This window comes from Vibrio sp. ZOR0018 (assembly GCF_963865925.1).
Taxonomy (GTDB): Bacteria; Pseudomonadota; Gammaproteobacteria; order Enterobacterales; family Vibrionaceae; genus Vibrio; species Vibrio anguillarum.
In genome coordinates, this window is the sequence record NZ_CAWMCN010000108.1 from 1 (window position 1) to 57,671 (window position 57,671).

Here is a 57,671-nt window from a genome sequence, read left to right on the forward strand (position 1 = left end):
AAAAAAAATTAAAGGCGCGATGGCAGACTGGTTATGCAGCGGATTGCAAATCCGTGGACCTCGGTTCGACTCCGGGTCGCGCCTCCAAAAACAAAAAAAGACGCTTTTTAGCGTCTTTTTTTGATCTATGTGATTAAGAATCAACAGCCTGCTTAGAAATAACGCCATCGGTATGATGGCGTTAACATGACATTGACAGCAATGCACAGAGGTGAGTGTTAAGCCGCCTTTTCGGTTTGATAATTTCCCAGTAGGGCACTGTAAATTTCTTGGTCGCTTAAGACGCCGACGAGCTGATTATTTTCCATCAGAAGAATCGGATTTTGAGTTCGATGTTTCAACTCAATCGCGCTACGCATATCAATATCAGGTGTTGTAATGATCATCATCGATGAATCAATGTTCGACATATCCCTGACTTGGGTATCCCAGTGGATAAGAGCGGTCGACGTTGCTCCATATAGTGTCAGAGTTTTATCATGTTGTGCGACCCAAACATCCTGTTTTTTGCAGACCTGCCAACGTTCGTCTTGTTGCTTTAACTGTTCGATGGGCTGCATTAACGAACGTCCTTTTAGTACGTTAAGAGGGTTAGTGTGTGCCACGAACTCTTTGACGTAGTCCGTTTTGGGTGTAAGGACAATTTCTTCTGGCTTACCGTGCTGAATCAGTTTTCCTGACTCCATAATCGCGATGTTATTGCCTATTTTTAGTGCTTCATCTAAGTCGTGGCTAACAAATAAGATGGTTTTGTTGAGTTTGCTTTGTAGATCTAATAACTCATCTTGCAGTTGCGCACGAATCAGCGGATCAAGTGCTGAGAATGGTTCGTCCATTAACAGGATGTCACTGTCCATTGCAAAAGCACGTGCTAAACCGACACGTTGCTGCATGCCGCCAGAAAGTTCGTGGGGAAATTTATCTTCCCATTCAGCAAGACCAACCATTGTTAGCTGTTCACGAGCACGTTGGTGGCGTTTTTTCTTACTCATTCCTTGCATTTCTAAGCCAAAGGCCACGTTATCTAAAACCGATAACCAAGGCATAAGGGCAAACTTTTGAAACACCATCGAGACACGATTCGTCCTTAAATGCTGAAGCGTTGCTTTATCACAGCTGGCAAGGTCAACAAAGCGTTCGCCATCTTTTAATTCTAATGATCCCCGGCTGATGGTATTCAAGCCATTCACCGCGCGCAGCAAGCTCGATTTCCCTGAACCAGACAGCCCCATCAAGACGCAAATCTCGCCTTCTTTAACAGTAAGGCTGACATTGTTTACCCCTACGACTTGACCGCAGGCATCGATAATCTCTTGGCGAGATTCACCCGCGTCGAGTCGTTGCAGTGCTTCATTTGGGTTCTGACCAAAGATAACATCGAGGTTTTTAATGGTAATTGCGTCCATGATTATGCGTCCTTATTATTTTGATGTGGGGTTTTGCATAAACGATCAAGAATGATGGCGACTAAAACGATGGCTAAACCAGCTTCAAAACCTTGAGAAATATTGACGGTGTTGAGTGCACGAATCACGGGTTTGCCAAGGCCGTCAGCACCAACTAAGGCGGCAATCACAACCATTGAGAGTGATAACATAATGCACTGAGTGATCCCTGCCATTATGCTGGGTAGCGCTGCTGGCAACTCCACTTTGAGCAGTAAGTTCATACGGCTAGAGCCGAATGCTTTACCCGCTTCAACTAACTCTTCCGGTACCTTAGTAATCCCAAGATAGGTGAGGCGAATGGGGGCGGCGATGGCAAAGATAATGGTCGAAATGAGCCCCGGAACAATACCCAAACCGAACAGAACTAGCGTTGGAATGAGGTAAACAAAGGTTGGTACTGTTTGCATTAAGTCAAGAATTGGGCGCATCAGCGTATAAAGCCATGGTCGATGCGCGGCGATAATGCCCAATGGTACGCCAATTAATACGGAAATCGTTGTCGCGGCAAACACCAAGACAAAGGTTTCCAGCATTTCTTGCCAGTAGCCAAGGTTTAGAATAAGCAGTAGGGCAGCAATAACAAATACCACCAATGAAATCTGACGATGTAGATACCATGCAATGGCTGCGGTGACTAAAATCGGCACGGCAGGGGGCATCCATTTAAACACATCAACTAAAGATAAAATGATGGTCTCAAGTAAGTAGGAAACAGTATCAAAAAATGTGGCTGCATGGATGGTCAGCCAGTCAACGCCACTTTCCATCCAACGACCTAAGGGGATTTTGTTCTCTGTAATAAAATTCACGGTATAGCCTTTTGGAAGGTGAAATGCTCACCTCCTCCTTTAAATTAATTTATGCTTTAAATGGCGCTAAATAGTTGCTGATAGCTTGTTGTGCAGGTGTTCCAGCTTTAGTTTTTACATTCTTTAGCCATGGAACAATACTTTCTGGATGTTTGATTAACCATTGGCGAGCGGCTTGTTCTGGTAACACGCCTTGGTTGAGAATGGATTCCATCAGTTGGTTTTCCATTTCAAGCGAGAAGGATAGGTTTTTTAATAAATTACCGACATTTGGGCATTGTGCTAGGTAGTTTTGACGCACATTGGTGTAGACATTTGCACCACCGTAGTTTGGGCCAAAGTAATCGTCACCGCCATCAAGGTATTCCATTTCAACATTGCTGTTCATTGGGTGCGGAGCCCAACCTAGAAACACAATCCACTGATTACGACGTACTGAGCGTGCCACTTGTGACACCATGCCCGCTTCACTTGACTCAACAACGCTAAAATCTTTCAGCTCAAAAGCGTTTTCATCAACCATCGATTGGATCAAGCGATTACCGTCATTGCCCGGTTCAATACCATAGATTTTGCCGCGAAATTTATCTGAAAATTGAGCGATATCAGCAAACGATTGGACACCGGCATCATAAACGTACTTAGGCACAGCGAGTGTGTATTTTGCTCCTTCCAAGTTAGCGCGTAGAGTTTCAACCGTTCCAGCTTCACGGTATTTGGCAATATCGCCTTCCATGGTTGGCATCCAATTACCGAGGAATACATCAATGTCACCGTTTGCCATAGATGAGTAGGTCACGGGTACTGAGAGTAAATCGATTTTTGTCTGATAGCCTAACCCTTTGAGCAGCTCTGTGGTTATTGCTGTCGTGGCGGTAATGTCTGTCCAACCCACATCAGCAAAGCGCACCGTATCGCATTGATTGGCGTAAGCGTTGGCGCTGAGCAGAGTCGTCATTGCAAGTGTGAGCACGGTTTTTTTAGTAATAGACATGTTATTTCCTTGTATTTTTGACTGACTTTATAAATTTTATGAGTAAGCGTCCGGCTTTCTCATTGGTGGTTTTATTCTTTGTTTGGTTTGCCAGTCTGGTGCAATCCATACTGGAGCTTCAGTACTGGCTAATAGCGGTTTGCCTAAAATAAGATCGGCGGCGCGCTCTGCGACCATAATGGTTGGCGCATTCAGGTTCCCGTTGGGAATGCTTGGGAATATCGAGGAATCCACCACGCGTAAAGCTTGAATTCCGCGCACTTGGCATTGGTCATTCACCACGGCCATTGGGTCGTCATCTGCGCCCATTTTGCAGCTGCAAGAGGGGTGATAAGCGCTTTCCACATTCTGTTTGACCCATGAATCAATATCGTCATCGCTTTGGATCTCTTCCCCCGGTTGAATTTCTTCGCCCCGATAAGTATCCAATGCTGGTTGCGCTAGAATTTCGCGGGTGAGACGAATGCAATCGCGCCAATCTTGGCGATCTTGTTCGGTTGATAGGTAATTAAATGCGATAGAGGGTGAAACCGTTGGATCGCGAGAGACAATTTGTACTTGTCCTCGGCTTTCTGGTTTATTGGGCCCCACATGAACTTGGAAGCCGTGACCATCAAAGGCCGCTTGGCCGTCGTACCGCATCGCAGCAGGTAAAAAGTGGTATTGAATATTTGGCCATTTGAGCCCTGCGCGAGAGCGAATAAACGCGCACGACTCGAAGTGGTTGGTTGCCCCTAATCCTTTACGAGTTAAGATCCATTCAGTGCCGATAAGCCCTTTGCTGATTAAACCGAGTTTACTGTTTAGTGTGATCGGCTGTTTGCAGTGGTATTGAAAATAGATCTCTAAGTGATCTTGCAGGTTTTGACCCACGCCAGGCAGGTCTTGCTCCAGTTTCACACCAACTTGTTCAAGCAGCGCTTTAGGGCCAATACCCGAAAGTTGCAAAAGTTGAGGAGATCCTATAGAACCAGCACTTGAGATCACTTCTCGCAAGCAAAACGCTTGTTGGATCTTGCCTGATTTTTCAAACTCAACGCCGATGGCCTTTTGCTCTTCAATCAAGATCTTATGTGCCACAATTCCTGTCTTTACGGTGAGGTTCGGTCGCTTCATCGCGCGGCGTAAATAGGCATTGGACGTTGAGGCGCGAACTCCAGAATCTACCGTCATATGCATTGGTCCGAAACCTTCCTGCTGATAAGCATTGTAATCGTCAGTTTCTGGATAACCGGCTTCTTTGCCCGCATCGATGAAGGCTTGATAAAGTGGGTTCAATTGCATGTCGTTACCGTTACAAGTACCGACGGGCCCGTTGCCTCCACGATAAGCGTTCTCGCCACCTATCCAAGATTCAGCGCGGCGAAAATAGGGTAAACAATTTTGATAATTCCAACCTTTAGCGCCCAGTGATTCCCATTCATCAAAATCGCAAGCGTGACCACGAACATATACCATGCCATTAATAGACGAGCTGCCACCGAGTACTTTTCCCCGTGGGCAATGTAACTGACGCCCGTCAAGATCGGGCTCTGATTCGGTTTCAAATTGCCATGCGTATTTTTCGCTGTTCATCGGGTAAGAAAGGGCGGTTGGCATTTGAATAAAAATGCTTTTATCGCTACCACCTGCTTCGAGCAGTAAAACCTGATGCTCGCCAGACTCGGTTAAGCGATCGGCAAGAACACAACCTGCTGAGCCCGCACCGACGATAATGTAATCAAAGTGATTTAACATAGAAGGCTCCTTTGACGATTAAGCATATGGGCTAGCAAAATCATCTAGCTCCACTAAAATGCTTTTGGTTTGGGTATAGTGCTTAAGGGTTTCTATACCATTTTCACGGCCAATTCCGGAATGCTTATAACCACCAACAGGCATTTCTGCCGGAGAGTCTCCCCAAGTATTTATCCAGCAGATCCCGGCTTGAAGTTGGTGAATTACTCGGTGTGCACGTGAAAGGTTCTGTGTGAACACTCCTGCCGCTAAGCCATATTGAGTACCATTCGCGCGCGCGATCACTTCGTCTTCATCGCTAAATTTAAGCACTGACATTACAGGGCCAAAGATTTCTTGCTGCACGTGAGGCATGTCATCAGTGCAATCAATGAAAACGGTTGGTGCAACAAAGTTGCCCTTATCTAGGCCGTTATCGGTAACTTGATAACCGCCAGTGAGCAAAGTTGCTTGGCTGGTTTTGGCTTGCTCAATCGCTGTGAGCACTTTGTTTAAATGAGGTTTGGAAATTAACGCGCCAATCTGGGTGTTGATATCCATAGGATCGCCAATCACTAATTGTTCAGTACGCAGCTTAAGCTGAGCGACAAATGCATCGTAGAGGCTGTCGTGTACGAAAACGCGCGTCCCATGGGTACACACTTCACCTTGGGTATAAAAGTTTGCCACCATGGCGGCGGAGACAGCTTGATCAAGCTTGGCATCATCAAAAATAATGAGCGGTGACTTTCCGCCCAATTCCATAGTGACAGACTTCAAGCTGCGAGCGCTGTCCGCCATTACGGCTTTCCCGGTACCCGATTCACCGGTAAAAGAGACTTTGGCAATGTCAGGGTGGGCTGTCAGCATTTGACCTACGCGGTAATCACCTTGAACCACGTTAAAGACGCCGTCTGGCACTCCCGCTTCACTGAAGATCTCTGCCAGTTTTAATGCGCTTAATGGCGTTTCCTCTGAGGGCTTGAAAATCATCACATTGCCGGCAGCCAGTGCTGGCGCTGATTTCCACATCGCGATTTGAATCGGATAATTCCATGCGCCAATGCCCGCGCAGATGCCTAATGGCTCGCGGCGAGTATAAAAAAACTGATGTTCATTGATCGGCTGTTGCTCGCCTTGAAGCGATGGGGCTAAATTTGCAAAGTACTCAATGACGTCTGCGCCAGTCGCAATATCAACGCAATTGGCTTCTTGAATCGGCTTACCGGTATCGAGAACTTCAAGTACAGCAAGTTCATCGTTTCGTTCTCTAAGTATTTTTACTGCTTTTAGCAAAATACGGCTGCGTTCTGTCGCGGTCATTCTTGACCATATCGCGAATCCTTGCTTGGCTGAGGTGATAGCTTGTTCAATGTCATTGGCACTGGCGTGCTGCAATCTTGCTATCACCTCACCTGTTGCTGGGTTATAGGTATCGAAACGTTCTCCTGAAGTCGCAGATCGGAGCGTTCCGTTGATATAAAGCGATTGTATTTCCATTTTAAGGCCTGAAGTGAGTTGTTATTGCGCGTAAAACGCTAATTGTTTATTGAGGTAATCGTTAATGATGGAATGTGCTTGAGCAGGGTCTATCCCTTTGGGGTTTAATGCTCCGCGTAGCCAAATGCCATCAATCAGTGACGCGATGCCATGAGCCACGAGGTTGACTTGTTCTGATGGGAGCAGCGGCTTGAGTTCAATCTTAAGGTGAGAAAGTAAACGCTGTTCATTGACGTATTGCAGGCGATTTAACTGTGCGTCGTGCATGGAGTAAGCCCAAAACGCTAACCATGTTTTAACGACTTGGTTTTCCGCTTGGAACCCTTTGAAATTGCCGGTTACGATGGCATTAATGCGTTCGTAATGAGCCTCTTTTGGGAGTTGGTTTAAATGCTGAGTGATGGTGGTTGAAAGCTCACGTAAAACAACACGCATTGTCTCTTCCAATAATCCATGCTTGCCGCCAAAGTAGTGATTGATAATCCCTGTCGAGACACCTGCTTCTTTGCTGATTAAAGCGATACTTGCGCCATGTAATCCAACGCGTTCAATGACTGTCATTGTTGCGGCGACAAGTTGAGGTTTGCGTATGTCTGGCATCCCTACCTTTGGCATAATTCATCCTGATTATTTTATATTGAACGATTAGTTAAATATAAAATGCCATGATAATGCTTAGAGTTCAAATCTATTTTTGCGTAATAATTGCCATTGAATTTGCATGGTTAATAATAAATATTATTTTAATTCAATTGATTACAATTAATTTTCCATAATTGTTTAGTGTGAAAAATATTTGAAGTCACCGTGTTTTTTGTTCGGTGCTAGCTTCTATCGTTCATCGAAGAAATCTTTATTGCGGATGTATTTACTCATGAGGTGATAAGAGAAGGGGCGAACTAGCCAGCTCAATAAAGACCTGCCTAATCGAATGAACGTTGGTGTGTTTTCGTAAATACGCCCATTGTAAAGCCACAGCAATTTACCCACATGCCAATAGATTAAAGGAATGGGTGGCATAAAGGTGACGATGTCGAGGTCACAACAGATACGATAGGTTTTGTGACTAAGCGCGTAGCGTTGACGAAAACGCCAATTACCAATCGCGGGTTGGCCGAATGTCACAATGCGTTTGATGCATTTTGGGTATTTCTTTTCGATGTAGTCAGCAAAGATACACCCAATAGCCCCACCCGAAGAGTGACCAGTGATGGCAATGCGTTTGCCGCTCTCGATCAGAGGAACAACGACGGCTTCCAGCCGTTGTAAAACCGATAGGCCGAGTTTATCTTCGTTGCGCGTTGGCAGGCTTTCTTGATGCAGGAGATGGTAAAAGCCCGCATGAATACGGTAATCCAATCCTAAGTGCTGACAACTGCGTGTCCACATTGCAAAGTTCAAAAGCCAATCACTGACACTGTGCGAACCTTTAATGACGACCACGGCCTCTTCTTGGTTTTTACTCCACAGCACTCGAATCATGATTTTACCAAACTGGTTACGGATGATGTGCTGACCGTTCGGGTCAAAACCGTAACGTGTCTGCCTAAACACTCTGGGATAAGCAAGGTTGCACAGCACGGCATAGCGTTCGTATTGATAGCGTTTAAGTGGTTTCACATGACAGATCTCGAAGATATTGAGCTAACGTAGCGATTGAATGTGAATGCTTTATGAACGGTGCAGTTTAGGGTGGGGGAGTCTTTGTATTTAAATGCAGTCAGCCATAAAGATGCGAAGGACAGAATGTCAAAATTCCCTCCCCTTCAAGGGGAGGGGTAGGGTCTGTACACCCCCTCCTAACCTCCCCCTGAAAGGGGGAGGAACAGAACGGTTCAGCTTCCACTCTAGAGCATAATGGGGCAAAAATGAGCCAGCGAAGATCGGCCTGATACAAGTTTGGACAGAAGCGTGTCAGTGACTTTGCTAAATTAGTAATTTTTTAATTACTTGAAGTACTGAAAACTAGGTTAACGGTGATAAAATTTATTGAGCCTCGCCCACCGAAAATGTACTATACACACTGTGTTTCATAGAGGTGACAGTTCTTAATAGCTGTCCACTCTTAGAAGTAAGAGTGAAACTAATTTCGAAGGGTTCGCCCTTAGTGTATCTTGTATATGCTTACTCCAGTAGGAGTGTTAACTTATTGTAACTAAACTACTTCTATGAAGCACACCCTCAACATTAGGAGAAGATGGTGGCTTTAGCTGACAATATTTGGTGGACAAGAAAAGCACGAATTCAAACTGAAAAACGACTTTTGTCTAACGCCTTTCACTCACAGGTAATACTACTCTGGTATTCATTCTTCTCTGTCGCCGTATCCGTTTATTATCTAAAGAACCCACAAAATGGAATCGAAGCGATCTCTTGGGTTGTATATTCTGTCCTAGTACTTTGCATTTCAGGATTCATCAATGGACTTTCGTTTAAGGAAAGAGCAAACCTAATCAAAGAATGTTATGAAAGTTTGAATAGCATTATGCATCACGCCTCCAAGCCAAATGCTGAAAATGCTGATTTGGCCAATTTATCAACAACCTACGAATCTAAGCTAAATGCTTGTGAAAACCACACTGATAAAGATTTTGCCATCGCACTATGCCAAGAGTATTGGGCAAGTACTAGCACCGTAAGGCAAGTAAGCAAAGATTTCCATTCAGACACCTCGGAAAACAAACAAAAACCAAAACAAGCTCTTACTAGAATACCCACATCACATCACTGGTTTTTAGCGGCATCTTATTTTATTGCTAGGTTGTTAACTCTTGTATTTTTTTATGTATTGCCTGTACTGATATTGCTTGCATTAAACTCGTCTTTATTCTTATCCGCTCCAACGTGTAATGGTGGATAAAATGCGTGTAGAAGACCAATTCAATAAAGAGTTTAGGCACGAGAATCTAAAAGAAATCTTTTCCAATCATGTTGTATATTCTGGTGCGACTGGCATAGACAATATGAATCAGTATGCTTTTAGAAAACAGTTAGACCCGCAAGTCGAAATCATTTCTCGTAAAATGATTGAAGGTTCGTATACGTTTTCCAAGTACAAGCTAAAATTGCTGACTAAAGGGAGAAATAAAGCTCCTCGTGAAATCTCTATCCCTACAGTGAGAGATAGAATTGCATTACGTGCTATGTGTAACTTTCTACAAGAGCGATTTGCAGAATCAGTGAAGTTCACGCTTCCTCAAGATGTCATTAAAGATGTCAAAGCTCACGCTTTATCTGGTGACTTTGATAGCTATATTAAGTTAGATGTTTCGAATTTTTACCCATCGATCAGACATAAAAACCTACGCTCTCAATTGAGAAAGCGCATTAGGCAAGATCACATACTAGACATGATCTTTTCGGCTGTGACAGCCCCTTCAGTTCTAGTTTCGAGAAAGGATGATGAGCCGAGTGAAGTCGGCGTACCTCAAGGATTGGCTATTTCCAACATCCTTGCAGCGATCTACCTCCAAAACATTGACAAGTTCTTATCTGAATTGCCTAACGTAAAATGCTACCGCTACGTTGATGATGTATTAGTTCTTTGTTCTGCTGATCAAGCACACGATCTAGCACAAATCATTATCAAGAAGTTTCGCAATATTGGTTTAAAAATACACTGCCCTGTGAAAGTACCAGAGAAGTCAAAAATTGACTCACTTGCTAATGGTTTTGATTATCTTGGGTATCAATTCACCAATGAGCATATCTCTGCAAGAAACGGTTCGATTGAAAAGTTAAAGGCTTCTCTTGCTGGGATTTTCACAAGCTATAAGCACTCTAAAAATAAGAGCTTAAAAATTTTAGAATGGCGATTGAACCTACGAATCACTGGCTGTGTGTTTGAGAAGAAATGCAAGGGTTGGCAATTTTTCTTCGCTGAGATCAATGATGAAAAGCTACTCCACAGATTAGATCACTATGTCCTGCGCCTATGTAAGCGTTTTGGGGTAGAAATGAGACCTAAAAAGTTTGTTCGTACTTTCAAAGAAATTAGCCACAACAAATATAACACCAGTTATGTACCAAACTTCGACCAGTATGACATACCTGAGATGAAAGAGGTTTTAGTTCAATATTTTAGTTTTGATTTGACCAATATGGTTGATGAAGAAGTTCGTTACCACTTCCATAAAAAAATAGGTTCTCAAGTTAAAGAGCTAGAAGTTGATGTGAAAGATTTTGGCTACTAGGTTAAGTGTAAAACAAGGGAATATGTCCCTCGTTCTTTTAAAAACCAGACTAGCATTAGGAAAAATAGGGCAAATGGTGATTCTAAGACGTGAGATCTAAATAGTGGCCAACTTGAAATGGAGCAAAAACATTCCAACAAACTATATCGCTCATCATAAATAGCATACCCAATACTCACGAAACTAATTCCCTCCCCCTAAAAGAGGAGGAACACCCCGTCATAAGCTTCTACTCGAAAGCATAATGAGCGTGTTTAAGTTGTTTATATAACTTCTGCCAAGTGTTTTGACAGAGGAAAACTGACAAGTTTTGTTGTAAATGATCAAGTTTGATTAGAAGCGATCATACTATATTAATTATTTTCCTATACCTGTCGGCCCCTAGTATTCACGGTAAGGTGTTTATTTCTCTCTGATATTCCTCTTTATGGCTACCTCTTTAGGGTAGTTTGAGTTTGTAATTGATTTACATCAGTAATTCATTTTCTTTCATAATTAAAAATCTCGCTCAATGAAACGTTACCATAATTAGGAACCCATATGAGCAGGATGAAGCTGGTTGTCATCGGTAATGGCATGGTTGGCCATCGCTATATCGAAGATTTGGTCGAAAAAATGGAGGCATCGGCTGTTGATGTCACGGTTTTTTGTGAGGAACCGCGTGTTGCCTACGATCGCGTCCATCTTTCTTCCTACTTTTCACACCATACCGCTGAAGAGCTTTCGCTTGTTAAGCCGGGTTTCTATCAAAAGCATGCGATTAATGTCTTGATGGGCGAGCGGGCGGTTAACATTAATCGCGAAAAGCGCGTGGTCTATTCAAATACTGGCCGTGAAGTGAGCTATGACAAATTAGTCTTGGCGACGGGCTCTTATCCCTTTGTACCGCCGATCAAAGGCAATGAAAGTAAAGACTGCTTTGTCTACCGCACCATTGAAGATCTAAAGGCCATCGAAACGTGCGCGAAAAAGAGCAAAAGTGGCGTAGTGATAGGCGGTGGTTTACTTGGCCTTGAAGCGGCTGGCGCGCTGAAAGCGTTGGGCGTACAAACCCATGTGATTGAGTTTGCTCCGGTATTAATGGCTGAGCAACTTGACTTGCAAGGCGGTTTACAACTGCGTAATAAAATTGAGCGGATGGGGGTGCAAGTTCACACTAGCAAAAATACGCTAGAGATCGTTGCTCAAGGCGAGACCGCTCGTAATACCATGAAGTTTGCCGACGGTTCGGATTTGGAAGTTGACTTCATCGTATTTTCCGCAGGGATACGTCCTCAGGACAAATTAGCTCGTGATATGGGTCTAGACATCGCGCCGCGTGGTGGGGTTGCCATTAACGATCACTGCCAAACATCCGATCCTGATATTTACGCGATTGGCGAATGTGCTTCTTGGAATCAAACTTTCTTCGGTCTGGTCGCTCCTGGTTACAAAATGGCAACGGTTGCGGTTGATCATCTTGTGGGCAATGAGAGCCAATTTAGTGGTGCAGACATGAGCGCCAAGCTCAAACTGCTGGGTGTGAAGGTGGGATCGATTGGTGATGCCAATGGACGAACTCCGGGTTGTAAAAGCTACGTCTATCAAAATGAAGAAGATGAAGTTTATAAGCGCATTATCGTTTCTGAAGATGGTAAAAAACTGCTTGGTGCAGTTTTAGTTGGCGACACGTCAGATTACGGCGATTTACTGCAACTCAAACTCAATGATATTGAGCTACCCAAACACCCAGACACCTTGATTCTACCTGCGCATGCTGGCGCTGAAAAACCCGCATTAGGCGCGGATGCACTACCTGATACTGCGGTGATCTGCTCTTGTTTTGATGTGACTAAAGCGAAAATTGCCCAAGCCGTGGCCGATGGTCATCATACGCTCGGCGCGATTAAAGCGGTGACAGGGGCAGGAACCGGTTGTGGTGGTTGCGTGCCTTTAGTGACGTCGGTTCTGAATGCTGAACTGGCTAAATCGGGTGTGGAAGTCAAAAACGACATTTGTGAGCACTTTGCGTATTCACGCCAAGAGCTGTTCCATTTGATCCGCATTAACGGCATCAAACGTTTTGATGAGATGTTGGCAAAACATGGACGCGGTTATGGGTGCGAAGTCTGCAAGCCAACAATTGGTTCTATTCTGGCCTCGTGTTGGGGGGATCATGTGCTCTCGCCATCGTTGGTCAGTTTGCAAGACACCAATGATAACTTCTTGGGCAACATGCAAAAAGACGGTACTTATTCGGTGATCCCACGCATGGCGGGTGGCGAAGTCACACCACAAGCGCTTGCGGTGCTAGCGAATGTCGCTCAAGAATACAAACTTTACACCAAAGTGACGGGCGCGCAGCGCATTGGTCTGTTTGGTGCTCAAAAAGACGATTTACCTGAGATTTGGCGCAAACTGATTGATGCTGGATACGAGACAGGCCAAGCCTATGCCAAAGCTCTGCGCATGGCAAAAACGTGTGTCGGTAGTACGTGGTGTCGTTTTGGTGTGCAAGACAGCGTCGGTTTGGGTGTGCTGATTGAAAACCGCTACAAAGGTATCCGTACACCACACAAGATGAAGTTTGGTGTCTCAGGTTGCACCCGCGAATGTGCCGAAGCGCAAGGGAAAGATTTAGGCCTGATCGCGACCGATGCGGGTTGGAATATGTATGTCTGCGGTAATGGTGGTATGAAGCCTCGACATGCCGATCTGCTGGCCTCTGATTTAGATGAAGCAACACTACTGAAATACATCGACCGTTTCATGATGTTCTACATTCGCACAGCCGATAAATTACAACGCACCTCAGTGTGGCTAGACAACCTAGAAGGTGGTGTTGATTACCTGCGTGAAGTGATTGTGGACGATAAGTTGGGCATTAACGATCAACTCGAAGCAGATGTGGCGAAGCTTATTGCTGATTATCGCTGTGAATGGACAGAAACGCTTAATCATCCTGAGCAATTAACTCGTTTTACTCACTTCATTAATTCTGATTTACGCGATGAGAACGTCGTGTTCGTCAGCGCTCGTGAGCAGCACCGTCCTGCGACTTATAGTGAAAAACACCCAGAAGCGAAAGGCGATATATTCCACATCGCGCTTGCTGATTCGGCAATCTCTACCCCTGTTTTGGAGAAATAACCATGGCCAATAACACAGTATTTCAAGCCATCTGTGACATTAATGACATTGTTCCCGGAACGGGTGTGTGTGCACTGGTGAATGGTGAGCAAGTGGCTCTCTTCCGTCCGACTGAGGCGCAAGAAGTGATGGCGATAAGCAATATGGATCCCTTTGCTCGAGCCAATGTGTTGTCACGCGGTTTTATTTGCCAACATCAAGAGCAGTTCTGGGTAGCAAGCCCGCTTAAAAAGCAGCGTTTCAATCTCATAACAGGCCAATGTATGGAAGACGAACGCTTTAGCGTGAAAGCTTATGCCGTGCGAGTCACCGACGGTGTGGTCGAAGTCGCGGCTTAACAGCCGCTTTTGAGACGATGAGATTCAATAGCAAAAAGGTTTCTTGTTCATCGAGTTCTCTTGGTGAAGCATCGATGGCTGGGAGCCTTTATCTATTCAATTTCCCTTTTTAATTTTAACTTTGGTGACAATAAGGACCATTATGTCTTATGTAAAACCTGCCGATTTTGTGCAAACAATGATTGACGCTGGCGAAAGCAAAATCTTCATGTCAACGCGCGATACCCTGATTCGCGGCATTATGGCGGGGGCGATTCTTGCTATCGCCGTCGCTGTGGCCATTACTGCGGCTGTGCAAACCGGAGTGCCTATTGTTGGTGCTCTGGTCTTCCCTGTGGGGTTTTGTATTTTGAACCTAATGGGCTTTGATTTATTAACGGGTGTTTTTGCTTTAGCGCCTTTAGCTTTGTTTGAAAAACGCGCCGGAGTAACCAAAGCGGGCGTTCTACGGAATTGGGGCTTGGTTGGGCTGGGTAACTTAATCGGTGCCGTTGCCGTCGCCTTTTTAGTGGCGCTAACCTTCACCATGAATTTCAGTATCGAGCCGAGCGCGGTTGGGCAAGCGTTTATCAAAGCGTCTACTGCTCGCACTCTTGGCTTTGCCGAACACGGTGTCAATGGCTGGATCACCGTGTTTGTGAAAGGCATCTTGTGTAACTGGATGGTGTGCCTAGGTGTTGTCGGTGCCATGACATCAACTACTGTGAGCGGCAAAGTGGTCGCGATGTGGCTACCTATTTTTATTTTCTTCGGTTTGGTTTTTGAACACGCCGTAGTGAATATGTACCTGTTCCCACTTGGCATGATGTTGGGCGCTAAATTCACCATCGTCGATTGGTTAGTATGGAACCAAATTCCGGCCACATTGGGTAACTTAGTGGGCGGCTTGTTATTTACCGGGTTAAGCCTTTACATGACTCACGGTAAAACCTTGCCACAACGCAACCTTGGCTAACCATTGTTAAGTGAGGTTTAACCTCGCTTAATGACGATATCCTTTTGTCGATAAGGTAGAGAGTAATCATGGTAAGCAGTGTAACGAGTCGCGGTTTTGTCTCTTTAGTAGGCGCAGGGCCGGGCGATCCCGATCTACTGACGGTTAAGGGGCTACGCGTGATCAGCCAAGCGCAAGTGGTGGTGTATGATCGTTTAGTTTCGCAAGCGATTTTAGATCTGGCGCCAAGCAGTGCGGAGATGATCTACGTTGGCAAACAGTTGGATTTTCATTGTGTGCCGCAAGATCAGATCAACCAAATTCTGGTCGATAAAGCCAAAGAAGGTAAAAAAGTTGTCCGTTTGAAAGGCGGCGATTCCTTTATTTTTGGCCGAGGTGGTGAAGAGCTCGAAACGCTGGCTGAACACCATATCGCTTATGAAGTGGTTCCGGGGATCACGGCGGCGGCAGGCTGCACGGCTTACGCGGGGATTCCGCTGACGCACCGTGATCACGCACAAAGTGTGCAGTTCATTACGGGTCACTTACAAAAAGAAGGTAAAGCGATCAATTGGCGATGTTTAGCGCAAGATAATCAAACCTTGGTTTTTTATATGGGGTTAAAGCAGTGCCCGAATATCACACGAAACTTGTTGGATGCTGGCCTGAGCGCAGAAACGCCTTGCGCGATTATCGAACGCGGCACTACAGATAAACAGAGAGTATTGACGGGTTCGCTTGACGATTTACCCCTTTTAGCGCAACAAGCACAAAGCCCAGCCTTGATTGTGGTCGGCAGTGTGACTCGCTTGCACGACAAATTGAAGTGGTTTGGCGTATACTAAGCGCAATTTGCAAAGCAGCGGCGAACAAGCCGCTGTTTTTGTTTCTATTTGAGAAGAGAGCTCATGGAAAAAGTTGCCATTCTTGTCGACGTTCAAAACGTCTATTACACCTGTAAAGAGAAGTACCGCCAGCATTTTGATTACAACCAATTTTGGTATGTAGCCACTCAAGGGCGAGAGGTGATTAAAGCCAATGCCTATGCGATTGCTAGCCAAGATCCTAAGCAGCGCCAGTTCCACCATATTTTGCGCGGTATTGGTTTTGAGGTTCAGCTTAAGCCCTTCATTCAGCGTCGTGATGGCAGTGCAAAAGGGGATTGGGATGTCGGTATTACTCTCGATGCGATTGAGCTGGCAGAGCAAGCGGATGTGATTGTTCTGGTATCAGGAGATGGTGATTTCGAGCTATTGGTCGAACGGATTAAACAGCGTTTTAACAAAAAAGTAGAAGTGTACGGAGTGCCAAGGCTGACGGCTCAAAGCCTTATTGATGTCGCCAGCCAGTTTGTTCCAATCGAGCAAGACTTACTGTTGTAGCTCACCTTCAGCAGGCACAATCTCACTATGTTGGGTATCTACCGTGCTGGTTGAAGCGGCTTGCTCTGCGTCTAATTTTTCACGTTCAGCTTTTGAAATATAACGAGGCTTATTGCTGCCGTGCAGCTTGGCATGCTTCTTTTTAAGATGCTTTTGCAGTGTTTGGTTAATTTTCTTTTTGCGGTTCATAGTCGTCTGCTCTTTGACACAAAGTCTGGGTACGTGAGGAACAAGGTGGCGCAGGATACTTGTTTTTATCTGCGATCTCAATGGGAGTTATTGGCAATGGAAAAAATGCATAGTGATCTTTTAACGGGAGAGCTGCTCAGTGAGTTTCGCACCGTAGAGGCGATGGTGAACATTTATTGTCAGCGCCATCATCGCTGTCAATCTGGCCTCTGTACGTGTTGCAAAACCTTGTTGGAATATGCGCAAGTACGTTTAGATCGCTGTCCTTATGGCCAACATAAACCCACCTGCAACCGTTGCCCAATTCATTGCTATAAGCCTGAGCCGAAAGAACAAATGAGATTGGTGATGCGTTACGCAGGGCCAAGAATGTTGCTCTCTCACCCTATATTGGCGATCCGCCATCTACTGCATGAAAAACGTGCACTACCAGAAAAACCAAAGGCGCATGCATCAAATCGCCATCAACGATTGAACCGTGCGCCTTGCGATAAAATATGATCCGCTTTGCTGCGACTTATTTCCCCGCCACCCACTGGCGTTTGGTTTTGAGGCTTGAAGCCAACATATAAATACAAGTCGCAAGTAAAGCAATAAAGAGATAACCCATTAAGCCTTGCGATCTTTGCATAAACCAATCAGCGATCACGGGGCCAACCACAGAGCCGATACTGTAGCTAAACAGCATAACTTGTGTCGCCGAGACAATGTAATTGGCATCGAGCTTATCACAACCTAAGTTGATGGCGATTGGGTACAGGGCAAACGTCGCCATGCCTAAAAAAAACAAGCTGGCAGCTAATATCATCATCGTTGAATCGAACAAGGTTATGGTAATCGCCGCAGAGCCAATCAAGCAAAACAGTGCCATTAATAGTGTTCGGCCCAAAAACTTTGATAGCCAAGGCACCATAGGTTGCACCGCCATGCCACCCAAAACTACAAGCGCCATTAAGCTGCCAATATCGGTATGGCTGATACCGCGTTGTTCCAATTCAACAGGCATTAGACCGTAGATAGCTCCCAAAGTGAGCCCTGAAACTCCGCAACCGAGCAAGGCGGCATGGTTTAGTTTGAGTACCTGTTTCAGTGATAGGCTGACGGCATGCTGAGTTGACGGTTGGTCAGATTCGCCATAAATCAGCACCACACTGGCGATTAATAGCAAGGTAATGATGGCAATGAAAGGCACGCCGCCTGATACGCCTAAATAACCAATCCCTAATTGGCCCAATGCCGTGCCGCCGTAAAGCGCCGCCATATAAATACCAAGGCGTTTTGCTCGGCCTTTTTCATCACCATGTAATAGCCAAGACTCGACAACGACAAAGACACCAGCCACCGCAATACCAGCAACAAAACGTGCCACTAACCAAGCACTGGCATAGTGCAGAGCAGGTAAGGCAAAAATGGTTAACATGAGCAGCGCTAAGCACCATACAAAAGCGTTTCGGTGGCCAACGCGGTTGACAACAGGTTCAACGACTAATGCGCCGATCAATAAGCCAGCGTAAAAGACACTGGCAAGCCAGCTTGCCAATGAGCTCTCAAGCCCGTAGTGCGGCAACATCAATGGGATCAGGCTCATTAAATAGCCTGAGGCAATCGCATAAAGCGATAGCGCAATGACCGGAACGGAAATGCGAGGTGAAGACGCGTTCACAGTAATGTTGTCCATTGACTTTGCCTCAAAACCAGAATTGATGGGATATTTTGCGGCGAATATGGAGCTGATATTGAGAAAGGTAAAACGAAAAATTATGTTCTTAACGATTAATTTTATTAATCGAAAATAAAGCAAGAGAAATGAGCAGTAAAGTTGGCATAAATCGATAAAAAATGCCAACTTTATTATTGGTTATAATGATAGATTATTTCAATATGGCTTGGTTTAACCATTGATCAAATTGACTTTTTGGTAAAGCGCCATTGATCATATCGACTCGTTGACCATTTTTAAACACCATAATGGTTGGAATGCTGCGAATTTGAAATTTTGTGGCGAGGCTTTGTTCAGTTTCAGTATCAATTTTTATAAAGCGAATGTTTCCTTTTCGTTCCGTCGCAGCATCACTGAATACAGGAGCAAAACCCACACACGGATTACACCAAGGTGCCCAGAAATCGACGACAACGGGTTGGCGACTATTAAGCAGTGCTTCGAAATTGGCTTCCGTTCCTTCAATGGGCGCTCCATCAAATAGGGGAGCTTGGCATTTACCGCAATTCGGGCTTTCTGTTACTCGTTCTATCGGAACTCGGTTCATTGCGTGACACGAAGGACAACGAGTATTGAATGTTGACATGGTTTCCTCTCTTTATTTTTGTGTTTTGTTCCAGTCGCATTTGACGCACTAGACTTAACGTCGGAGTAAAAGCGCGTATACTGACTGACATCAAAAGGACCTTTTGAGTCTCATTTCTCTTTCATACGATGAGTTTTTAATTTTAGGTCTTTGGATTGCATTAGAAAATACAACAAAAACAGGTTAACAATGACAAAATTCTATGCCGAAATTACAGGTTGGGGTAAATGCCTACCACCTGCAACGCTCTCAAACCATGATCTTAGCACCTTTATTGAAACTTCCGATGAGTGGATTAAAACTCGCACCGGGATTGAACAGCGCCGCATTAGCCATGTGAATACCTCGGATTTAGCTACGGTGGCCGCCCAACACGCCATCGCTTGTGCTGGGATTGATGCAACTGAGATTGATCTCATCATCATCGCAACCTGTTCGCCAGATTCTCTTATCCCAAATATTGCCTCGAAAGTGCAGCAGAATCTTGGGATTAAAAATGCAGCCGCTTTTGACTTAAATGCAGCCTGTACCGGTTTTGTTTATGGATTAGAAACAGCGACGCGTTTAATGCAAGCAAGCCATTACCGCCATGCGTTAGTGGTGGGTGCTGAGCGTCTCTCTTTTTACATTGATTGGACCAAACGTGATACCGCCGTGTTGTTTGGTGACGGTGCTGGCGCTGTTGTCTTGAGTAAAACCGATAAAGTAGTGGGTTTGCAAGATGCACAAATCGGCTGTGATGCAGAAGGGCGTGATATTTTGGCGGTGCCTAGATTTGGCTCATCGATGGATCGTTTTGCCGCTGACAATGGGTATTGGGATTTTGATTTTGTTGGGAAAGAGATTTTTAAACGCGCGGTTCGAGGCATGGGCGCAGCGGCGCAAACTGTGTTGGCGCGTTCCGGTCTTTCAACCGAACAAGTCGATGTGGTGATCCCGCATCAAGCGAATATTCGCATCATTCAAACCTTGTGTGACTTATCAGGTATTAGCCAAGATAAAGCATTTGTTAACATTCAACACTATGGTAATACATCTGCCGCGACCGTACCTATTGCATTGTGTGAAGCGGTAGAACAAGGGAAAATCAAACCGAATGATAACCTGCTGGTGGCTGCTTTCGGGGCGGGCTTAACTTGGGGGGCTGGGCACATCAAATGGGGCGAGCGTGTTACCGCGATTAGCCGTAGCCAAGCGCAGTTACCAGAGTGTCAGTCCAGTGCGTTAGAATTATTGGCCAATGCAATTGAGCACTGCCAGCAGCGCCCGCTATCTAAATAACGTTTAGAAAACGAATGTTCACACAGTACAAGCAGTATGAGAACAGGCCACAATGTGGCCTGTTTTACTCTCAATGCTAGGTGTGTAAACTAGGCAATCGCCATGGCGAGCAGGCTAATTGGATGAATGGTTTCTAACGCGGTATTTTCTTCAATTTGCCATTTACAGGTTTCACAATCGGTAATCGCATAGTCAGCTTGCGATGTTTTGATTGCATCAAACAGGTGCGCGCCAATTTTCATTGAAACGTCATAGTTCTCTTCTTTAAAACCGTAGGTTCCCGCTAAGCCGCAGCATTCGCTGTCTAAGACCACTAACTCCAATCCTGGGATCATTTTTAATAATTCAATGGTAAAAATGACATTACCGCTGCGTTCAAGGTGGCAAGGGGTGTGGTAAACCACTTTCAATTTAACGGGTTTCATTTTAGGCGCATTACCGCTCATGAACTCTTTGAGTAGAAAGCGTGTTACGTACTCGATTTGTTTGACCACCTTACTATTATCAACCCCTAAAACATGAGGGTATTCTTGTTGTAAGGTAAACGAACACGTTGATGAGGTGGAGAGGAGCGTCGTTTGACGATCAACTACCGCGGCTTCGATATTTTTCACATTCAATAGCGCATTTTTACGCGCTTTATCGTGAAAACCATTGGCAATCAGCGGTACACCACAGCATTTCTCGTTATCCAGTAACCGTACGCCGATATTCATCGCATTCATCACAGAGACAAAATCTTTACCTAACTGCGGGTGGTTATAGTTAACGTAGCAGCCGTGGAAATAGGTCACTTGCCGGTTATACAGGGGTTGGCGTGTGCAGTTCTGCTTAAACCAACGACGAAACGTGCCGTGTGAGTATTTGGGAAGTGATTTATGATCGTGCACACCAATGGTCTTGTGCATCAGTTTTTTTACCATCGGCATAGCCGTAGCAGCGTTCACGATCGGTGCAAATGGTGTGGCGATCGTGCCAAAAAGATCGGTATGGCTCAGCACGTAATCACGCACCAGCTTTGGACTCAGCGTTTTTTTACCATGTTTGCCACGTGCCACAGCAATGATATCGCCAATTTTCACTCCGGAAGGACAGGCGGTTTCACACCGTTTGCAGTTGGTGCAGAGCTTGAGTAGGTCGTCATAATACTCTGCGCTTTTAATCCTCAAGCGTTCGCCATCCGGTCCGCACTGTTTTGGCCCCGGATAGAGTGGGTTTGCTTTAGCAACCGGGCAATAAACGGTACAAACAGTGCATTTGATGCATTGATCAAAAGAGGTATTTTTGGGTGCGGCTTCAACAAAAGAGGTGCTCATGCTAATACCTCCTGAATGGCTGGTCGAGATTGAGTTTGAGCCATAATTTGAGAGGTAGCGTGGTAAGCGCTGGCAATAGCAACGCCTCCACCGCTGCCTTCAAAGACAGGATCATAACCCGCGAGCATCGAACCACAGCAGTATAAATTGGTAATGATATTACCTTGATGAGTTGGATTCAGTGACGTGTTGGTCAGCACACCAAAGGTCATGAAAGGGTGAGAGTTTGCTGAGAAAAAGGCATGGTTTCGCCATAGAGCGCGATCATGACAGCTCTCCGTCTCTAATTGGAACACGGGTTCGCTAATACCGTGATGAGAAGCCTGTAAACCTTGGCTGAAATAGCTCCCTGTAGCCATCACGAAATGGTCAGCTTGAATCGGCATATCATTGAGATTTTGAGTATGAATGGCGGTCAAACGGTTGCCATCAAATTCACCACTGATGACTTTATCGCCTTTTAAATGAGTACCACCCATGGTTAAAAAAGCTCGGCTGAGTGTCTCTTCAATGCGGATGCCCATTAATGATGGCGGCATGGTCGGGACTTCATGCAACTGCAAGTTGGTTTCCAATTTAAGTTTGTTCAGTAAGGTTAACCCATCACCATTGCCCATGATGGCAGGTAGGATCACTAGATCTTGCACAGTGGCATGACGGATCAGTTGATCACAAAAACTGCGCCATGCATGTGGTTGTTTGAGCAAACGAGCAATATCGATGGATCGCAGTTCGTTGGGATTATGGCGAAGTGCTTCGAAACCCGGAATCGTGATATTGATGATCTCACTTGGGATAGCCGAAAATGCAGGTAGAGCGCGTAAGTTATCTTGCAGCATATGTGGTTGAAAATCTCGATAACCATCGATGGCGAGCAGCACAATACGCTTGAAATCAGCATTCGTTTTATGTTGATAAACATAAGGTTGTGATAACCAAGTGGCTTTCAATGTCCCCATCGGAGTTATGCGATAGTGGTTACTATTATCCGCTTGGTGTGTCAGCGGCATGCCGCGTTGCTGCAGCGTTTTTTGAAACCACATTAACCCTTGCGAAATAGTGTCAGCGCCAATTTTACTGTAAGGGTGATTCGGGGCTTGTTGACGTAATGCTTCCATGGCGAGCAAAGGGGATTCAACCGCTTCGCCGCTAGGCAGTTTACCCAGAACATCGATGGAACCGGATGAAAAATGCAGAGCACTTTGGCCTTGACTGATTAGTGCTGTTTTTAGGCCCGCTTGTAAGCAGCGAAGACCTGCACTGTAACCTGCAATTCCACCACCGATAATTGTGACGTCGTATTTCATCATAACGTCTCCTCACTTTCATTTTGCTTGTGTTGCGTTGGAATGTCATTGGCTCCGAACAAGCCTTCGTAAATCCAGTAACTGAATTCAGCTTCGCGCAGTGCATCTCCCCAGAAAATCGGTTTAATGCCTTTCCAGCGCTCTTCTAAAAACTCAACCAACAGTTGGCTCGATTGGTTTCCCGAAACGTGACCATATTCTTGAAATAAGCTGGCGGCGCGATAGCTGCAAAGCTCTCCTTGGCACGGCCCCATACCTAAACGAGTGCGGCGACGTAAATCGACCAAGTTATTTACATCGAGTTGTTTAATTGCGTATTCAATTTCGCCCGCGGTCACCATTTCACATTCACAAATAACCGCTTGGCTCTTTGCATCATCAGATAAGAAATTTTGTGCGCGCTCACCATGGCGATAAATAGCCGATTCATAGACGGGTTTGGCAATGCTGGCGGTTTTTTTGACCTGTTTTGGGGTTTCGTTGGAGCCGGGTAGGGCGCGAGTATGAGTTTCGCAAGGGGTATTATTGCCCAGTTTTTTGGCGACTAAATCGGTCGCCCATTCTGCCATTAGGCGGTAAGTCATTAATTTACCGCCTGTAATCGTGGTGAGGCCTTTCAATCCATCGCGTTGTTCGTGGTCAAGTAATACGATGCCGCGACTGATGTTTCGGCCGCTGCCATCATCATTAATAGAGACCAATGGACGCACACCCGCATAAGCGCGTAATACACGAGTATTCGCCATGATGGGGGCCAGTTTCGCGCCTTCGGCCAGTAGTATATCAACCTCTTTTTCAGTCACGTGCAGGTTGTCAATTTGGTCGTAGTCAATGTGTTCAGAGGTAGTACCGATCAGTGAAATGGTATCACCAGGGACAAGAATATCGGCATCAGAAGGCTTGCGACAGCGGTTGATCACAAGGTTGTTGATACGATAATCAAGGATCAACAATGAGCCTTTCGCGGGGAACATTTTGATGTTGAGATCGGCGTATTCACAGATGTTTTGTCCCCATATTCCAGCTGCGTTAATCACTTCTTTGGCGAAAATCTCATATTGTTGATGAGTGCTGAGCTGTAAACAGCGTACGCCTAATACTGTGTCACCTTGGCGGATTAGCGACGTCACAATGGTTTTGTTCATGATCCGCGCACTATGCTCTTTGGCGTCTAGCACATTGGAAGCGCATAAACGAAAAGGATCGAGTGTGCCATCGGGTACTTTGATCGCGCCAACAAGGTTTGGGTTAACATGAGGCTCTAAACGCAGTGCTTCTTTGGCAGAAAGCGGCTCGGTTGTAATCCCTGCTTGAGCGCACGCGTCGATAAACGTGCTTTGAAAAGCAAGATCGTCTTCAGGCAGAGTAATGAACAGGCCGTCGGTTTTCTCTACACAATGTCTAGCGATATTTTTTAAAATTTGATTCTCTTGGATGCACTCTTTGGCCGATTCAGGATCGGTAACTGCGTAACGTGCCCCTGAGTGTAATAAACCGTGATTTCGCCCGGTGGTACCAGAAGCAATATCATCCTTTTCTAGCAAAATACACGCAATGCCGCGCAGTGCGCAGTCGCGCATGATCCCAGTACCGGTTGCTCCGCCACCAATGATAACAACATCGGTTTCAAATCGTGTGGTTGTGGTCATGGTGAAACCTTATTCGATGAAAAACTTATATTTAGTGTGGCATTTTCAATAGAAAATGTTCGATATGTTGCTCACAAAAGCGCGAATGAGCGAAATTGTGTTTCATTTTGGCGGTAATTTCATCTTTGTATGTTATTTTATATCAAAATGATGAATGGTTTAACAATTTAGGTTGGGTTAATTTAACAACTGGAGTGGATTTTAGAGAACAAATGCGCTTACGAGCTGATCCGATGACTTCATCATCATGCCTCTCTTAGCAGTATGAAATCATATCTCTATCCGTTATTGCACTTGATTATGTCGTTGTTTATAGAGACACCCTTAGTTTCCTATCATTTGTTAAGCTCTGCGTTAATGAGCAGAAGATCAAAATAATGAGTTAATTAACAAAAAACGATATTGCAAGTAACAAAATTGTGTTCGAACGCTCATAAATGCTGTTTTTTAATTTTCGTGGGAAGAAAAATGTGCAAAATTTGCCACACACAAACATTGTGTACACAAAAAATAAACAAGGACACTTACTATGACTCGAACAAAACAACATACTCTTCTCGGAGAGTGTATCGCGGAGTTTATCGGCACCGGATTGCTGATTTTTTTCGGTGTAGGCTGTGTTGCTGCCTTAGTTCTTACTGGCGCACAATTTGGTCAGTGGGAAATCAGCATCATGTGGGGCTTAGGTGTGGCAATTGCCATCTATTGCACTGCGGGTGTTTCTGGAGCTCACATTAATCCGGCGGTGACCATTGCACTGGCCGCCTTCCACGGCTTCAACAAAGCAAAAGTACTTCCCTATATTGCGGCGCAAATGCTCGGTGCATTCTGCTCTGCTGCTCTGGTTTACGGCTTGTACAGCAACCTTTTTACTGATTATGAAATCGCACACAATTTTGTACGTAGCAGTCAAGAGGCGTTAGCCACAGCGGGTATTTTTTCTACCTACCCTAATGCTTCATTATCATTTGTTGGTGCATTGGCGGTCGAATTTGTCATCACAGCAGTATTAATGTTCGCTATTTTGGCACTAGGTGATGAAAATAACGGCGCACATCGCAATGCAATGAACCCATTGCTGATTGGTATTCTGATTGCGGTTATCGGCGGTTCACTTGGCCCATTGACTGGCTTTGCGATGAACCCTGCGCGTGATTTTGGCCCTAAATTGTTTGCCTACTTAGCTGGCTGGGACTACGCACTAACAGGTGCAAAAGATATCCCATACTTCATCGTACCTGTCATTGCTCCTATTGCTGGTGCCTGTTTTGGGGCATGGGCTTACCCTAAATTTATTGGCGCGTACTTACCCACTGTCGGCGTAGGCTGCACCATTCCAAACCAGTGTGATGACGTAGAAGAAAGTGAGCAAGCTCACGTCTAAAATAACGATAACACTTCATAAAACGATTAACGTGAAAGATAAGGAAAAGACCATGACTGAGCAGAAATATATTGTTGCCCTTGACCAAGGAACAACAAGCTCACGTGCTGTAGTGTTAGATCATGATGCTAACATTGTCAGTGTTTCTCAGCGTGAATTTACCCAGATCTACCCTCAAGCTGGCTGGGTTGAACATGATCCACTGGAAATTTATGCGACGCAAAGTTCGACACTAGTAGAAGCACTTGGCAAAGCTGGTATTCGCAGTGATGAAATTGCGGCGATTGGTATTACCAACCAACGTGAAACTACGGTGGTGTGGAACAAAGAAACGGGTAAACCAGTCTACAATGCGATTGTATGGCAATGTCGACGTACCGCATCCATTTGTGAAGAATTGAAAGCACGCCCAGGGCTAGAAGAGTACATTCGCGAGAATACAGGCCTAGTGCTTGACCCTTACTTCTCTGGCACCAAAATCAAATGGATTTTGGATAATGTCGAAGGGGCTCGTGAAGACGCTGAGGCTGGAAAACTACTGTTTGGTACAATTGACTCGTGGCTCGTTTGGAACATGACACAAGGCCGTGTTCACGTTACGGATTATACCAATGCTTCTCGCACTATGCTTTTCAATATCAACAACTTGCATTGGGATGAGAAAATCCTAAAAGAGTTTGATATTCCTTTGTCTATGATGCCTGAAGTGAAGAAATCTTCCGAAGTTTACGGCCAAACCAACATTGGTGGTAAAGGCGGGACACGTATTCCTATTGCTGGAATTGCGGGTGACCAGCAAGCTGCGCTTTATGGGCAGATGTGTGTTGAGGCGGGCCAAGCAAAAAATACTTACGGCACTGGCTGTTTCTTATTGATGAACACAGGTAAAGAGAAAGTCACCTCACATAATGGCTTGCTAACAACTCTAGCTTGTGGCCCTGCTGGTGAACCTCACTACGCGCTTGAAGGTGCAGTCTTTATGGGCGGTGCATCGATTCAATGGTTGCGTGATGAATTGAAACTGATTTCAGATGCTCATGACTCGGAATATTTCGCTACGAAAGTTGATACGGCCAACGGCGTTTATGTTGTGCCAGCGTTTACTGGTTTAGGCGCGCCGTATTGGGATGCTTATGCCCGTGGTACGATTGTTGGTTTAACGCGTGGCGTGAATTCGAACCATATTATTCGTGCGACCTTGGAAAGTGTCGCTTACCAAACACGTGATGTACTTGATGCAATGCAAGCTGATTCTGGCATTAAACTGTCTGCGTTACGCGTAGACGGTGGCGCGGTAGCCAATAATTTCTTAATGCAATTCCAATCAGATGTGCTTGATACCGAAGTACACCGTCCTAAAGTGACGGAAGTGACCGCGCTAGGGGCAGCCTATTTAGCTGGTCTTGCGGTTGGCTTTTGGGGAAGCTTGGATGAGCTTGCTGATAAAGCCGTGATCGATAAAACATTCGTTCCTCATCAAGATGAAGAGAAGCGCGATCGTCGCTATAAAGGTTGGAAACGTGCGGTGAAATGTGCTCAAGCTTGGGCAACTATGCACGATGACGAAGAGTAATACTTAGCCTTATGGCCTCTATGTATCCCCCTGCTAGAGGCTTTTTGCTTGGCTATTTATGCTTTTGCTCTCTGATTTATCGATAAAAAATGCTCTGTCATCGTGGCAGAGCATTTTTTTACACGTCAATTTTTATTATTTTGGGTTTATCATGCAGCGCTTTTGGCGTCAGCCGTTTTTTTTTCTCGTTGCATCTTGGCTAAAAAGTAGATGTTTACGCAGGCGATAAAACCGTTGGTGAGCACTACAGGCCATGAATCAATCATTAGTCCGTAAGCGGTAAACAGTGCACAACCAACAAAATTAAGAATACGCAGTTTAACGATATCTTTCATTGTCAGCGAGATTGCCACCATGATCGAAGCTGCATAGCCCAAAATTTCAACCACATTCATTTCCATAATTTGACCCTCTTAATATATGCCGAACGATGTCGGTACCAATCTTCTCGCCGTGAGATAAGTGAGGAAGCTCCGTGCCTCGAATGGTCATAATTGATTTACTGTGTATAAATATAACAATAGCTAATATGTGATAAAAGACTCAAAACTAGGTTCGGTGAAGGTTAGCGATTACGCAAACGTTTAATGTCTATCACATAAAATTTATCGCACTTTTTGTTGATAGAAATATTGATTTGTTTTGTGAATGTTTTGGCCATAAAAAAACCCGTCTTAAGACGGGTTTCGAAGATGGTCGGCATCAATTTTACTTTTTGCCTTGAGTCATTTGTTTATCTTTATCGGTCAGCTCGCGGATACGACGGCTAATATCACGGCGCTCTTTTGAAATTTCTGCGCTTTTGATGATGTGATCATCGACGCGATCTTCGTAATCGGCTTTCATGTTATTGATGATCGCCATGACTTCTTCGTGGGTCATATCCGGTTTCATGTAATCGAGTAAGTTTTCAAGCAGTTCAACTCTTTTACGGTTATCACGAACTTTTTTCTCGTTATCTAGCAGTTCACGTTTCAGTTTATTTTTACGGCGAGCTTGGTTAACAATTTCAAATACGATACTCATAGGTTCCTTTTCCCAACTTGAATGTCAATGCTATTGATTAAATCATATCGAGCTGATTCATAACAGCCTTTAGATCAATCCTGACTCACTCTTGATTAAGAAATAATCACTCTAGTCATGAGTGATTGTATTGGTACGGATAGGCGCTATATCATGTACCTTTCAAATCGCTATCTTATGGTATTTAGAGATGCAACTTTCAGAAATTTTAGTACCTAAAAGAAAGGATGTACCTGCAAACGCTGAACTGCATCACAGTGTTAAATTGCGTGAAGCTTATATTAGCGAACGTGAGAAGCTGGAGATGACCGAGTTAGAGTTAAACCGTGCAAAGATTGTGATGATTGATAGCAATGGGAAAATCATCCGAATTTCACTGTTGTTAGAACACTAATGCAACATCGATTGTGGCCTCGATTAGGAAACTCCGCTTAGAAAAAAGGAAATTATAATGAACATTGAGCTCTCTCCCCTAGAAGCACGAATTATTGGCTGCTTAATTGAAAAAGAAGTGACCACGCCTGATTACTACCCATTAACGCTCAACAGCTTGACCACCGCATGTAACCAAAAAAGTAACCGTGAGCCAGTGCTGTCATTAACCGAAGCTGAGGTTCAAGATGCCGCTGAGGGCTTGATCGCTCGTCGCCTGATGAGTGATGAAAGTGGTTTTAATAGCCGAGTGAGCAAATATCAGCACCGTTTCTGCAATACCGAATTTGGCGATTTAAAGCTGTCAAATCAAGAGCTTGGTTTGGTGTGCTGCATGCTGCTGCGTGGGCCACAAACGCCGGGAGAGTTGCGCACTCGTACTAACCGATTATGCAGTTTTACCGATGTAAAAGAAGTCGAAACTATTTTAGACGCTTTAGCCAACCGTGAATCAGGCCCGCTGGTGGTGAAGCTACCCCGTGAACCGGGTAAGCGAGAGTCGCGTTATCAACATCTCTTTTCTGGAGAGGTTGACGTTGAAAGTTTAGAGCAAACCTTTGCTCATGCTCCGGAAGGTGGGGCGACTGCTCGTATTGATCAGCTTGAACAGGAGGTTCACGCATTAAAAAATGAAGTCGCCGAGTTACGCGCTTTGGTGGAAAGCTTACTGTAAGTGAATAAGGTTTCCCACAAAGATAGCCCGGACTGGTGGGTTTATTTGGTTCGAACCCGCCATCAAGCACTGTATTGCGGTATTACAACGGATGTTGAACGACGCTTTGTACAACACCAAACAGGGAAGGGTGCAAAAGCGTTACGAGGTAAAGGGCCGTTATTATTGGTTTGGTCTCAACGTGTAGAAGGCGGTAAAAGCCTCGCTTTAAAAACTGAGCTAGCGATTAAAAAACTGACCAAATTGCAAAAAGAACAGTTGGTGGCAGGGCAAGAGAATGTTCATTTCTCTGTTAGTGGCATGGATGATTTTGGTGACGATTAGGTTTGGTCAGCGGCATTATTCGCCAATTTCATGTGCAATGTAAAAAATTGTATTAACCTTGTTTAGGGAATAATAACAACAAGGTTGGTTGCAATATGAACAGTTACAACAAATGGTCAGTGGTCTCGTTGCTCTTGTTGGCTTGTGCTTCTGCGCAAGCGGCGAACACGATAGCTGACGCACGTGGTAATGGAATGGGGAATACTGGCGTAACAACGGCCGATTATCTGCTAGCCCCATTCTATAATCCTGCTTTGGTGGCCGTGTATCGGAATAATGACACGTTTGGCGTGCTTTTCCCTGCGGTAGGTGGTGCGGCTAGAGACCCAGACAAAAGCCTAAAATCCATTGATGACCTGCAAGATAGCATCAAAGCGTTTGAAAATTCCGGTACACCCAATCAAAGTGATATTGATAAACTCAATCAGTATTTGGACCAGCTTGCCGATGACAAACCTCTTGCAGCATCGGCGGGCATTGGTATGGCGATAGCAATTCCTCTCGATCTAGTTTCACTTAATATTTTTGCGCGTGGTCACGCGGAGGTGATTGCGCGTTCTGATATTGCGGCAAATACAGGCAGTAGCGGCACCGACGTTGAGAATCGTTATAAAAATTCAACCGTTGATCTGATTGCATTTGGTTACTCAGAATTTGGCCTAGCACTGGCCAAAATATACAACATTCGTGGCCAACAATTTTCATTTGGCATTACGCCAAAAATTCAACAATTAAGAACCTATAAGCAAAATGTTTCGGTAAAAGAATTTGATCTTGCTGATTATGACAAAAGCGAAACGAACGATAATGCCTTCAATCTTGATTTAGGGGCTGTGTGGTTAATTAACGATTTTCGAGTGGGTGTTGCGGTAAAGGATCTTTTTGCTCAAGAATTAAAAACCATTGACGGTTTAAGCTCATATGATTTGGATACGCAAGTCACAATCTCGGGTGGATATGTCACTGAGTTTTTCACTGCTGCAATTGATTTAGATGCAACAAAGCAGAGTCGTTTCCAAGACCAAAAAGATGATACACAATACCTACGCTTTGGCTTAGAAGGTAATGCTTGGGGATGGGCACAGCTTCGTGCGGGTTATGAAATCGATTTAGAAGATACTTTGGACAACGCCGTGACGTTTGGTATTGGCATCAGCCCCGGAGATCTTGTCAGTTTCGATCTTGCAGGAAACTATGCTGGAGATAATCAATTTGGCATTTCTGGAAATTTAGCTTTCACCTTTTAAGTATAGGAAAGCATTTTGATGCTTTTGTTTAGTAAATGAGCGGTTATGAGTGCAAGTCAGCTTTTTTAGTGGTTTGCACTATCATTTATGAGGAACATACTAAATAATCAAGATGATATACGGGCTACTTGTTTGATCCTTCATTGGGTAGTCCGAGAATATGATGAGTGCGAAATCAGCCATTGTGTGTCATTAAATCCAGAAGTTAGTGTAATGAGAATGCCATGAGAAAAATCCTGCTCCTTTCATTTGTGTTCAGTGTCAGTTTGGCAGCCTCCACTCAGGCTGCAGCGCAAGTTTTAAATGGCTATTGGCGATATCAAGAGTTTTTAGATCTTAATCCTGCGCAACAGGCTCTTACCGACCAGATGATACAGGCAGTGCGTCAACCTCCCGCTGTACTCTCAATAGAGCAAGATAAACCTATTCATATTTCTGTTGTTTATCCCGGTCAACAAGTTTCCGATTATTGGGCGCGCAATATCAAAGCCTTTGAGATGCGTTTAGACGAACTTGGGATTAGATACCAAATTAACCAAGTCTTCACTCGTCCGAATGTCGATATTCGCCAACAAAGTTTATCGTTGATGGAAGCGATCAGAAACAAATCCGATTACTTGGTGTTTACGCTTGATACCATCCGCCACCGTAAATTTATCGAGCAGTTGTTAAGTTCAAATCAAACCAAAATTATTCTGCAAAATATCACTACGCCAGTAAAAAGTTGGGGAGATCGCCAGCCTTTTATGTACGTGGGGTTTGATCATGAAATTGGCACAATGAAACTGGTGGATTACTACAAAAAGTCGGCGCCAAAGAATAGTGCTTATTCCGTACTCTATTATTCTGAAGGCTATGTTAGCGATGCACGCGGCGATAGTTTTATCCAAGAAATGAGTCGAGACAGCAAATATCACTTGGCCTCTTCGTTTTATACAAAAGCGACACGAGATAGTGCATTTGATGCAACTTTGCGTATTCTTAAACAAACACCAGATATTAATTTTATTTACGCATGCTCTACTGATGTTGCACTCGGTGCCATGGATGCGTTGCAGCAGCAAAATAGAGAAGATATTACGTTAAACGGCTGGGGCGGTGGTGAGGCTGAATTGGACGCGCTGCAAAATAGCACACTTGATGTGACTATCATGCGTGTCAATGATGATGCCGGTGTTGCTATGGCGGAAGCCATTAAGTGGGATCTTGAAGGAAAGCCGGTACCTACGGTTTACTCTGGTGATTTTGAATTGGTAACCAAAGAGGTCTCTTCAGCGTATATTGAAAAGCTCAAAAAACGAGCATTTCGTTACTCTGACCATTGATATATCGAGTCATTAATGAGTTTAAGGTCAAGCACCGTCAAGAAAAAACAAAAGATAGCTACCGTGATCACCAAATCAATGATTGCGGTGATTGGCGCATTGACGCTCAGCGTTTTATTTCAAAGTTATCAGATCAGTAGCAAAATCATTGCTCAAGAAGTGCAACGTACGGCTTCTCAAACCTCTAGTCTCATTCAGAACCTCTTTAACTTCCGTCTTTCATTACTGCAGATAAACCAAGATAGCAGCGCAAAAAATGCAGGTTTAGTTAAAGCAATTCGTAAGGGCGATAATGACAGTATTGATCAGTTCTTTTTTGGAGTTGACCAGCTAGAAGTATCCAACACGCCTGACATTCGTTTCATTTCTGATTCTGACAGCCTGATGTGGGAAGATGGCAATGCTCAGTTTTATGGTATTGAACAAAACGAGCTGGTAAACATGTCTCGTAAAGTCGCGTTAAGTAATAACTGGCATATGATCAAATCGTCCTCTCAATTGGGCTATGCCTACCTAATGGTCAGACGTACTCCCGTTATTGACTCGCAGTCCGGAGAGGTGATTGGTTTTTTGCATCTTGCTACCGTACTTAACAACAATTACGTGCTGGCAGAAACATTACGTGAAGGGAGTAACTCAGAAAATCTCGTGATGACGACGGGTGAAAAGGTCTTAGCCTCAACAATTAATGGTGATGAGACCTACACGGAACGTGATGTTTTAGAAGATAATTTTGACGCCTATAGTTTTGCCGATTACATGGTAAGCCGTACCGCGTTAACCATAGAAGGCGTACCAATTTATATTAACGTCCTCAGTGTGCAGAGCAATGAGAACGTATTGAAATTACGTGAAAATTATTTTTTTTGGATGATTTTTGCCCTTTTTGCGATGGTGATAGTCTCTATTTTGACTCGTTGGTGGTTACAGCAGCGTGTCAAAAATGAAATCAGTAGCTTGATGAATTACACCCACAAAGCTGCAGAAGCTGGGAGTTATGAGCTTTTTTCTGGTTCTAAAATCTATGAATTTGATCACTTCGGCAGAACGCTAGAACACACATTTCAACGTTTATCTGAGCAAGAAAAACAATTTGAAGATCTGTTCAATTTTTCACTTTCGCCCATCATAGTATGGAGTATCGACGGTGATATCATCAAAATGAACCCATCAGCAAAGAAATATTTCATGCGTCGCAATGATCAACAGCAATGCATTCTTGATGCATTAAAGCAAGAACTGCAGCCAAAGATACGCCTTGCGGTTGAACAAGAAACGTTCCGAGAGATAAACGTTGAAGTTGGCAACAAGGTTTTCCGCTGGAATTTATCGCCCATTATTTTTGAGCAGAGAATTGAGTCAATCATCACTCAAGGACAAGATATTACGACAATCGCTGAGGCGGCCAAACAGAGCCGACTCGCAAGACAAGAAGCGGAAGAGTCGGCGCGTATTCGTGCTGAATTTCTTGCAAAAATGAGCCATGAGCTGAGAACACCATTGAATGGAATTTTAGGGGTTTCTCAATTACTTAAGCGTGAAATCAGTGACCATGAGCAACTTGAACAAGTGAATGTGTTATGCAGTAGTGGTGAACATTTATTGGCGGTGCTGAATGATATCCTTGATTTTTCAAAGATAGAGCAGGGACAGTTTAGAATTCAAGAGTCTGACTTTAAGCTGGTTGAGGTCATCTCTGCCGTGGAAAGTATCTATCGGCCATTATGTGCGGAAAAAGAGATTGAGTTCAGCCTAAAGAGCAATATTCCGCCTGATATGATGATCCATAGCGATCAAGTCCGCCTGAACCAAATTCTGTTTAATTTATTAAATAATGCGACTAAGTTTACCCATAATGGGTTGATTAGCATTGAGTTCCAGCAAAAGAATAACCACCAATTGTTTATTTCGATTAGTGATACAGGTATCGGCATCAGAGAGCAAGATCTCGCGCTTATTTTTGAGCCTTTTACTCAAGTAGAATCAAACACCACACGAGAATACGGCGGTAGTGGTTTGGGGCTTGCGATTGTCAAAAGCTTAATTGAGATGCTTGGTGGTGCCGTAAACGTGAAAAGCCAATTTGGAGTAGGTACTACATTTTCTGTTGAACTCCCGCTGGTTGTCGTGAGTGACTGCGGGAAGGATATACCATCTTATGAGCGCGCGCCGCCACATGAAATGTTTGAAAAACCAATCAAAGTGTTGCTAGTCGAAGATAATCATACCAACGCTTTTATTGCTCAAGCATTTTGCAAAAAATACGGTATGGAAGTGACAAGAGTAGAGGATGGTCTACAGGCGATTGATTATGTGAAAGATCATCCAGTGGATCTTATCTTAATGGATAACCAACTGCCTTACTTAGGTGGGGTTGAAACAACCCATTTGATCAAACATGAGTTGATGATGGATGTACCTATTTATGCGTGTACAGCTGATGGTATGCAATCGACTAACGAAGCATTTATGGCCGCAGGTGCAGCGTATGTGATAGTTAAACCTATCAAAGAGAAAGCATTGCATGAGGCTTTTTGTCACTTCCAAAAACGGCAGAAATAAAGCACCGCGCAACATTCTTATACGCTACCAGCCATAAAAGCGCGTTCTAATATTTCTTTTTTCAATGCAGCTGTCATTGCAATTGATTCAAGAAATTTAACGCCTACTAACATTCCTTTACCTTGTTGACGCACACTGACGATTTGGCAAGCGAGATCTTGTGGTAGAAGTGGGGAGAGTGTGGACTTTATCTCAATAAACATATCTTTTTCTAAATGGTGCAAGCCAGGAATAAATAGCGCGCAGCCAGAAATAGAAAAGTCGATCAATTTCCCTTTAAATTGATGCTCTCCTTCATGCATAACGGCTGGCAAAGAGAGTTTATAGCGCTCGTGCTCACGGATTGGTTTGGTCACAAAGTGCTTAGGAAACTTGATAAACAGTAATCCGAACGGTTTAGAAATACTACGAATAATCGAGGTTTTGAACGCGAGTATATGACCTAATTCAGTGTCACAAATCCCACGCAAAATGATTTGGATATTAACTATTTTTCGCATCACCAAGTCTTCACGAGCTTTAACGGGCATATCGATCAGTACGTATCTTTCACGTTTGCATCCGACAATTGTCGTTGAAAAGCTGTAAGAATCCTCAGGTCCGAATTCAATAGTGACGAGGATTTTCATGCATGGCTTAAGGAGTTTGATGAGATCGTCGCTGTTAGTATTCGGAATTGGCATTGAGTGGCATCGTCGTTACGGAAATATAGCTTTACTATACCCCGTGATTTTTACGTCACCTACTAAGAAAAAGTAAAAAACTCTCAGAAGATCATGTTTCTAAGAGCTTTTCTCAAGTTTAATTCTAGTGGCTACATCTTGTGTTAAGCACTGATGCGTTGACATTCGCAAGTTGATGATTGGTCGATATAATCATTTAACTGATGAATTTGTTCAGTGTTAAATGTTAAGCCGAGTTTACTTCTGCGCCATAGGATATCTTCACATGAAGAAGCAAATTCATAATGTAAGAGATAATCGACTTCGCATTGATAGAGCCCAAACGCAAAATGTTTACCCAGATCAGCACTACTTTGCACATTATCGAGCATCACCGAAGCTCGGCTACCATAATTAGTGATCCAGCGGTTAATGGTCGCTTTATCAAGATCTGGGAAGCGCTGCTCAAGCTGCTGTTTGAGCTGTGCTGGATAAAAGGCTTCTCCACCAGGCAGTGGTTTGTTTGCGGTCCAACTGTCAGACATTTGATTAAAAAATGGTTTTAATTGACCCATAGCAGATTCAGCTAACTTGCGATAAGTGGTTAACTTTCCACCAAAAATAGAAAGTAGTGGCGCATTATCAGCTTGTTGATCCAATGAGAGTGTATAGTCCCGAGTAATGGCTTGTGGTGAGTCAGACTCGTCATCACATAGCGGGCGTACACCGCTGAAGTCAGCCACAATATCATCCAGTGTGACCTGATGGATAAAGTGTTTATTCACCACATCCAATAAGTACTGTTTTTCTTCGACGCTAATTTTCACTTGACGAGGATCACCTCGGTATTCGACATCGGTGGTGCCTATCATTGAATAGTGATCAAGATAGGGGATCACAAAGACGATCCGTTTATCTTCGTTTTGTAAAATATACGCCTGCTCTTCATCGTGAATTTTCGGCACGATAATATGTGATCCTTTGATAAGCCGGATACCGTAGGGAGAAGTAATTTCAATCTGCTCATCAATGAACTGTTTAACCCAGGGACCTGTTGCGTTGACAAGCGAGTGACTGCGGCGAGTAAAACGAGTTTGTGTTTTTTCATCAAACAAAGTCACATGCCATAACTCGTCAACACGACGAGCTGATTCAACGCGGCAATAGTTTTTTACTTCGGAACCGAGTTCACGTGCTTGCATCGCATTCAGTATCACTAAACGAGCATCATCGACCCAGCAGTCTGAGTATTCGAAACCCATTTTCATCTCATTTTTAGTCACCACACCCGCGTTAAGGGCTATTTTTTTGCTGGCAGGTAGTGAGGTGCGTTTGCCTAAATGGTCATAAAGAAAAAGTCCGGCACGAATCATCCAAGCAGGTCTTAGAAAAGGGCGGTGTGGTAGACGAAATCGCATTGGTTTTGCAATGTGAGGTGCTTTGCGCAACAGTACTTCGCGTTCAGCCAATGACTCACCGACTAAACGAAATTCATAATGTTCTAGGTATCTCAACCCACCATGAATTAATTTTGAGCTCGCAGAAGAGGTAGCGCTAGCAAAGTCTTTTGCTTCATACAGGCCAACTTTCAGCCCTCGGCCAGCAGCATCTACGGCGATGCCTGCCCCATTGATACCGCCACCGACAACAATAATGTCGAGCACATTGTTTTCGGCTTCAATCGAGTTGCAAACAGAATGGTTGTTCATTGAGCGTACCTATTTCGTTTTTGTTCTGTAATGTTCGTATGAAACCATTTTTTAGTCGAAATAGTTAGTTTTTTGTTTTTTTATTTTGATCTCGATCATTATTTTCTAATGCATATGCTCACTTAACCAATAAAAAAGGCGTTACGTGAATACGTAGCGCCTTTTTTATTGTGAGAGGCAATACCTTAACGAGCGAGTTTGCGATGGGCGCGTGAAAAATGGCCGGCGCAGAACGCACCGACAATAGAAAGTTCACCAGCCAGACAGAGTGATGCTGCCACTTCGGCTAACGCTTGCGAATGACCAGTACCGTGCAGACCGAGAATATCCAAACATGCTTTTTGACTCGGTAACCCTGTACCGCCACCAACGGTCCCTAACATTAAATTGGGTAAGGTTACACTGGCGTACAAACCACCATTTTTGTCCACTTCCATGCGTGTCATACCAATTGCCGATTCAGCAACGCAAGCGGCGTCTTGCCCACAGGCAATATACAAAGCAGCGAGTGCATTAGCGTAATGCGCGTTAATGCCTATCGCGCCGCTTAATGCCCCACCGACAGTCGTCATTTGGCCAAATTGCATCATAGACTGTGGCGTCGTATGCAGATGTTTATGGATGAGTTCGGCAGATAAATGCACCTCGGCAGTCACTTTTTTTCCTCTCACACTACGCAGTGTTTGGCTAGTGGCTTTTTTATCACCCGATAGGTTGCCATCAAGGAATGCGTATTCAGGCTGCACAGGAGTATTCGCCAGAATGGTTTGGAACACGGCATTGGTGGCAATAGTGACCATGTTTTGCCCTGATGCATCGCCGGTTAAAAACTCAAACACGAGGTAGACATGGTTCCCTTCAATATTGACATTAATATCTGACAGTTTTCCGTGTGCTGTCGTGTTTTCTGCAACTTGTTTAAAGTGGTCATATTGAGTCACTATCCACGCCACAAACTGCCCAGCTTCGATTAAGTTATAAAATGCAAAGCCTGGCGTGCGAGCAACGCCTTCATTTAACAACATGGCGCTTGCACCTCCTGCCGCAGTGAGCAGTTTTGCCCCACGATGATAAGAGGCAACCAAAGCGGCTTCGGTTGTAGCGAGCGGGACGAGATAATCACCTTTGGCAAACAGTCCGTTGACTCGTAATGGCCCTGCGATCCCAACTGGAACTTTGACTGTGCCAATAAAATGCTCAATATTTTTGTGGTAGCTGAGCATATCTTGTTCTGTTGAGTCATCTAAAAGCGCACTTTTGTTCGTTCGCATGTTAAGTACTTGCCAACGGCGTTCTACATTTTTTGCGGTTAAATACGGACTTGGTGTTAATTTGAGCGTTGGAGAAGTGAGCTTGGGTTGGAGTATTTGCTCTAGCTGCTGGGCTGATATATCACCACCCAAAATAGAAACATAATCTCTTCGATGCAGGTTTAGCTTAGGCATAGCGAATCATGGTAAAGAATTTGCGGGCATTGTACTCACCATGCACATAAACACAATATTTGCTTGTGTTGCAAGTTGTGTGAAGAGTTAGGCTTGGATATCCAATATTGAACCCAGCATGTCTTGATCTCGTTGGATAATATTGGTGCCAATGCGGTTATATTGTGTAGCTTGGTTCAATTTTAGTAGGCTATCAATTTCTTCAGGTTTTTCTTCAGCTTTAGCAACAACTTTATCAAACTCAACTTTATTAAAAGCAAGCGCTTTGTCCGCCTTATCAACAGGAGATATGTCTTTTTCCATATTGAGCTCACGAGCCGCATCCTCAGCCATTTTATTTGACTGATTGATCAGTTGATAGCCAGAATGAACACCAGATATAGACATAAGCTTACCCTCGTCGATGTCTAAAGTTTAGGCTCCGTTTACTTTTTGCACAAGAAGAAATTCGTGACTAGGAAAAGAGGCTCGAAAGCACATTCAGCTCATCATCAGTGAGCAAATTATTCGATTCATTTTCCAAAGAGTGCTTTATCTCGCCTTGTAATAAACGCAGTTGTTGAGGTGTTAAATGCTGTAATTGTGATTTTAAAGACTCAAATTGATTATGCGTCATCGACTCATGCCTCAGTAAAAAATGCGCTGCCTTCTCACCGCGGTAAGTTTGATGTCCTTTCATGGCCTTACACCTGTAAGAAAATACTTAATCTGAGATTATTCTCGATGTGGCGATTTTTTGTCCGAAAAATGTCAAGTTATAACAAGAGAAAGGTGAGAGCCGCTCGAAATTGAGCCGCTCTCATTATTACGACAATTGCTAGTTTACACGGACGGCAAACTTACTGGCGAGAGAGTGAAGCTCAGGTAGCATGCGATAAATAAGGTGCAGCTGTTGTAAGACCATTCTTACCGAGCTTTCATCTTCTTCACGCCATTCGGCTAAGCGTTTCTCTAAGCCTGCATCGTCAATGTCGCTGGTATCGCATTCATCACAATGTTCATAAAGTTGTTTGTGCAACACCTCTAGGTGTTGGTGGATCACTCGGTGAGTTTCAAGTACCAGTTGGTGCGTTGCTTCATCTTCGATGCGTGTCCGATGGGCCCCAAGAGCGGAGATATAGCTGAGCAGTGCATGGTTCAGTGTCAGAAAACGGAAACTTTCATCGATTGCCGCGCGATATTTACCCGGTTCTGCCAGCATATTACTGATCGCTGCGGTTAAATTTGCGTCTTGGTTGTGGGCATTGCGCCGTGAGATGCGATAGCTCAAGTTGTCTTTTTTACCGATGCGGTACTGACCAATAATCTGTCCCAAATAGGCTTTGTTGGCATCGATCGCATCCGCCATGACTTTATGTAATCGTTTTGATTGCCAGTCAGGGAGGATCAGCACTACCGCTGCGACGGCCAATGCGCAGCCAATCAGAGTATCGGCAAGCCGAGGCAGTACCACGGCGTAACCTTCACCCAATTGATTAAAGCAAAACAGCACTAAAAGAGTAATAAAGCCAGTCGCATAGCCGTAGTTGTTTAATCTAAAGGCGAAAAACATCACACCTGATAGTACGATAAAGACCAATTGGCTTTCTGGCGATGGGAACAAGGTTAATAGCAGCACGCCTAAAAACAGCCCCGATAACGTGCCAATGATTCGGGCCGTCAGTTTTTGCCGAGTGGCTGAGTAGTTTGGCTGACAAACAAACAGTGTCGTGAGTAAAATCCAATAGCCTCGTTCAATACCAAAACCTTGGATGATTCCGTAACCGATAGTGAGTGCGATAGACATACGCAGCGCATGACGAAATAGCATGGAATCTTTATGCAGATTTGCCTTCACCCGTAACCACATGGCTTTAAGAGTGTGGGCTTCTGTATCATACAACATACCCTCTTCGAGCTTGTTAGCATCAGGGTTGTTAACGTTATTGAGTTGCTTTTCTACTGTTGCTAAGTTATTGAAAAGATAACCTAATTGCGCTAGTAGCATTCGCCAGTCAGGGCGTTGTTGTTCTTGTAGGTAGTTTAATGAGCTTTGCAATTCATCCAGAGCCATGATTGACTCTGAATGGTGCTGATAGCTTCGCCCTAACTGAATCGATTGGGCTATTTCACGGCAGGCTTTAGCCTGTGTTTCTAATAAATGTTTAAAGCGAAACAGCACATCTGAGCGGCCAAAGTGTTCGGCAAGCTCTTGATAGCGATAATGACTTGAATTGACACGTTCATGGATATCTTGTGCCATAAAATAGATGTTGAGAAATCGGTCACTGGCACCATCAATATGGCCTCTTTTTGAACGACTCAACAAAGTGGCTTTACATTGATTGAGTGCGGTAACCGTTGCCGCGTTTAAATTGGCTTCAGCAATTCGATATGGCTGAGGGACTAAGTTCGATACGGGATGGAAGAGATGGCTTTTGGACTCAAGATAATTGGCCAATTGCAAAAAAACATTCGCTAAGCTTTGCTGTACTGGTTGCATTGGCCAAAACATATGCCAAATCATCGACATGAAGTAATACCAAGCGGCACCCGTCAGGAGCAAAACGGGTTGAAACCACAAATTCACGCTTTGGTGTGCACCCAACATGGTGTAGATGGCGATAAGTAAGGAGCCAAAGGCGATGCTGGCATAACGTGGGCCAATTGCGCCAAGAATGATAAAACCAAACGAGGAGATGAATAACCCAATCGCAAACAGTGGCGGGGTATGGAAAAGCAGTTCGATAGAAAATGCAGCGATAGCAAAGCAGATAAATGTCAGAGTGAGGGATTTTAACCGTCCACTGAAACTATCATCACTTTCAGCCAGTGCTGCGGCAATCACGCCAAGGATCAGTGGCGTAATCCAAGTATTGAGGTTGTAGTGCCACGCAGGAATGACCACACCTAATAGAGTGATCAAAATGAGAATGCTGTAATTGACAGTTTTATTCGCCCAATAAAGGCGAATTTTGCTAGAGAGCGGCACGATACTTCAACATCCAAAAAGAAAACCATAGTGTAGCAGAAGCGTTGATTAACACTCTGATCAAGATAAAGAAAAACGTCTACTTGATTACAAAATCAACAACAGTAATCTTGACATTAATTTTTCAATGCCCACTGTGATTGGTATATCATATTCACATTCTTATAAAAGAGCATAAAACCATGCAGCTGAGCGCAAATAAGCCTGCACAATTTCTCATTCAAGACGAATATAACCAAGTTGAACTTGACCAACAGCGTTTGATTATCTCCTCGGCTGTCAGCGAAGAGCGGATCCCGTTCACGGTTTGGAACGGTAAAGTCCGTGTTAAGCGTGGTTTGTTTTGGGGAGCATTGCAGTTTTTTGCGCATGAAGATGAAGGCGTTCAGCAATCATGGTTGGTGCAAGGTTTGCCTTGGCCCGAATGCCGACAGTTTGCCCATACGGCGGTAGCGGCTTATCAACAATGGCACAATCGTCAATGTGTGCAGTTGAGTCAGTATCTGCCTCGCTGGGAGCAAGAGCTCAATCGCTTGAAGCGTTTACCCTCTTTTTTGCCACACTCCTTATTAGATGTTTGGGTTTTGCAAGTGGAAGCTGATTTTTCGACGATGGACATGAAATTAGCCGAAGCACGTCAACGGCTACCTGATGCTATTGCTCAGCTCTCGCCTTGGCTTACGGATCGCTCGGCGTCCCTTGCCCAGCGAAATCAACACTGGCTTGAATTGGAACGTCAAAACTGGGAAGTCTTATTCTCTCAAGTTGAAAGTTCTCCACTTAATTTGTCGCAGCAACACGCAGTGCTACTCAATGATGATCACAACCTCATCCTAGCGGGTGCAGGTTCGGGCAAAACCAGCGTTTTGACGGCGCGTGTTGCGTATCTACTCCAAAGTCACCTTGCACAGGCCCACGAAATTCTACTGGTGGCTTTTGGTCGCGATGCGTCGAAAGAGATGGAACAGCGATTAGATAGCAAAATCGGCATGGCGGCGGAACACGTTCGCGTTAATACCTTCCATCAGTTAGGGCTGAAAATTTTAAACGAGGTCGAAGGGCGAGAAGCGATCATTTCGCCTGTAGCTCTAGACAGTAACTTAAAGTTGGCATGGTGTATTGATTGGTTGAAGAAACATTGGATGACGCCGACCAATTTTAAGCGTTGGCAGAAGCATTTATCTAAATGGCCAATTGCTTATTTAGCTGGTGATGATGAACTGGGCAGCCATGTTGAAAACCCAAAGCTGATTGCATGGTTGGAAAAGCAGCTTGAGCAACTGGCTATGCTTGGTCTTGGGAAAAAGGAGTTGCAACAACGTTTGATTGACCATCCAGACTATTCAAGGCTGAACAGTGAGCTCTCTTTGTGCTGGCCATGTTACCAAGCTTGGTTACAAATGCTCAAAGAGCAAAATCAAATCGATTTTAATATGATGATCAGCCGCGCAACGGAATACGTTGAAAAGGGCAAATTTAAATCGAATTGGAAATTCATCATGATCGATGAATACCAAGATATTTCACCACAGCGATTGGCGTTGATCCAATCTTTGTGTGAGCAGCAACCAGGAGCGTGTAACTTATTTGCAGTGGGTGATGATTGGCAGTCAATCTATCAATTTGCTGGTTCTGACGTTGATCTTACGACTGGGTTTAGTGAACGCTTCCCACACTCGACGGTTCATTATCTGGATACGACTTATCGTTTTAATGATCAGTTGGGTGCGGTGGCTAACCAGTTTATTCAAGCCAATCCGAATCAGTTACCAAAAACACTTAACAGCTTCAAGCAGCAAAAACAAAAATCAGTTTTTATTGCACCAAGTAACAACATTGAAAAGATCTTGGATCAGCTCAATCGCCAAGCGAATAGTACGCAATCTGTGCTATTGCTTGGACGAAACCATTATCATAAACCAGAGCGGCTTAACGACTGGAAAAAGCATTACCGCTCACTCAATATAGAATTTATGACTTGTCATGCCAGTAAAGGTAAAGAAGCCGATTTTGTGATTGTGCTCGGTGTTGATGAGGGGCAGTTTCCGGCTCGAGTGAAAGCGCTGCATATCGATAGTGCATTGAGCCAATCGAATGATGATTTCCCCTACGCCGAAGAGCGCCGTTTATTCTACGTTGCAATGACCCGCGCTAAAGAGAAAGTGTGGATCACGCACTCGGGCAGTGGCTCGGTTTTTGTTCGCGAATTGCTATCAGGGGATTACCCAGTGGTGAAGCAGAAATAACGCATCCTTTGAAAGGGGATGCGTTCACGCAGGCGATCAAGTTGTTTTATGTGGTGATTTGGATGTTGACTGTGTGTCTCTGTGCGTATGTAAAGGTTATAGGTTACATGCGTTCAGCTAGATAAGCTTGGTAATCAGGGATCTCGATATCGACCTCTTGCTCTATCAACTGTGAAGAGAACAAAAATTTAGCACTGGCGCGGTTTGTGGCAACTGGAATGTTCCAAACGCTGGCAATTCGTAGCAGAGCTTTTACATCGGGATCATGCGGTACGGCATTGAGTGGGTCCCAGAAGAAGATCAACACATCAATTTTGCCTTCAGAAATCAACGCGCCAATTTGTTGGTCGCCACCCATCGGACCGCTGATCATGCTTTTTATAGCAAGGCCAGTCTCTTTGCTGAGCATATTGCCAGTGGTTCCTGTCGCGTATAAAAAATGGCGCTGTAGTTTTTCTTTATTTTCTTTTACCCAGCGAAGTAGTTCCGGTTTGCAGTTGTCGTGAGCGACGAGAGCGACATGCTTATGCGCAGGCATAGTCCGAGTCGTTGTTTGCATTGAAGAGTCCCTATGATTCAAATCAGTATGTTAAATAGCGAAATCGCCACTTTTATTCAATCTCTTTTACGCTAAAAGTCGGCCTATATTCAGATGGAGATAACGAATCTGCAATTATCTGCGGATTGAGTGACATAGGCGTTAAGGATTCGATAATCGGGGCGGCTTTTTTTTCATAAGGTTGCTGATTGAAAAAAGCCGCAGCTTGTTGAATGGAAAGCCTGCCTTGCGCGACCATTTTATCCGTTGGCGCAAATTCGACTCGGCCACGCAGCAGCCCGCGGTAGACGCCATGACTTAAATAGGTTGCCACCAAACCGATGTGGTTTGTCATCCCTGAGGTTCTCAATTCGCTGATCGCCGCTTCAATCGCGACGGCGCTGCCCACAATATAGCGAAGGTCAGCTCGCTCCAGAGCTTGTTGTACTAAATTACGCTGCAGTTCTTTATCATTATCTGCCCATAGGCTTTCCACTACGTTGATATCGCTGTCTTGTATTGCGCGATAAAAACCTTGGCTAACAGGTTGAGTACCACCACTGGTTTTCGGGCCAAGTAGCAAAGCTATATTGGTTTTTCCACTGCCTTGTGGGTGCTTATCAGCAAGATATTTTCCCGCGTAGTATCCCATCCAATACCAATCGACACCCACTTGACCTTGTAGCCGTGCAGCCTGCTGCTGATTGAGAATGAGCTGATTAACCGTTGCAAACACAGGCGTAGAAGCGACGTATGTGCTTAAGTCTGTCGTGTAAAGATCCGGTGCCACAGTACCGAGAATAATCGCATCAGCGCCCCAACGAACGCACAATGAAAGCTGTTCTTTTTGTCGTTCATGATTAGGATAACCACCCGATTCTAACACGCGTAAATTCAACTTCTGTTTTCTCGCCTCGTCAACCATTCCATAGTTGACTGATAACCAATAGGAATCTTTGAGGTGAGGGTATAAAGCGCAGACTTTCTTATGGGGTTCGGCGAATGTTGTGTTGCTAACCAAGCTTAAAATCAGCAGTAAAAGCGTTGGGGAAATAAGGTTTAAGATCAATTGCATTCGCTATTCGTTGGCATAACGTGAGTAAACACTGCAAAATATAGCCCATTCCGTGTTGCTTAAGAAGTAATGTTTGAGGTTGGGTGCCATGTTGTTAGCCAAAGCCAGTATTGGCCGAAAATTAATGTTGTCCTTTTCGGCAATGGCCCTGCTCGTTTTGTTATCGGCGTTGATCGGTGTGTTTGGTTTTTCGCTGGTGGCTAAAACCGAACGTAATGTGGTGAATTCTGCCATTCCTTCGATGCTGGAAGCGCGTCAAGTGTCGGAGTTAAGCACACGAATCATTACGTCTGTGCAAATGTTAACCAACTCAAAAACAGAGCAAGAGCGCCAGCAGTATGGCAAAGCGCTTTTCGATCAGCTTCAATCTTTGCTTAATCACATCAAGCAGTTGGGTGCCGATTCCTTTGATTCAGAACTGCTGACGCGCCTAGAAAATGATGTTCAAAGCGTTATCGATACACTGGCTCAGCTTGGTATTACGGTTGAGCGTAAGTTGTATCTGGCACATGACTTAAGTGTTCGAGTGGAAGAGATGCGACAACTGGCGCTGCAATTGGAAGAGCTGACACGCACTCAAGTGCTCAATACCAGTACCATCGCAGTGGCGAATGTGACGCACATTTATGACTTGCTACAAGCCGATAAAACATCACAAGCGTACCAAGCGTTAGACGCTTTAGTGGAAGTGGACCTCGATCTTTCAGAGCGCTTGCATGAGCTTCATTTGTTGGCGTTCAAAATGCTCAGCCACATCGAAGAGACACGCACGGTTACCGATGTTGAGCGAATCCAACAAATCCAAACAGAGTTTTTGCATAACCTCACCATCATGCAGCGCAGAGTACGCGCGGTAGAAGACCCGACGCGTTCGAAGCAAATGACAGAGCTGCTTAATGAGTTAGAAAAGCGCAAAGTGGTTTTTAGTGTTTTGCAGCAACGTTATGATAACGAACAGGTCGCGAAATCGCTCACACAAAACACCTTAGTACAGTTTTCAGATCTCAATACTACCGTCAGCCGCTTAGTGGATGACTCCAATCGTACAACGACTCACGCTGTTGCGCAGCTCTCTACAACCTTGAACATGGCACAGTATACATTGACCTTATTAACCTTGGTTGGCCTTCTCATTGCAGCTTTCATTATGTGGAAGGTCGTCTATCTGTCGGTGGTAAAACGTTTAGCCGAATATTCATCGGCACTGTTATCCATCGCAAAAGGGCAACTGCAGGTGGAAGTGGCAGTCCAAGGAGAGGATGAACTGGCGCAAATGGGGCAGGCGATCATCACGGCTCGCAATACCGCGCAGTCTCTTAAAGTGGTGGCGGAAAGTGAAGCGCAGGCGAGAGAGGCGTTACAAGAACATAAAGAGCACTTAGAGGAAGTGGTTACCGAGCGAACAGAACAATTACAACACACCAATGAGAAACTCAATATGGAAGTGTTGAATCATGCCAAAGCTCGCAACTTAGCCGAGCAAGCCAACCGCGCTAAATCGGCATTTTTGGCCACCATGAGTCATGAAATCCGCACACCAATGAATGGCGTATTAGGCACGGCTCGTTTATTACAAGAGATGCCATTAACCGTTCAACAGCGCCAGTATGTGGACGTGATTAACCGCAGCGGCCACACCTTGTTGTCCATTTTGAATGATGTGCTGGATTATTCAAAAATTGAGGCCGGACACTTAGAAATTCGCAATGCCAACTTTAATTTGCATCAAATGGTGGACGATGTTTACCAACTGATGAAAGGACGTGCTGAAGAAAAGTCGCTTGAATTTACCAAGCAGATTGAACTGGATGTTGCTCCTTTTTGGGTGGGTGATATGACTCGCTTGGGTCAAGTGCTGACGAACCTTGTGGGTAATGCCATCAAATTTACCGATCAAGGTTATGTGGATATTTATGTCAGTCTTGATGCTGAAATGCCTAATCAAGTGACATTTGAAGTGTCGGATTCCGGTGTTGGAGTCAGTGAACAGGATCAAATCAGGCTGTTTGATGCGTTTACTCAAGCTTCCAGTGAGCAAAGTTACAAAGGCGGTACTGGGCTTGGTTTGGCTATCAGCAAACGGCTTGTTGAAGCCATGGGCGGCGAGCTTAAGCTTGAATCAGATTTAGGCAAAGGAAGCCGTTTTGAGTTTACTGTTCCTTTACAGCGAGGAGAGGCAGTGAATGAAGTGGTTAAAAGGCCGATAGCCGCGACGCGAGAGGCCAACATCTTGCTGGTGGAGGATAACCCTGTTAATTGCATGGTTGCTGAAGGGTTTTTGACCAGTCTCGGCCATAATGTGCTCACCGCGAAAACAGGCGCTGAAGCTCGGGTTCTGTTTAGTGAACACAGGTTTGATATCGCACTGCTCGATATTAATCTACCTGACGTTAATGGTATTGAGCTGTTGGCGCAGCTCAAACTTATCGAACGTGAACAGTATTCGCATCTACGCCCCACACCGATGATTGCTATTTCGGCTCATGTGTTTAATGAAGAGGTGGAAAGCTATTTAGCGGCTGGTTTTGATGGCTATTTGCCCAAACCTTTAGTCAAAGAAGATCTTGCACAACTTGTCCAGCAACGTATTGAACACAATACCTTACCCGTTGAGTTGAGTGTGCCTACGCACGTAACCTCGGATAGCCAAAAATCCGCTCGTCCGATTATGGACGAGCGGATCCTACTCGCGGATATTGAAGTGCTAGGGCGTGACAAGATGGATGAAATCATTGAGCTGTTCGCCGATTGCACGCATGAATACCTACACGAGTTTCGTCAATCCAGGGAACAGGCTCAGGTCGTTAAGTCGTTAGCACACAAATTGAAAGGTTCAGCTGGCAGCTTAGGTTTGCATGCCTTGTTTGATCTGTGTTTAGTCATTGAGAAAAGTGCTGACTCTGCGCAAACTTATCAAGAGCTACAAGCGGAATTAGAAGCCTTAGCCGCTCAATCCATTCATTCACTCAGGTTACTGTTTATATAAATAATTGGCTGTTGGCATCATTAAAAAGGGCCTGCGACAAGCGCAGGCCAAGTTCCCTGTGGAGCAAGGTTTTTTAGGGGGAGGTGTTGAGATCACTGAATAATTTTAATGATCTCATGATTAGCGGCGCAGAACCCTACATTCTACGCGGCTAATTCTTTTACTACTGGCAACGTCAATAAACGACAGACGTTAATATTACCCACGCCTTCGATCGATTCTAATTGTGTCATTAAAATGGATGAAATATGGCGATTAGCTGCGTCTTGTGCCAGAGCATTAAGCACTTGCTGAGACAGCAAATCCGCTTGTGTTGCTAATGATGGAATATAGGTTGGTGTAACGCCGCGCAAAATGGTTAATTTACGCAGCAGTTCAGGCCTGTCGGAGAGTGCCCAAATGGTAGCTTGGCTTTGACAGCGAGACATCAACAGGGGTGTTTCTCCCTGTTGAGTTAAAATGGCGACCCCAAGATCTTTATGAACCTTAGTCGCCGATATCATGGAGGAAAGCGCGAAGCTTTTGCCCGCATCGCTGCACAAATGATGCAGTTTATCCCATGAATTTTGCGCACAGCCTAACTCTTGTTCTGCACCATGAGCGATACGCACCATCGCTTCTACTGCTTCAATGGGATAGCTTCCCGCCGCTGATTCTGCTGACAGCATAATAGCGTCAGTGCCATCAATAATCGCGTTCGCTACATCAAGCACTTCTGCGCGTGTTGGCAGCGGGTTGTCAATCATCGACTCCAGCATCTGTGTTGCGGTGATAACGGGTTTACCTAAATAGTTTGAGCGCGCAATCAACGCTTTTTGTACGCCGGGTAGGCGAGCATCACCGATTTCAACGCCTAAATCACCACGAGCAACCATCACTACGTCGGATGCATTGATGACCGCGTCCATGTTTTTTTGATCGCTCACCACTTCGGCTCGCTCTACTTTGGCGACAATATGTGCATGACAGCCGGCTTGTACCGCTAACCGGCGCGCTTCATGTAAATCCTGGGCATTACGTGGAAATGAGACGGCTAGAAAATCGGCTTGGAGTTTCGCGGCAGTGATGATGTCTCGTTTGTCTTTGTCTGTCAGTGCCGGCGCGGAAAGGCCACCACCGAGCAAATTAATGCCTTTGCGATTAGACAGCTTACCGTTGTTTATGACGCGAGTTTTTACCCACTGCTGTGGTTTGTTGAGTTCTTCGACCCGGAGTTGTACTCGGCCATCATCAAGCAGTAAAGTATCACCCAACTTCAAGTCTTGAATCAGCTGCGGGTAATCTAAGCCCACACGTTCTTGGTTACCAGCCATTGTGGGGTGAAGCCCATCGAGAATAAATGAGTCACCCGCTTTTAGAGTGATCGCACCGTCTTCGAAACAGGAAATACGGATCTTAGGTCCTTGTAAATCGACTAATATGCCGACACTGACACCAAGCTTTTGTGAAATGTCACGTACTAACATCGCGCGTTCAATATGCTCGTCAGCGATGCCGTGAGAAAAGTTTAAACGTACAACGTTAACACCAGCATTAATGAGCTTGGTGATCATCTCACGGCTTTGGCTTGCAGGGCCAAGCGTTGCAACGATTTTTGTTTTACACATAGTGGTATCCTATAACGACACTCGCTATAGCCATTTTACTTGAAGTTATGGTGGTGCTAATTGCACTTGTCCATTGCTCTCGGCCGACATTTAGTCGATTTTTCAAGTGATTTGGATATAGAAAATAAGAATGAAAATAAGAAAATAACAGGGGGGATTATCCCCCTGTATCAAGGGTGTTATAGATTAGAGACTTGGTTTCGTTTCCAGTATCTGGCCCGTAGGAGCATCAATATCCGTTACTTTCTTGGCATTCCATACCGTAGTCGCAAGCAGTAAAGAAATCACGCCAGCGGCCAACCAGAAATATTGTGCTTGAGTAAAGTCATATTTGGTTACGCCATCCACTTCCGTCATTTTAATCAGTGATGAAGACACCAGTTCTTGAGCCGAAGCGGCTAAGTAAGAGAACAAACCAATAAAGCCCTTTACGGCACCGACGGCATTTTTAGGCATTAAGTCACAAGCCGTTAGGCCAGCAAGAAATACGACAAGCCCACCAATCGCAAAACCAATTAAGCCTAGAGCAACAGCATCTACCATACGGTTATCGGGGCCGAAGAACATCAAGCACATACCTGCAATGTTGGCAAATCCGTAAAGTAGCGTTGGGATATGACGGTTAGCGTTGAATACTTTATCTGAAATGATACCAGACAAAATAGCGCCCGCGAGGCCTGCAATAGGGTAAGTGGACATTGCAAAACCAGCATCAATCAGTGAGTAGCCTTTGGTTTCTTGTAGGTATAATACCGCCCAAGAAGACATCGCATAGCGAGAGATATACATCGCGGCACAAGCAGCGGCAATCAGCCAGACAGTCGGCTGCTTCAAAATGAACAGTTGAGCGCGACGTGTTTCCTTTGGATCGTTGGCTTTTTTGAACTCGGGCTCTTCACCAAATGCTGTTGCAACATCAGGTAAACCATAGGTTTGCGGACGATCTTTCAGTACAAAGAACATAATCAATGCAGCGATGATGGCAGCAATGCCCGCACCGATGAAACCTGCTTGCCAGCCTAAATAACTCACTAGCGTTGCTGTTAGAATCCAAGTGATGCCTTCGCCGATATTTCGAGATCCTCCCCAAATTGAATAACGGCTTCCGCGTTGTTTAGGTGAGAACCATTGGAAAAGCGAGACGCAAGAAGGCGCAGAACCCACCGATTGGAACCAACCATTGACGGCCCAAAGTAACACAAAGAAGAATGCCGTGGTGTTCAACCCCATGAATATGGCAGTGGCACCGGAAAGCAGTAGTGAGAACGACATAAATCGGCCGATGTTGGCGTAGTCAGAAAGGAAACCGTTCGAAAACTTACCAAATGCGTAGGTGAAGAAGAAGGCTGATCCCATGATCCCGAGTTCTTCTATCGATACGATGCCCGCATCAAGCATCGGTTTTTTAACGACACCTAAACTCATACGAACCACATAGAACATGGCGTATCCAAAGACTAAGCCTAAGAATACTTGCCATTGAAAACTTTTGAAACGCGATTGCATTGCGCCCTCAGAGCTATCCGATAGCGGTAGATCTGGGCGAGTTTTAAAAAAGTTAAGCATGGAGCTCTCCATTCATCAAATACTAAATAGGGTTATTACTAAATAGGGTTGTTTCGTTGTCGGAATGCATCTTCAAACAAATGGGTATGGGGCTCAAAAGTGCCAATTTGAGGCAGAAATGACTCAAATTGAGAGTGTGAATGGGTCAAAAATGGGAATTCAGCGAAGGGTAAATTATGTTTTGCTGATAAAATTGAAATTGTAATACGCTGTTTTGCGTCATAACTGACACAAATGTTTAATAATTTATTTTTAGCTAAACGGTAGAGTTTTGAGTGAACGCACAATTTTTAGGGTTTTGTGATTTAAAAGCGGTTTCCCGTTCTTGTACCTTATTACGCTGGTGCAAATGGATGGTGCTACTAGGATCGATAGCGGCGGCTATCAATACCGCTTATGCAAAAGAGAATGAGTTAGTCATACTGACCACATTTTCACGTGAACCCTTGCTACCTCTTATTGAAGAGTTCAGCAAACAGTATCAAGGTGTTGATGTGCAAGTTGTCCATCGTAGAGCACAATCGAGTATTCAACTGCTTAATAAAAGTTATATCCAGAATATTGATGTAGTGCTGAGCTCATCGCCTTTTTTAATGCAGCATTTAGCAAATAGCAATAAGCTCGCAACCTTACCTGCCCATTTGCAACCACCAGAATGGTTAAAACCCTACATGTTACCGCCAACTGATAAAGTCGTGACGATAGGCTATTCTGGCGCTGGTTTGGTATGGAATCGTGACTATCTCAGCTTACATCATTTACCGACGCCTACGTCGTTCACCGATCTGGCTAATTTTATCTATTTTGACCACATCACGATGAGTACCCCAACACGTTCGGGTACTACTCAGTTAATGGTCGAGAGCATTCTTGCTAAATATGGTTGGCAACAAGGGTGGCGGATTTTACTGAACGTGGGGGCAAATTTAGGGACAATTTCCTCACGCAGTTTTGGTGTGAGTGATTATGTAGCCAAAGGGCAATTTGGGATAGGCCCAACGATTGATAGCTATGCCAGCATATTAGAACGAAAATTTGAGCACGTTCAATTTCGCTATGATGAAAGTTTTACCCTAATGCCCACATACGTCGCCCAAGTGAGCCTGCGTGAAAATGATCAATATGCGAAGGCATTCATCGATTTATTGATGTCAAAAGCGGTACAAACGAATATGGATAGCAATGATTTTTCTAAACATGCGATAAACGATAAATCCCTGTTTAATGAGGCATATACACAGTTGTCCATGGCATCCATTACACATCGTGAGGAGTTAGTTAACTTATTGTTTGAAATTGCGATTACCAAACGCTTACCTCAGTTAAAAGACACTTGGCTCGCAATCAATCATGCTAAAACCAAGTACGCACACAATGAACCCGCTCTGAAGCTCATTGAAAATATTGAAACTCGAGTGTTCTCTTTACCTGTGACCGAAACAGAGTTAGCCGTGGTATATCAGTCATGGCAAAAAATCAGTGTTGATGATGTGCAGTATGAGACACACTCCGCCGCCATTTCTATGCAAGTAGCGGAACTGACGCATCGTTGGAAGATGCAGTTGGCATTAACCTTAGAAGAAGCTTTGTCCGATCTAAAAAACTTGGACCGGGTCGATACGCCATGATTTTTCCGAAATACAACACGATTGGCGCGAGACTGGTTTTGGCCTTTGCTTGTAGTACCTTGCTGTTGACGATTGTCAGCATCGTCGCATGGGGAACATGGAATAGTTTAGATAATCAAGTGAGCGAGCTGCTTGATAAAAGTGTTCCTAAATATAATGCCAGTTATCTGCTCGAAAGCAGTAGTTCGGAAATTAAAAGACGGATCGAAATCATCTCAAATACGCGTAACAAAGTTGAGTTGGATGAGCAACGGCAACGTTTGGATAACAATTTAACGACGATCAGCAAAATATTAAGTGAGATTGAATTGAACAGCGAGCAGCAACGGCTGCTTGCTGGGTATCAACGGCTACGTAATCTTAGTGAGCAATTTGGTCTTCTGGTCGGGCAACGGATTGATCAAAGTCGTCAAATTGAGTTACTTCAAGAGCAGATCCAATGGCTACATCAAGATATTGGTTCTGAGTTGACTCCGCTGCGCCAAGAAATACAGTGGCAGCTAGAGCGTAAAATGAAAGGTAATGAAAGCGACATGCTGTTTGCGAGTTTAGGGGCTGTCCAGTCTATCTTAGATGGTGAGGCTCAAACGTTTATGTTCGCAAAAGAGCTCATCCAATCTAAGCATATTAGCCAAGTGAATAATGGCATGAAAGTACTACAGTTCCGCCTTGAAGAACTGTACGCACAGAGTGCACCGATTTTTTCACAACCTGCAACCATCGCCTATCAACAATTACTCAGTGAGCTAATGGATGTATTGAGTTTGAATGGCTCTTTCCATCAAAACTTACGTTCTATGGTGCGTTTAAATGCTCAGCTTGATGATATTCGAGCTGAAGTTCAGCAACAGCTTCTCCACCAACATACTGATATTGCGATGTTGGTAGCCAACGCCGATGAGTCGTTTGTTCAAGCGAAAAAAGAGACCACGGAACTGGTTTCTCATGGTAACCGTATTCTGTTTGTCTGCTTTAGCTTATCGATCATTATCAGTTTGTTTTTGACTTACTATTTCATCAATCGTCGGATTGTGGGCCGACTTAACCGCCTTAGCGACAGTTTAGATGCCATCATTCATAACGATCTTTCACACCCTATTGTGGTAGACGGCAGAGATGAAATTGGCCGGATCAGTGAAAAATTGGTTCAGTATGGTAAAAAAGTGGAGGAAATGGACCGAACCAACGCACTGAGTTTGATTAACAATACGCAAGCGAGTTTAATCACTTGTGATTTGGATGGTTATATTGAATCGGCTAACTTAAGCGCTCGTGTTCGCTTGAATATAGACCAGAATGAGGACCCGAAAGCCTTTTGGCTCTGTTTTTCAACGTCAACTCAATCGCAGTTGCAAGCACTGTTTAACCCAGAGGCTAAGTTGATCGAAAATGGTGCAGATGTCATTACGCTATCGTTAGGCGATGTGGATAAACCTTATTACTTGCGCTTGTATTTACGTAAGTATACCCACGGTTTAAGCGATAAAGTTATCATCACGATTACGGATGTTACCGATCAAGAGCACGCTAATCGATTATTAGAAGAGCGAGTTCGAGCAAAAACTCATTCATTACGTGAAAAAAATCATCAGTTACTCGCTGAAATTGAGCAGCACCACCGGACCGAAAACCATCTTAAAAAAACACAAAGTGAGTTAGTACAAGCCGCTAAAATGGCGGTGGTCGGGCAAACGATGACCAGTTTAGCGCACGAATTGAATCAACCATTAAGCGCAATGTCGACTTATCTCTATAGCGTAAACCTTGCTTTAGAGCAGAAGAAAACAGAGCAAATCAGACATTCCATCGATCATATTGAACATTTAACAGAGCGAATGGGCAAAATCATCAATGGGCTACGTCATTTTTCTCGTAAAAGTAGCAGTGATGAAACCCTTACCCCTGTCTTGATTACTGATGTTATCGGTCAGGCTATGTTGTTGGTTGAAACGAAAGCGAAACGTCAACAAATAGTATTGCAAAGCCATATTCATCAACCAATTCAAGTCATTGCAGATCAAATCGGCTTGGAACAGGTATTGATTAATTTGTTGGTAAATGGCTGTGAAGCGGTTGTGGGATGTGAGCACAAAAAAGTTGACGTGATATTGCTGTCGAGTACGCCAACGCATCACGTTGTTGCAGTATGCGATTCAGGGGCTGGATTTGCTCATGATGTCGTTGAAAAACTCTTTACGCCCTTTACCACGACCAAAGAAGTAGGGTTGGGCTTAGGGCTGAATATTTGCCGCTCGCTCATAGGAAAAATAAAGGGTCAAATTTATCTTGCCTCGACAGTCAGCCGAGGTGCAATGGTCGTGCTGGAGTTGCCTTATGAATCATAATTATTCTGTTTTATTGATTGATGATGACCAAGATGTCCTTGACTCATATTCTCATCTTATGTCGATAGCTAATTTGCCATCAAAAGCACTTCTTAACCCCACCAAAGCGTGTGAGTTTATCCATTCTGATTGGGCTGGAGTGATATTGCTTGATGTCTATATGCCACAAATGAACGGCATTGAATTGCTTAAAGCGATTAAATCGATTGATGAGCATATTCCTGTGATTGTCATTACTGGCCACGGAGACATTCCTATGGCGGTAGAGGCGGTCAAAATAGGGGCATGCGATTTTCTTGAAAAGCCAATCAATCCTGCGGAGTTATTGAGCTTAGTGAAGAAAAATCTCGATATTCGTCGTCATTTTGTACAACAAAAAACGGCTATGGCCAACTCAATCAAATGCGAACTCATCGGAAAATCCGCTCAAATGGGGCAAATTCGCCACCATGTTGCTCAGTATTCAATGCTCAACAGTCATGTTGTTATTTGTGGAGAATCGGGTGTTGGGCGGCATACTATTGCATATCTCATCCACCAACTGACACAGGGTAATCATGCTTCATCTCTGGTGGAATTAACCGTTTCATCAGCGACCACGCTCGCACAGATTGAACAAAAATTAGATGCAAGTGAAAACGGTACATTGCTAATAGACCACATCGAATTACTTTCTGAAGAATTGCAGCGTTATTTGACTCAGAGGATGCTTAACCAAGAACGCCTAAGCAAAGCTCGAACGCGCGTGATTGCTATTTTAGGTACGGAACCTGAGGCCTTGATTACGGCTAATCGGTTGCAGCCAGAGCTCTATTATTTGTTAAACCAAGGCGTGATAGAGGTGCCTGTACTTCGACATCGTCCCGATGATATCGCTACTTTGTTCCATTATTTTCTCAAGCAGAGTTGTAATAAATTGGCGAAACCTTTGCCAGCGGTAGAACTGAGTTATTTGTCGCTACTGCGTGCACATCAATGGCCGGGAAATGTACGAGAGCTGAGAAATGTAGCTGAATTATATGCGATAGGTATTGTAAAACTGACGGGAAAAGAGCGTTTGTACAATCAGTCTGATCTTTTATCACCGCTTGATGAATTGGTGGATGATTACGAAAAGCAAATTATTGAAGATGCATTATTTCTCCATTCTGGTCGCGTCGCTGATGCCGCAAATTATCTGCAAGTACCGCGTAAAAAGCTCTACTTACGAATGAAAAAACATGGTTTAGAAAAGGATGACTTTAAAAGTCGTTATTAGTTTTTCAATTTTAGGTGGTGGATCAGTTTGATAATGCTGGCATGGTAATGAAAGGCCGCTACATAAAGTATCCAATACAAAAAAAGTACAAAAAAAGCAGCGCCCAATTGCGCTGCTTGATGTAGCTGAATCTATGCTATTGGAATGTGGAAATCACTATTCACTCGTCTAAAAAATGAGGCTAAATGATAGCTTGTTCCAAAATTTCCCGTGATTTTTCAAGCGTGATGGCTTGCTGTTCACCCAAAACAAGCATTCCATGTGCGTTCAGTTGAGCGATAACTGCGTCTATGGCCGCTTGCTTGCTACTGTTATGATCCGCAAACTGGGTTGGAACATTCAAGCTGTGGTAGAAGGCTTCAATCGCATCGATTGTGCGTAAGGCAAGATCGCTAGTTTGATTGAGTCCAAAGACATTTTTGCCCATTTGCTCAAGTTTAGCGCGTTTGTTCTCAAGTTGATTGCGCAGTAGGGAAGGCTGCACAATCGCTAGCGAACGGGCGTGATCAACATGCCATAATGCGGTGAACTCGTGACCAATCATATGAGTCGCCCAATCTTGTGGAACGCCAGTACCGATCAGGCCATTTAGTGCTTG

48 protein-coding genes and 1 tRNA gene (1 of these 49 running past the window's edge) are annotated in these 57,671 nt (G+C 44.4%); 23 read left to right on the plus strand and 26 right to left on the minus strand.

Annotation, left to right across the window (positions count from 1 at the left end):
• The first annotated feature begins 13 nt into the window (after positions 1 to 13).
• Positions 14 to 87: transfer RNA gene (locus AACR75_RS08860), tRNA-Cys, on the plus strand.
• 131 nt (positions 88 to 218) lie between these two features.
• On the opposite strand, the gene choV is transcribed toward AACR75_RS08860, so the two are convergent.
• The 7 genes from choV to AACR75_RS08895 all read right to left on the minus strand — a co-directional run bounded on the left by choV (position 219) and on the right by AACR75_RS08895 (position 8,087).
• On the minus strand, positions 219 to 1,406 hold the full coding sequence (choV, locus tag AACR75_RS08865) for a choline ABC transporter ATP-binding protein (protein ID WP_047689622.1): 1,188 nt from the start codon (positions 1,404 to 1,406) through the stop codon (positions 219 to 221).
• A gap of 2 nt (positions 1,407 to 1,408) precedes the next feature.
• On the minus strand, positions 1,409 to 2,257 hold the full coding sequence (gene choW, locus AACR75_RS08870; RefSeq protein ID WP_017048787.1) for a choline ABC transporter permease subunit: 849 nt from the start codon (positions 2,255 to 2,257) through the stop codon (positions 1,409 to 1,411).
• Positions 2,258 to 2,306: 49 nt separating this feature from the next.
• Complete coding sequence (locus AACR75_RS08875; RefSeq protein WP_047689625.1) at positions 2,307 to 3,251, minus strand: choline ABC transporter substrate-binding protein; 945 nt, start codon at positions 3,249 to 3,251, stop codon at positions 2,307 to 2,309.
• 36 nt (positions 3,252 to 3,287) lie between these two features.
• Positions 3,288 to 4,988: a choline dehydrogenase gene (betA, locus tag AACR75_RS08880; RefSeq protein ID WP_047689628.1), complete on the minus strand. Its 1,701-nt coding sequence runs from the start codon at positions 4,986 to 4,988 to the stop codon at positions 3,288 to 3,290.
• A gap of 18 nt (positions 4,989 to 5,006) precedes the next feature.
• Positions 5,007 to 6,467: a betaine-aldehyde dehydrogenase gene (betB, locus tag AACR75_RS08885; RefSeq protein WP_047689629.1), complete on the minus strand. Its 1,461-nt coding sequence runs from the start codon at positions 6,465 to 6,467 to the stop codon at positions 5,007 to 5,009.
• A gap of 21 nt (positions 6,468 to 6,488) precedes the next feature.
• Entirely contained in the window at positions 6,489 to 7,082 is a 594-nt protein-coding gene (betI, locus tag AACR75_RS08890; protein ID WP_017046103.1) for a transcriptional regulator BetI, read from the minus strand.
• A gap of 216 nt (positions 7,083 to 7,298) precedes the next feature.
• Positions 7,299 to 8,087, minus strand: a complete 789-nt coding sequence (locus AACR75_RS08895; RefSeq protein ID WP_013867930.1) for a lipase family protein — start codon at positions 8,085 to 8,087, stop codon at positions 7,299 to 7,301.
• A gap of 577 nt (positions 8,088 to 8,664) precedes the next feature.
• On the opposite strand from AACR75_RS08895, the gene AACR75_RS08900 reads away from it, so the two are divergent.
• From AACR75_RS08900 to AACR75_RS08930, 7 genes are all read left to right on the plus strand, one after another.
• Positions 8,665 to 9,327, plus strand: coding sequence for an SLATT domain-containing protein (locus tag AACR75_RS08900; RefSeq protein WP_047689630.1), 663 nt, complete (start codon positions 8,665 to 8,667; stop codon positions 9,325 to 9,327).
• Position 9,328: 1 nt separating this feature from the next.
• Positions 9,329 to 10,660, plus strand: a complete 1,332-nt coding sequence (locus AACR75_RS08905; protein ID WP_047689631.1) for a reverse transcriptase domain-containing protein — start codon at positions 9,329 to 9,331, stop codon at positions 10,658 to 10,660.
• Positions 10,661 to 11,200: 540 nt separating this feature from the next.
• Positions 11,201 to 13,789: a nitrite reductase large subunit NirB gene (gene nirB, locus AACR75_RS08910; protein WP_047689633.1), complete on the plus strand. Its 2,589-nt coding sequence runs from the start codon at positions 11,201 to 11,203 to the stop codon at positions 13,787 to 13,789.
• Between the two features lie 2 nt (positions 13,790 to 13,791).
• Complete coding sequence (gene nirD, locus AACR75_RS08915) at positions 13,792 to 14,127, plus strand: nitrite reductase small subunit NirD (RefSeq protein ID WP_047689635.1); 336 nt, start codon at positions 13,792 to 13,794, stop codon at positions 14,125 to 14,127.
• Positions 14,128 to 14,269: 142 nt separating this feature from the next.
• Positions 14,270 to 15,082: a formate/nitrite transporter family protein gene (locus tag AACR75_RS08920; protein WP_047689639.1), complete on the plus strand. Its 813-nt coding sequence runs from the start codon at positions 14,270 to 14,272 to the stop codon at positions 15,080 to 15,082.
• A 68-nt stretch (positions 15,083 to 15,150) separates the two neighbouring features.
• Positions 15,151 to 15,906, plus strand: a complete 756-nt coding sequence (gene cobA / locus AACR75_RS08925; protein WP_017047244.1) for a uroporphyrinogen-III C-methyltransferase — start codon at positions 15,151 to 15,153, stop codon at positions 15,904 to 15,906.
• Positions 15,907 to 15,969: 63 nt separating this feature from the next.
• Complete coding sequence (locus AACR75_RS08930) at positions 15,970 to 16,443, plus strand: LabA-like NYN domain-containing protein (RefSeq protein WP_010319683.1); 474 nt, start codon at positions 15,970 to 15,972, stop codon at positions 16,441 to 16,443.
• Here AACR75_RS08930 and AACR75_RS08935 read toward each other — a convergent pair.
• Entirely contained in the window at positions 16,432 to 16,632 is a 201-nt protein-coding gene (locus AACR75_RS08935) for a DUF2986 domain-containing protein (protein ID WP_010319684.1), read from the minus strand. The genes AACR75_RS08930 and AACR75_RS08935 overlap by 12 nt on opposite strands.
• A gap of 96 nt (positions 16,633 to 16,728) precedes the next feature.
• Here AACR75_RS08935 and AACR75_RS08940 point away from each other — a divergent pair, with 96 nt between their 5' ends.
• The gene (locus tag AACR75_RS08940) at positions 16,729 to 17,133 is read left to right on the plus strand and encodes a nitrous oxide-stimulated promoter family protein (protein ID WP_202599014.1); all 405 of its coding nucleotides are present in this window, start codon (positions 16,729 to 16,731) and stop codon (positions 17,131 to 17,133) included.
• A 16-nt stretch (positions 17,134 to 17,149) separates the two neighbouring features.
• Here AACR75_RS08940 and AACR75_RS08945 read toward each other — a convergent pair whose 3' ends face one another.
• Positions 17,150 to 18,310 (minus strand): MFS transporter, encoded by a 1,161-nt coding sequence (locus AACR75_RS08945; protein WP_047689642.1) that lies wholly within the window; start codon positions 18,308 to 18,310, stop codon positions 17,150 to 17,152.
• A gap of 193 nt (positions 18,311 to 18,503) precedes the next feature.
• Entirely contained in the window at positions 18,504 to 18,938 is a 435-nt protein-coding gene (gene trxC / locus AACR75_RS08950; protein WP_047689644.1) for a thioredoxin TrxC, read from the minus strand.
• Between the two features lie 189 nt (positions 18,939 to 19,127).
• Between trxC and AACR75_RS08955 the strand changes: the two genes are divergently transcribed.
• Positions 19,128 to 20,219: a ketoacyl-ACP synthase III gene (locus AACR75_RS08955; protein ID WP_047689650.1), complete on the plus strand. Its 1,092-nt coding sequence runs from the start codon at positions 19,128 to 19,130 to the stop codon at positions 20,217 to 20,219.
• A gap of 89 nt (positions 20,220 to 20,308) precedes the next feature.
• Here the strand turns inward: AACR75_RS08955 and glpC are convergent, their stop codons facing one another.
• Genes glpC through glpA form a run of 3 tightly spaced genes read right to left on the minus strand, consistent with a single transcriptional unit; the run spans position 20,309 to position 24,491 of the window.
• Complete coding sequence (glpC, locus tag AACR75_RS08960) at positions 20,309 to 21,535, minus strand: anaerobic glycerol-3-phosphate dehydrogenase subunit GlpC (RefSeq protein WP_047689652.1); 1,227 nt, start codon at positions 21,533 to 21,535, stop codon at positions 20,309 to 20,311.
• Positions 21,532 to 22,845, minus strand: a complete 1,314-nt coding sequence (gene glpB, locus AACR75_RS08965; protein ID WP_047689653.1) for a glycerol-3-phosphate dehydrogenase subunit GlpB — start codon at positions 22,843 to 22,845, stop codon at positions 21,532 to 21,534. The genes glpC and glpB overlap by 4 nt, the downstream gene beginning before the upstream one ends.
• Positions 22,842 to 24,491, minus strand: coding sequence for an anaerobic glycerol-3-phosphate dehydrogenase subunit A (gene glpA, locus AACR75_RS08970; RefSeq protein ID WP_047689654.1), 1,650 nt, complete (start codon positions 24,489 to 24,491; stop codon positions 22,842 to 22,844). The genes glpB and glpA overlap by 4 nt, the downstream gene beginning before the upstream one ends.
• Before the next feature lie 529 nt (positions 24,492 to 25,020).
• Here glpA and AACR75_RS08975 point away from each other — a divergent pair.
• Both AACR75_RS08975 and glpK read left to right on the plus strand, forming a co-directional pair.
• Positions 25,021 to 25,875, plus strand: a complete 855-nt coding sequence (locus AACR75_RS08975; RefSeq protein WP_047689657.1) for an MIP/aquaporin family protein — start codon at positions 25,021 to 25,023, stop codon at positions 25,873 to 25,875.
• A 52-nt stretch (positions 25,876 to 25,927) separates the two neighbouring features.
• On the plus strand, positions 25,928 to 27,448 hold the full coding sequence (gene glpK / locus AACR75_RS08980) for a glycerol kinase GlpK (protein ID WP_026029114.1): 1,521 nt from the start codon (positions 25,928 to 25,930) through the stop codon (positions 27,446 to 27,448).
• 149 nt (positions 27,449 to 27,597) lie between these two features.
• Here glpK and AACR75_RS08985 read toward each other — a convergent pair whose 3' ends face one another.
• Together AACR75_RS08985 and AACR75_RS08990 are read right to left on the minus strand one after the other, a co-directional pair.
• Positions 27,598 to 27,849, minus strand: coding sequence for a YgjV family protein (locus AACR75_RS08985; RefSeq protein ID WP_013867916.1), 252 nt, complete (start codon positions 27,847 to 27,849; stop codon positions 27,598 to 27,600).
• A 307-nt stretch (positions 27,850 to 28,156) separates the two neighbouring features.
• Positions 28,157 to 28,474: a DUF496 family protein gene (locus AACR75_RS08990; RefSeq protein ID WP_010319897.1), complete on the minus strand. Its 318-nt coding sequence runs from the start codon at positions 28,472 to 28,474 to the stop codon at positions 28,157 to 28,159.
• 190 nt (positions 28,475 to 28,664) lie between these two features.
• On the opposite strand from AACR75_RS08990, the gene AACR75_RS08995 reads away from it, so the two are divergent.
• The 6 genes from AACR75_RS08995 (at position 28,665) to luxQ (ending at position 35,037) form a co-directional block, all read left to right on the plus strand.
• The gene (locus tag AACR75_RS08995; protein ID WP_026028336.1) at positions 28,665 to 28,868 is read left to right on the plus strand and encodes a hypothetical protein; all 204 of its coding nucleotides are present in this window, start codon (positions 28,665 to 28,667) and stop codon (positions 28,866 to 28,868) included.
• A 57-nt stretch (positions 28,869 to 28,925) separates the two neighbouring features.
• The gene (locus tag AACR75_RS09000; protein WP_017046396.1) at positions 28,926 to 29,579 is read left to right on the plus strand and encodes a YceH family protein; all 654 of its coding nucleotides are present in this window, start codon (positions 28,926 to 28,928) and stop codon (positions 29,577 to 29,579) included.
• Entirely contained in the window at positions 29,580 to 29,903 is a 324-nt protein-coding gene (locus AACR75_RS09005) for a GIY-YIG nuclease family protein (protein ID WP_013867913.1), read from the plus strand.
• A 95-nt stretch (positions 29,904 to 29,998) separates the two neighbouring features.
• Positions 29,999 to 31,150, plus strand: coding sequence for a conjugal transfer protein TraF (locus AACR75_RS09010; RefSeq protein ID WP_017046397.1), 1,152 nt, complete (start codon positions 29,999 to 30,001; stop codon positions 31,148 to 31,150).
• Between the two features lie 224 nt (positions 31,151 to 31,374).
• Entirely contained in the window at positions 31,375 to 32,475 is a 1,101-nt protein-coding gene (locus tag AACR75_RS09015) for an autoinducer 2-binding periplasmic protein LuxP (protein WP_013867911.1), read from the plus strand.
• A 15-nt stretch (positions 32,476 to 32,490) separates the two neighbouring features.
• A complete protein-coding gene (luxQ, locus tag AACR75_RS09020; RefSeq protein ID WP_047689659.1) occupies positions 32,491 to 35,037 on the plus strand; it encodes a quorum-sensing autoinducer 2 sensor kinase/phosphatase LuxQ in 2,547 nt (848 codons plus the stop codon).
• Positions 35,038 to 35,054: 17 nt separating this feature from the next.
• Here luxQ and AACR75_RS09025 read toward each other — a convergent pair whose 3' ends face one another.
• The 6 genes from AACR75_RS09025 to yccS form a co-directional block, all read right to left on the minus strand.
• Positions 35,055 to 35,720, minus strand: a complete 666-nt coding sequence (locus tag AACR75_RS09025) for a PilZ domain-containing protein (RefSeq protein WP_019282225.1) — start codon at positions 35,718 to 35,720, stop codon at positions 35,055 to 35,057.
• A gap of 143 nt (positions 35,721 to 35,863) precedes the next feature.
• Complete coding sequence (gene glpD, locus AACR75_RS09030) at positions 35,864 to 37,408, minus strand: glycerol-3-phosphate dehydrogenase (protein ID WP_047689660.1); 1,545 nt, start codon at positions 37,406 to 37,408, stop codon at positions 35,864 to 35,866.
• A 185-nt stretch (positions 37,409 to 37,593) separates the two neighbouring features.
• Positions 37,594 to 38,853: a hydroxymethylglutaryl-CoA reductase gene (locus tag AACR75_RS09035; protein ID WP_047689667.1), complete on the minus strand. Its 1,260-nt coding sequence runs from the start codon at positions 38,851 to 38,853 to the stop codon at positions 37,594 to 37,596.
• 87 nt (positions 38,854 to 38,940) lie between these two features.
• Positions 38,941 to 39,240: a hypothetical protein gene (locus AACR75_RS09040; RefSeq protein WP_013867906.1), complete on the minus strand. Its 300-nt coding sequence runs from the start codon at positions 39,238 to 39,240 to the stop codon at positions 38,941 to 38,943.
• Between the two features lie 67 nt (positions 39,241 to 39,307).
• Positions 39,308 to 39,532, minus strand: coding sequence for a hypothetical protein (locus AACR75_RS09045; RefSeq protein WP_013867905.1), 225 nt, complete (start codon positions 39,530 to 39,532; stop codon positions 39,308 to 39,310).
• A gap of 138 nt (positions 39,533 to 39,670) precedes the next feature.
• Complete coding sequence (yccS, locus tag AACR75_RS09050; protein WP_013867904.1) at positions 39,671 to 41,824, minus strand: YccS family putative transporter; 2,154 nt, start codon at positions 41,822 to 41,824, stop codon at positions 39,671 to 39,673.
• 182 nt (positions 41,825 to 42,006) lie between these two features.
• On the opposite strand from yccS, the gene helD reads away from it, so the two are divergent.
• Positions 42,007 to 44,070, plus strand: a complete 2,064-nt coding sequence (gene helD / locus AACR75_RS09055; RefSeq protein ID WP_047689670.1) for a DNA helicase IV — start codon at positions 42,007 to 42,009, stop codon at positions 44,068 to 44,070.
• A gap of 103 nt (positions 44,071 to 44,173) precedes the next feature.
• Here helD and AACR75_RS09060 read toward each other — a convergent pair whose 3' ends face one another.
• Together AACR75_RS09060 and torT are read right to left on the minus strand one after the other, a co-directional pair.
• Positions 44,174 to 44,629, minus strand: coding sequence for a methylglyoxal synthase (locus tag AACR75_RS09060; RefSeq protein WP_026027464.1), 456 nt, complete (start codon positions 44,627 to 44,629; stop codon positions 44,174 to 44,176).
• A gap of 52 nt (positions 44,630 to 44,681) precedes the next feature.
• Entirely contained in the window at positions 44,682 to 45,683 is a 1,002-nt protein-coding gene (gene torT / locus AACR75_RS09065) for a TMAO reductase system periplasmic protein TorT (RefSeq protein ID WP_047689672.1), read from the minus strand.
• A gap of 88 nt (positions 45,684 to 45,771) precedes the next feature.
• On the opposite strand from torT, the gene torS reads away from it, so the two are divergent.
• Positions 45,772 to 48,669 carry a TMAO reductase system sensor histidine kinase/response regulator TorS gene (gene torS, locus AACR75_RS09070; protein ID WP_047689674.1) on the plus strand — a complete coding sequence of 966 codons (2,898 nt, stop codon included), beginning with the start codon at positions 45,772 to 45,774 and terminating at the stop codon, positions 48,667 to 48,669.
• A gap of 143 nt (positions 48,670 to 48,812) precedes the next feature.
• Here torS and pyk read toward each other — a convergent pair whose 3' ends face one another.
• Together pyk and AACR75_RS09080 are read right to left on the minus strand one after the other, a co-directional pair.
• The gene (pyk, locus tag AACR75_RS09075) at positions 48,813 to 50,276 is read right to left on the minus strand and encodes a pyruvate kinase (protein ID WP_047689675.1); all 1,464 of its coding nucleotides are present in this window, start codon (positions 50,274 to 50,276) and stop codon (positions 48,813 to 48,815) included.
• Between the two features lie 186 nt (positions 50,277 to 50,462).
• Positions 50,463 to 51,842, minus strand: a complete 1,380-nt coding sequence (locus tag AACR75_RS09080) for an MFS transporter (protein ID WP_026028333.1) — start codon at positions 51,840 to 51,842, stop codon at positions 50,463 to 50,465.
• Between the two features lie 275 nt (positions 51,843 to 52,117).
• Here AACR75_RS09080 and AACR75_RS09085 point away from each other — a divergent pair, with 275 nt between their 5' ends.
• Genes AACR75_RS09085 through AACR75_RS09095 form a run of 3 tightly spaced genes read left to right on the plus strand, consistent with a single transcriptional unit; the run spans position 52,118 to position 57,073 of the window.
• Positions 52,118 to 53,470, plus strand: a complete 1,353-nt coding sequence (locus AACR75_RS09085; protein WP_047689678.1) for an ABC transporter substrate-binding protein — start codon at positions 52,118 to 52,120, stop codon at positions 53,468 to 53,470.
• Positions 53,467 to 55,815 carry an ATP-binding protein gene (locus AACR75_RS09090; protein ID WP_047689680.1) on the plus strand — a complete coding sequence of 783 codons (2,349 nt, stop codon included), beginning with the start codon at positions 53,467 to 53,469 and terminating at the stop codon, positions 55,813 to 55,815. The genes AACR75_RS09085 and AACR75_RS09090 overlap by 4 nt, the downstream gene beginning before the upstream one ends.
• A complete protein-coding gene (locus AACR75_RS09095) occupies positions 55,805 to 57,073 on the plus strand; it encodes a sigma-54-dependent transcriptional regulator (protein WP_013867894.1) in 1,269 nt (422 codons plus the stop codon). The genes AACR75_RS09090 and AACR75_RS09095 overlap by 11 nt, the downstream gene beginning before the upstream one ends.
• Before the next feature lie 181 nt (positions 57,074 to 57,254).
• On the opposite strand, the gene AACR75_RS09100 is transcribed toward AACR75_RS09095, so the two are convergent.
• On the minus strand, positions 57,255 to 57,671 hold the final stretch of the coding sequence (locus tag AACR75_RS09100; protein WP_026029117.1) for an iron-containing alcohol dehydrogenase. Its footprint extends 732 nt past the window's final position; 417 of the gene's 1,149 nt are visible here — the last part of the coding sequence; the start codon falls outside the window, past its right edge — the gene reads right to left on this strand; it ends in the stop codon at positions 57,255 to 57,257.

Coding starts and splice junctions, on each gene's coding strand:
- AACR75_RS09080 (WP_026028333.1), bottom strand. CDS start 51,842: ATGCTTAACTTTTTTAAAACTCGCCCAGATCTACCGCTATCGGATAGC.
- AACR75_RS08945 (WP_047689642.1), bottom strand. CDS start 18,310: ATGGACAACATTACTGTGAACGCGTCTTCACCTCGCATTTCCGTTCCG.
- AACR75_RS08940 (WP_202599014.1), top strand. CDS start 16,729: ATGGAAAAAATGCATAGTGATCTTTTAACGGGAGAGCTGCTCAGTGAG.
- AACR75_RS09025 (WP_019282225.1), bottom strand. CDS start 35,720: ATGCCAATTCCGAATACTAACAGCGACGATCTCATCAAACTCCTTAAG.
- AACR75_RS08930 (WP_010319683.1), top strand. CDS start 15,970: ATGGAAAAAGTTGCCATTCTTGTCGACGTTCAAAACGTCTATTACACC.
- AACR75_RS09035 (WP_047689667.1), bottom strand. CDS start 38,853: ATGCCTAAGCTAAACCTGCATCGAAGAGATTATGTTTCTATTTTGGGT.
- AACR75_RS09060 (WP_026027464.1), bottom strand. CDS start 44,629: ATGCAAACAACGACTCGGACTATGCCTGCGCATAAGCATGTCGCTCTC.
- torS (WP_047689674.1), top strand. CDS start 45,772: ATGTTGTTAGCCAAAGCCAGTATTGGCCGAAAATTAATGTTGTCCTTT.
- AACR75_RS08975 (WP_047689657.1), top strand. CDS start 25,021: ATGACTCGAACAAAACAACATACTCTTCTCGGAGAGTGTATCGCGGAG.
- betI (WP_017046103.1), bottom strand. CDS start 7,082: ATGCCAAAGGTAGGGATGCCAGACATACGCAAACCTCAACTTGTCGCC.
- AACR75_RS09090 (WP_047689680.1), top strand. CDS start 53,467: ATGATTTTTCCGAAATACAACACGATTGGCGCGAGACTGGTTTTGGCC.
- AACR75_RS08955 (WP_047689650.1), top strand. CDS start 19,128: ATGACAAAATTCTATGCCGAAATTACAGGTTGGGGTAAATGCCTACCA.
- AACR75_RS09045 (WP_013867905.1), bottom strand. CDS start 39,532: ATGAAAGGACATCAAACTTACCGCGGTGAGAAGGCAGCGCATTTTTTA.
- AACR75_RS09095 (WP_013867894.1), top strand. CDS start 55,805: ATGAATCATAATTATTCTGTTTTATTGATTGATGATGACCAAGATGTC.
- AACR75_RS08875 (WP_047689625.1), bottom strand. CDS start 3,251: ATGTCTATTACTAAAAAAACCGTGCTCACACTTGCAATGACGACTCTG.
- helD (WP_047689670.1), top strand. CDS start 42,007: ATGCAGCTGAGCGCAAATAAGCCTGCACAATTTCTCATTCAAGACGAA.
- AACR75_RS09040 (WP_013867906.1), bottom strand. CDS start 39,240: ATGTCTATATCTGGTGTTCATTCTGGCTATCAACTGATCAATCAGTCA.
- AACR75_RS09015 (WP_013867911.1), top strand. CDS start 31,375: ATGAGAAAAATCCTGCTCCTTTCATTTGTGTTCAGTGTCAGTTTGGCA.
- pyk (WP_047689675.1), bottom strand. CDS start 50,276: ATGTGTAAAACAAAAATCGTTGCAACGCTTGGCCCTGCAAGCCAAAGC.
- AACR75_RS08905 (WP_047689631.1), top strand. CDS start 9,329: ATGCGTGTAGAAGACCAATTCAATAAAGAGTTTAGGCACGAGAATCTA.
- nirB (WP_047689633.1), top strand. CDS start 11,201: ATGAGCAGGATGAAGCTGGTTGTCATCGGTAATGGCATGGTTGGCCAT.
- glpK (WP_026029114.1), top strand. CDS start 25,928: ATGACTGAGCAGAAATATATTGTTGCCCTTGACCAAGGAACAACAAGC.
- glpA (WP_047689654.1), bottom strand. CDS start 24,491: ATGACCACAACCACACGATTTGAAACCGATGTTGTTATCATTGGTGGC.
- torT (WP_047689672.1), bottom strand. CDS start 45,683: ATGCAATTGATCTTAAACCTTATTTCCCCAACGCTTTTACTGCTGATT.
- AACR75_RS08990 (WP_010319897.1), bottom strand. CDS start 28,474: ATGAGTATCGTATTTGAAATTGTTAACCAAGCTCGCCGTAAAAATAAA.
- cobA (WP_017047244.1), top strand. CDS start 15,151: ATGGTAAGCAGTGTAACGAGTCGCGGTTTTGTCTCTTTAGTAGGCGCA.
- AACR75_RS08995 (WP_026028336.1), top strand. CDS start 28,665: ATGCAACTTTCAGAAATTTTAGTACCTAAAAGAAAGGATGTACCTGCA.
- AACR75_RS08935 (WP_010319684.1), bottom strand. CDS start 16,632: ATGAACCGCAAAAAGAAAATTAACCAAACACTGCAAAAGCATCTTAAA.
- glpD (WP_047689660.1), bottom strand. CDS start 37,408: ATGAACAACCATTCTGTTTGCAACTCGATTGAAGCCGAAAACAATGTG.
- betA (WP_047689628.1), bottom strand. CDS start 4,988: ATGTTAAATCACTTTGATTACATTATCGTCGGTGCGGGCTCAGCAGGT.
- AACR75_RS09000 (WP_017046396.1), top strand. CDS start 28,926: ATGAACATTGAGCTCTCTCCCCTAGAAGCACGAATTATTGGCTGCTTA.
- glpC (WP_047689652.1), bottom strand. CDS start 21,535: ATGAGCACCTCTTTTGTTGAAGCCGCACCCAAAAATACCTCTTTTGAT.
- AACR75_RS09010 (WP_017046397.1), top strand. CDS start 29,999: ATGAACAGTTACAACAAATGGTCAGTGGTCTCGTTGCTCTTGTTGGCT.
- glpB (WP_047689653.1), bottom strand. CDS start 22,845: ATGATGAAATACGACGTCACAATTATCGGTGGTGGAATTGCAGGTTAC.
- betB (WP_047689629.1), bottom strand. CDS start 6,467: ATGGAAATACAATCGCTTTATATCAACGGAACGCTCCGATCTGCGACT.
- trxC (WP_047689644.1), bottom strand. CDS start 18,938: ATGTCAACATTCAATACTCGTTGTCCTTCGTGTCACGCAATGAACCGA.
- AACR75_RS08900 (WP_047689630.1), top strand. CDS start 8,665: ATGGTGGCTTTAGCTGACAATATTTGGTGGACAAGAAAAGCACGAATT.
- AACR75_RS08920 (WP_047689639.1), top strand. CDS start 14,270: ATGTCTTATGTAAAACCTGCCGATTTTGTGCAAACAATGATTGACGCT.
- luxQ (WP_047689659.1), top strand. CDS start 32,491: ATGAGTTTAAGGTCAAGCACCGTCAAGAAAAAACAAAAGATAGCTACC.
- AACR75_RS08985 (WP_013867916.1), bottom strand. CDS start 27,849: ATGGAAATGAATGTGGTTGAAATTTTGGGCTATGCAGCTTCGATCATG.
- nirD (WP_047689635.1), top strand. CDS start 13,792: ATGGCCAATAACACAGTATTTCAAGCCATCTGTGACATTAATGACATT.
- choV (WP_047689622.1), bottom strand. CDS start 1,406: ATGGACGCAATTACCATTAAAAACCTCGATGTTATCTTTGGTCAGAAC.